The following is a 57,671-nucleotide window of genomic DNA, read 5'->3' on the forward strand; positions in this document are numbered from 1 at the left end:
TTCCAATTGGTTGAGCTAACCTGTGCTCCTCACCATTCCTATACCATCTCATCCAAGTTTTGATTTGTGTCTTATTTTTAATACCAAACTTCTCCATAATCTCTTTGTTCGTTAGTTCCCCAGAAAGTTTTAAGCGTATCACTTCTCTTTTAATTTCTTCAGGATAAACCATCTTCTTCCCCATAACAAAAAACACCTCCAAATGTCGATAAATAATTAATACGACTCTGGGGGTGTTTTTTCCTGTCTCATATTATTGGGTCACTCTATTTCTCTAACAACAAGGGTTTTTATTTAGTGATTCCGATTGGGCTCGAACCAACGACTTCCACCCTGTCAAGGTGGCGCTCTCCCAACTGAGCTACGGAATCATTCTTATATATCTAAATATAGGAGAACTCTGACTCATTGTCAATTGAAATATAATCCGTATTATATCCTAATCCAAATGATGTTCAGATTTCAATACCTTTACAACTGTCATATTCTTAAGCTTTATTTCCATTACATCCTTTTTTTACCAGAACTTTAAACGTTGGTAAACTTTTCTGCGACCTAATATATTAAGCTTTTTGTCGATTGGTAAAATTATCATAGCGATTCTTTATGTTACATTTGCTAGTCTAGTTAATAGATTAATCACAGGAGGTAATGAATTTGAAAATAAAAGTTTTGTTAACTAGTTTCATTGTTCTTACAGGTCTTACGGTTATGCCAGGTTTCGTTGAAGGATATACAGTCAAACAAGGGGATACATTTTGGAAAATAGCGCAAAAACATGGTGTATCTACGAATGAACTCATGAATGTTAATAACTACTCTTCTTCTCTTTTATACCCTGGAGCGAAGCTCACTATACCAGAGTCCTTTTCAGAAGCTGATAAGGAATTAATAGCAAGATTAGTACATGCTGAAGCAAAAGGAGAACCATACGCTGGAAAAGTAGCAGTGGCAACTGTTATCTTAAATCGTGTCGATCATTCGAACTTTCCAAACACTGTAAAAGGTGTTGTCTATGAAACGTATGAGAATGGAGCAATTTATGCATTTAGTCCTGTTGAAAATGGAGCAATCAATAAATCAGCGGATAGTGAAGCAAAACGTGCAGTAGAAGAAGCAATCGCTTTTCGTGGACAAGGGCAAGGATCTATTTATTTCTACAACCCAGAAACAGCTGCAAGCGCTTGGATATTTGACCAACAAACAACAGTAAAAATTGGGAATCATGTATTTGCAAAATAAAATTGTAATAAACTCATTTCATTCAAATACGCATGAAACCGGACCTTAAAGTCGTGTTTCATGCGTTATTTAAAATCAATTATATTATTTTATCTCCCTTATTTTTTATCACTTTTTACATATACCTCTGCCGGCACATGGATTTCCTGATTTCCTGCAACATACGGTGCAATCTCATATTGTTGGAATACGAGAGTAATTCCGTCATCTGTAAAATAAAAAGCCGTATCCTTCGTTAATTTAATGTCTTCCTTTTTTAAGTCTGGATAAAATATGTCTGGTCGTTCTGTGGCATACTCCCATACATAATCTCTAACAGCTTCAATCTGTTCTTTTTCCGTAAGAATATTGGTTAAATATACACGTTTTCCTTTATCAATATCAAAATTAAACGATTCAACAGTAGTGTTGCCATGTGCTCCTCCACTATATATATAGTTACTTGTCAGAATACTCAATTTCGGTGATTGGTTATACTTCACTTCATAATCTGTTTGGTATTCTGCATGAAAATCGTACTTCTCAGCTTGCTCTTCATTTTCCTTTAATTCTTGATAAGACTCTTTTATATACTTTTGGAACGCCTTATTGATTTTATCTTCCATCCCGGGTTTTTCAGTTTCAGACACTTGTGGATATTTTAAAGACTCGTTATCCTTATATATCTCATCTGTTACCAGAGCTGCTTGACCATTCGCAAATACTGTTGGAATTATCATTACGAATAATATGAAGCATAAACAGAGCTTTTTCATCTCGAAAACACACATCCTTTTTTTGCTTAGCTTACCTAGAATAAGCCTAAACATACATATGTTTTTGATAAAAAAATATGGGAATAATAAACAAAAAGGTGGTGAAAAAATGTCGATTGAGCAAATCGTGATTTTACTTTTTATAGGCTATCTTATTTTTACAATTGATACAAAGAAAGAAGACTTTCCTGTTCCAACGGTACTCATATTACTTGGCATCGGGATTTCTTTTATTCCTTTTTTTGAGTCGATAGAACTGACGGAGAATACTATTTACCATATTTTTTTACCTGCTTTGCTATTTGTATCTGCTTATCAATTTCCCATAAACGATTTCCGTCTGAATGCAAATGTAATTATTTCACTTGCAACAATTGGAATTATTTTGAATGTACTGATATTAGGTTATTTCATTTCGATCATCTCTCCTATTAGTTTGGGCGCTGGCTATGTTATGGCTGCTATCCTAACACCTACAGATCCTGTATCAGTTGTTTCTATTATTAAAAAAGCAACCGGAAATGAACAAATTGCCAGCATGGTCGAGGGAGAATCGATGTTAAACGATGGGACTAGTATCGTACTTTTTATCACTTTATTTGCGATTGCAACAAGAGAAAAAGGATTTTCGTTTTTTGCTTTTTTTGGCGATTTTCTGCTCGTTTCCTTAGGTGGTATTGCAATCGGGCTTACCTGTGGCTATTTAGTAAGTAAAATGGTCCACTATTCTCATTATCGTAATTATCAAATTATGCTCAGTATTATTCTGGCTTATGGTTCATTCTTAATTGCTGAAGCAGTAAATGTGTCTGGTGTTTTAGCAACGGTTGCGAGTGGAATGATGATTTCATTTGAATATGGACGAGCAATAAAAGAAGCTCATTTCCGTGAATCATTAGATGGATTTTGGGAGATTGTGGAGAATAGTTTACTTGCGATATTATTTTTAGTCATTGGTATTGAAATTACCGAATATTTAGCGATAGGTTATTGGTTATATGCTATCGTCATCTTTGTCTTCATGATTTTCGCACGTTACATCATTAGTTATGCTGTAACAAAGATAATCCACTCGCTTTCCTGGCGTTACAACTTGTTAATATCGTGGGCTGGCTTAAAAGGATCGATGTCTGTCTTTTTAATTCTCACCTTATACGCCAAAAACACTAGCAGTATGAACAGTGATTGGATTGTTGGTGTCAGCTTCACCATTGTACTATTATCTTTAACCATTCAAAGTCTCAGCATGGCGCCCATTTCAAGACAGTTGCTAAAATAATGCAGTAAAAAAGAAATCCTGTTAAAATACATAATGACAAGGGGGAGTTTATGTGGGACGTAACGGAAAGATGGAAGATGCGACCATTCATAGTGAACATCTGAAAGAAGAAATCCAGATAAAGTGGTATCTTCCAGAAGGATTTACAGCTTTTAAAGATTATCAATTATGTATCATGAATGATGGCGATGATTATTTCAGGATGGGGCGAGTTGCTACTTTAAGCGATCAATTACATGAAGATATAGAGATCGAGGCCACTATTTTTGTTGGTGTACATTATCAAGATAAAAATGATCGATGGGAAAAATATCATCCGAGTGGTCAACAGCAGGATGCTTATATTGCTTTTCTCGTAAAAGAAGCGATTCCTTATGTCGAGAATCATTTACATATTACACCGGTAAAGCGAATATTAATCGGAGATTCACTAGCCGGAACATTAGCATTTATGATCGCAACCCAATTTCCACATACATTTGATACGGTTATTATGCAATCACCTTATGTCGATCAAGATGTGTTGAAAAGGGCAAGCAAGGCCACGGAATTTTCACATATTGAAGTATTTCACTCGATTGGAAAAGAAGAAACAGAGGTACACATGACAAATGGAGAAACGGCGGATTTCTTAACGCCTAATCGCACTTTCAATCAGACCTTAACTGGAAAACTGCAGGTCTATCATTATGATGAATTTAATGGCAATCATACATGGAAATATTGGCAACAAGATTTAAAAGAAATATTAATCAAGATGTTAGGATAAGGGGAGAAACAATGGAATTGAAAAAAGTCAAAACAGAAAAAGAATTACAGGATGCCTATAAAGTTCGATTCACTGTTTTTGTAGAAGAACAAGGCGTACCGGAAGATTTAGAAATTGATGACTTAGAACAAGAAGCGCTTCATTTTATCGGATATGTAGAAGAAGAGCCAGTAGCGGCAAGCAGAATGCGCTTTGTTGATGGTTACGCCAAGATGGAGCGTATTTGTGTATTGCAATCACAACGCGGCAAAGGCTTTGGTCGAGATATCCTGTTATTTATGGAAGGAATTGCAAAAGAAAAAGCCATGGACAAATCGAAGCTAAATGCACAAACGAGAGCAGAAGCATTTTACCAATCACTGGGTTATGAAACAATTTCCGGTGAATTCATGGATGCTGGTATCCCACATGTCACCATGACAAAATCATTATGAGACTGTTATTAAAAGCTAAAATGTAAATACATTTTAGCTTTTTAATTTGGAATCGTTTCAACATGTATGCACATGATTGTTTTGGTATATCCTAATAAAAAATCTGATAAAGATAGGAGAAACAACTATGCATTACGGTTCCATTTTTGTAGAGACATTGTTTGGTTTTGTTATGTTGTTTATTCTAACTAAATTACTTGGAAAAACACAAATCAGACAACTTACAGCATTTGATTTTATCTCTGCACTTATTCTTGGGGAATTAGTTGGGAATGCCCTCTATGATAACGAAGTAGGAATTAGAGACATTGCTTTTGCAATTCTGTTATGGGGGGCTTTATTATATTTGACAGAAATTATTACCCAACGTTTTAAGAAAACAAGATCGATGCTAGAGGGCCAGCCGTCGATTGTTATCCATAAAGGGAAACTACAGCGTGAAGAAATGAAAAAAAGCAAGCTCGATATGAATCAGTTGTTACATTTATTACGTTCCAAAGATGTATTTTCCATTCGAGAAGTAGATTATGCTATCCTCGAAACCGATGGTACTGTTTCTGTTCTAAAGAAAACCGGCTATCAAACCCCCACACGTAATGACTTTAATCATCCCCCTGAACAAGTCATATTACCCTTTATGCTCATCAATGATGGTGAGATAATATGGGATAGTCTTCGTGAAATTGGAAAAGATGAAAACTGGCTAAAAGAAGAATTAAAAAAACAAGAAATCAGTTCAGTACAGGAAGTATTTTATGCTGAATATGAAATAGGCAAAAATCTATATGTTCAAGGATATTAGCAGTTAATAAAGTAGTTCAGTTTGGGTAGTACTTCAAACTGAACTACTTTTTACATTACTTTATACAGTTGCCTCAAACTTCCCACCTTTTCCAGTGACTTCTGCATAAACGGTATGTTTGAGCTGACTTTTTTGTTCCGTTACTTGATGGCGCTTTCTTTTCTTTTGTTGGGGAATCATTATTTTTTTAGGCTCTTCTTTTGTTCGTTCCTCTTTATAACGCATGCCAAACTGGATCGGGTATAGCCTTTCAATTGGAAATGGGTCTCGCTCTTCATGTGTGACACGATTATGATACTGTTGATACTGATAATTCTCAACTGGCATAATATATCCCATTGACGTCCATCCCCTTTCAAGGTTCTATATTATTCTATACCCATATTTTCGGAAAATGAATCATACTTTTGTCCGTCAAAAGAAAATTTTGTGATGGTGAAGCATTTATTGGAGAGCTACCCTAGAAAAATAAAACAGATAGCTTCTCACGAAAAAGCTATCTGTTTTATTATTAGAGCCATGAAAATGGAGGACGTACGTCTTTATCTTTGTCATCATCATCGTCTTGTTCTTCTTCAACATCCTCGACCGTTTCTTTTTCAAGAAGTTCCTCGTCTTCGGCTTCCACTGCACGTGGACCAAAGAAAGGATCATGACGTCGAGTTGGTTCAATGCGAACATTATCTGCTTTGATAACTAAGTCTTTCACATAAATCACTTTCTTCTTCTCTGACACGTTCTTCACTCCTTCTTTCTTTTATATCAAAATGTACTAGGTTTCAAATGGTCATTACATCTTATGCAACAGGCAAAGAATAGTGTCATTTATCACGATATTAAAGACCGAACATGTTAATTTCTTTAATTTGCTCCAGCGGAACGGATATCGGTCTCGGTTTACTTGCCACTTTTATAACCACCATGTCATTTTGATAATCTTCAATCAGTCCTATATACTTTTTCCGTTCCGTTATTAATTCACATTTTACTTTTGGAACATGAAAAGGCATGGAAGCAAAATACATTACCTTTTCCTTTATAGTCATCTCATTAAATTTTTTATTCTTTAGCTGATTCTTTGCATAGTACTGATTAGAAATCTCTTGAGACTGCTGTGGCTCATCGTAGGCACTGACAGAATGATATTGTGACTGCATGGTTCGTTTCGGTTCTGCCATATTGGGTTGTGTAATATATAGCTTTGGTAATTCTTGCTTCTCACGAATGGAGTCCATCTTCTCTACCTCCTTATAACAATGCATATTTATATATATGACAAACGTCTAATGCTTGTGAAAAAAAAATCAAACCTAATTATGGAAAACAAGGCTTCTGTCTATACAGATAGTCAATTTCTTCATAGATTATTAGTGTTAACGAAATCTTTTTTAGAAGAGGAGTGTAGTTTAATGGGAAGAAAAGTAGGATGCAATGATGACGTAGCAGGAATTGAAACTGGAAGTGACTGTGTCTGCGATGTTGTCCGTGCAATTGCTGATGCACAAGATAACGTTGTAGAAATGGAATGTGATGTAAGCTGTGCACGATCTATTCAAGATTTAGTAGCACCCGTGAGCGGTAACGGCTTAGATACAGTACCTTTTATTCTATATGATAAAAAAGGTAAACCATTTAAAGGATTCGGAGCTGAAATTAGTGGTGGTCGATTCGAATGCTTCAGCAGCTTTATTTTCCGTGTAAATGAAGTGGATGATGATGACTGTTGCGCAGTATTAGAACTATTAGTATTTGACAACGATGATGAAGCTTGCGGCGATCCTTGTGAACAGCTTGACAACGAACAAGTTGAAGATTTAGAACGTACTGGTATCTGTATTACTGTAGACTTAAATTGCTTCTGTGCAATTACTTGCTTACCAGCTGTTTCTGTATTTTAATAATCATTATCACTCTTCCAGCGATAACAAGCTGGAAGAGTTTTTTTGTTTACGTAACCATATTACTTGAATTAGTCCAGCAACTTCTGATAAAATCCGACACGTTGTGCAAAACAGGTGAATAGTTAGCAACAGAAAAGGGTAAAGTATATTGTGCACTCATACACAAAACAATTTTGGAAAGGATGTTAAGATGAAAAAGGTTACAAATGTCTTTTATATTTCTCTGGCAATTTCACTGCTATTTATTATATGGGGGATTATTCCTAAAGAAGTATTACCGGAATGGAATCTTGACCACGTCACTTCTCTTATTCAAGGTTTTCTAGTAACACGATTCGGTTGGTTCTACTTATTAGTTACCACTGCTTTCGTCATTTTTGCGATATTTTTAATTGTCTCTAAATATGGAAACATTGTGCTTGGCAAAGATGGAGACAAGCCCGAATACAATTATTTAACATGGTTCGGTATGCTGTTTAGTGCTGGTATGGGAATCGGACTTGTCTTCTGGGGGGCAGCAGAACCAGTTTGGCACTTACACTTGCCTCCATTTCCGACCGATACAGAAGCAGCAGCAGCACGTGTAGCTATGCAACACAGTTTCTTTCACTGGGGCTTTCATCCATGGGCAGTATATGCCACATTAGCACTCGCATTAGCTTATTTTCAATTCAGAAAGGACGAGCCCGGTTTAATCAGCAGTACTTTAAAGCCTCTTTACGGCGACAGAATGAACGGTGGCTATGGTACATTAATTAATGTAATTGCTGTATTTGCAACGATATTTGGGGTTGCTACCTCATTAGGTCTTGGTGCACAACAAATTGGTAGTGGTTTAGAATTTGTTTCTAATAATATTTCGAATACTATCTATACGCAACTTATTATTATTGCAGCCGTTACAGTACTATTCATGCTTTCGGCATTAACTGGTTTGAACAAAGGAATAAAAATTCTAAGTACCACCAACATTGTTGTAGCTATTCTATTAATGCTCTTCTTATTATTTACTGGTCCAACAAACTTCATTATGAATTTCTTTACAACGACATTAGGTTCTTATATATCGAACTTACCCGAGATGAGTTTCCGTATGGCACCTTTCAATGAAGAAAATGCGCACTGGTTAGAAGATTGGACGATTTTCTATTGGGCTTGGTGGATCGCGTGGGCTCCATTTGTTGGTATGTTTATTGCCCGTGTATCCCGTGGTCGTACGGTTAGAGAGTTTGTTGTAGGAGTCTTGCTAGTACCTACCATTTTCGGTGCACTATGGTTTAGTGTATTTGGCGGATCAGCTATTCACCTTGAAATGAACGAAAATATCGATATACTTAGCATCATGAATGAATCCGGCTCAGAAGCGGCGCTATTTACCGTTTTGGAAAACTTTCCATTAAGCTTAATAATGTCAGTACTAGCCGTATTACTGATCAGTACATTCTTTATTACATCAGCTGACTCGGCAACTTTCGTCCTTGGGATGCAAACAACAAATGGCGAATTGAATCCAGATATTAAGGTGAAAGTTGCGTGGGGGATTGTTCAATCAGGAACTGCAGCTGTATTATTGTGGCAAGGTGGCTTAGGAGCGTTACAAACCGCATCGATCATTGCGGCTTTCCCATTTGCCATTATTATGATTATGGTGATCTTCTCAATATTTAAAGCATTTAGAGAAGAAGCGCGTCTATATACATTAAAACGGAAAAAAAGAGAACAGAATTAAAAGAGAAGGGATTACCCTTCTCTTTTCTCTCTCTTAATTTCTTTAATCCTCTTTAATCAGCCATCTCAACTAATGAATATTGAATATATAAGCTACGATATCCCCATCTTTCGCAGATTATTTTACATCCTTTTAGGGCAGATACAAGCAAAAAAATAAAGCCCATAATCATGAGCTTCATTCATATTTCACCAATCTATTTTTTTCTTCTTCCTCAGTCAACAATCGAGTTGCTTTACCTACATCACCATTTTGTAATGTCCATACTCTATTATGGTCTTCTACAGCTTCGGAGAAGTCTCCTTCTTTCCATCTTGATAAAATATCTCGGTAAACCTCTTCATGTTGGTAGCTTTGAATATCTAACACTTCAAGCAAGAAATCGATTCTTTCAGGGGTGATTTTATAAAATCCATACATACGATCAGCATACACCTTTTGGTGAGCCATATAATTGATATATTTTTGATATTGTGATTCTTCAAGTGTTTTTTTAGTAAACGTATCTCCGAAAGGATTTATATAATCAGCATCCTTGTTTTCTTCTTTCTTTTCTTGCGATAATTCTTTGATTTCTTGATCTTCCGTTTCCTCATCTTCTTCCATATCAGTCAAATTATCATCAGTTCTCGTGTCATCTTCCTGTGATTGTGTTTCAACACCCGTGAAAAAATCAATAGATATAAATACAATTATTCCGATAAATCCAATGATAACAATACTTAATACCCACTTATATATTTTATTCCCCATGATAAGAATTTCCTCCTACGGTTCATTTTATATAAGCCTAACTTGGAATTATTATACTTTCAAGTCTTGAAGTGCATTCTTGTAGAGTGGAAGACAGGCTCATTTTTTGCTAGGTAGTCTTTTAAGAGTCTAAAAAGCGTTGTTTATCTTCTGGCTTTGGAATCATACATTGATCTTTTTTACCAAACCAACGGTAGCGATTTTTAGCTAGAATGGTATAGAAAATATCACGAACTGGTTTTGGTATAATTAGAAATATGGCAAACAGTTGATAAACTCCTTTCAGCTCTTTAGCTATACGTAGAGCAGCCGTAGACTTTGTATAAACACGATCGTTCTCAAGCAGAACGATACTATCCATATCTTGCGATGCACGGTGTTTGGTTAATAAATGTTGGCCCTTTTCACTTTGTAACGATGCGAATTGAAATTTGAGAGTAGGATCTCTCTTGATAATAAACTGCACACTGCTACTGCAAAAATTACAGACACCATCAAATAAAATGATTCGTTTCATACATAGCACCTCTTTTAATCAGTCTATCAAATGTTGGTATAGTAATACAAAAGCAAATACTTAAGTTAACAACGACTTCCACATCCTCTGCCATGCATACCTCTTGAGATATACTTGATTATAGTAATCAAGTTCACAAAATTATCCTTTATACAGAGTAAACATCCCACTTCATTATCCGAAGTGGGATGTTTCTATACATATTCAAGTATTTGTTGCAGTTCTTCCACATATTCCGCTGATCCCGTCACAACTAAGCGGTCGTTCAATTTCAATTCTGTATCTCCATGTGGAACAATGGAATCCTTACCACGGAATATACGAACCATAATAACGTCACCTGTAAACGGAAACTCTCGAAGTAGTGTACCATCATAATTAGCGTTATTCATGTTGATTTCATACAACGCACTGTCTTGTTGCGTAAAGATATTTACAACATTTGGTGCTTCAATTAATGCCTTCAATAGTGTTTTAGATGACATTAATACAGAGAAAACATCAATACCAATTTCCTGTAACCTTTTTTCAGTAACTGGATTTTCGATACGAGCAATTACTCTTTCTACACCATGTTCCTTAGCATACGTGGCAATTTCCTCATTATTGTATTCATTTCCAGTAGAAACGACAACAATATCATGATCAAATACACCAGATGCTTCTAGGGTGTCTAGTTCATAGTTATCAAGCTCGTTAATATCAAAAATAGTACGACCTTTTTTTACATCCAGTTTTTCTTGTTTTGTATGGAATAAATGCGTCTCAAATTCTTTCGGATCCAATTCACGAACAACCGGAATGGTTGCTTGATTTGTACCAATGAAAGAAACGGTTTGCTGATAGTCTACTTCTTCTTGATTTTCATAATATTTCTTAAAGAATGACGGTGTAATAATACATGATAGCACAGCAACTAACACAAGCGCACCATGCATTTCACTTGAAATAATCTCTAGTCTCTCACCAATCGTTGCAGCAGCGATAACTAGCGATAATGTAGAAGTTAATAGCATACTTGCTGCAACGACCGTTTTGGTATCATACCATTTTTTCAGAACAGCAACCGGTATAACTTTTGAAATTAAGAGCGCAATAAATAATAAAGGAATCAACGCTAATACTTTTGGTTCATCAAATAATGCCCATAAATCTAAGTCTACTCCCACCATCACAAAGAAAATAGGAATTAAAAAACCATAGCCAAAGCTGTCCAATTTTTGTACTAACTCTTGATTTGGTGCTAGTAACGAGACTAATGCTCCAGCTAAAAAAGCACCAAGAATATTTTCTGCCCCTACCGATTCTGATAAAGCTACAAGGAAAATGATTAAGGTAAACACTGCCCTTGTCCCAATTTGAATCGTTCCTTTAGACATTGTTTCGATAAACGACTGATTGCGAAAATGCTTGCCGACGAAATACAGTAAGACACCAACACCAAATAGGATTAGCAATAACCACATATTACCGGATTCTTCACCATAGAATGATACGAATACTGCCAATAAGATCATGGTAACTAAATCGGCAATAACAGCAATTAATAAAATCGTTTGTCCTACGGTAGTTTGCATTGCTTGTGCTTCCTTTAGAGTAGGAACCACAACACCTAATGAAATCGTAGAAATAATTAACGTCATTAAGTAAACATTATCGATAAATCCAAATAAGACAAATAGATAAGACAGGAAGAATGATAATATTAAAATGCCAACAAAAACAAGACTTGCTAATAAGACTGGATTGGGCATTTTTTCCGTCATATTCTTTTGATTTTTTCGTTGTTTTTTACTAGAAAAAATCGAAAAATCTATTTCCAAACCACTAAGAAACATTAAGAAAATAAAACCTAATGTTGATAATGTTTCCAACCAGTTACTCTCTTCAACAAGGTTAAATCCACTATTTCCAATGATCAAACCTATGATAATTTCCGCCACCACAACAGGAATCATTTTCAAACGAAATCTGTGTAACAGTATTGGTGTTAAAAATGCTGCGATGATGACAATAACTAATGAACTAACAGACTCAGCATGCTCCATCTTACAGCACACTCCTTTCTCCTTAAACTAAGAAGCTCATAAACGTCGTTGCTAAACCAAAATAGATAAATATGGAAATCAAATCATTTAATGTCGTGATAAATGGTCCTGATGCTACTGCCGGATCGATATTAAAGCGGTCCATCATCATGGGAACAAAAGCTCCAGATATAGTTGCTATTAATAGCGTAGCCATCAATGAAATTCCCACTATGATTCCTAAAAAGAATTGATTATACACTAAGCTAATAAGCATGATTATGATAATCCCACAACAGAAACCTGTAATTAAGCCTGTCTTTGTTTCTCTCCAAATCACTTTAATTTTTCCCTTTTTCTCTAGCTCTCCAGTTGAAATACTTCTAACTGCTACTGCCAACGCTTGCGTGCCTGTGTTTCCTGCCATACCAGCAATTAATGGAATAAAAGCTGCCAAGATGGCTACTTCTTCTAAAGCTGCTTCAAAGCGGGTTATAATACTGGCAGTAAGCATGCCAAGGAATAAGAGTGCTATTAACCATGGCAACCTTTTTTTAGCAGAAGAAATAGCTGTATCACCACTACTTTCAACATCAGAAATACCAGCTAACTTGGAATAATCATCACTTGCTTCTTCATCCATAACGTCCATAATATCATCGACGGTTATAATACCTAATAGATGATCTTGAAAATCGACAACTGGAAGTGCTAAAAAGTCATAGTCTCGCATCATTTGTGCGATATCCTCTTGATCTTCTCCAACTGGTACGGAGACAACGCGCTCACTCATGACATCTTGAATAAACCATTCACCTTCCGCAATAATTAAATCTCTTAATGATATAACACCGACAAGTTTTTTAAAGGAATCGACAACATAAATATAATAAATCGTCTCGGCAGACGGGGCTTCTTTTCTTAAATGCCTCATCGCCTCTTTGACGGTCATTTGTGTATGAATCACAACAAATTCTGTAGTCATAATACTACCGGCTGTTTTCTCTTCATAATGAAGCAATTCTTTAATTTCTTCTGAAGATTTCTTATCCATTATCGTTAAAAAACTTGCTACTTTATTTTTATCTAACTCATTTAAAATATCTACCGCATCATCTGTAGACATTTGTTCCAATACTTTTGCTGCAAATGCTGGAACCATCTCCGTGATGAATGCTTCAACTAAATCTTCATCAACTTGTTCAATCACATCAGCCATTTCTTCTGGGGATAGATAGGAATAAATTAAAAAGCGGATGTCCTCATCTTGTTCTTCAAAAATCTTTGCCTGATCATAAGGATGCAACTCTAAAAATTCCGCTCGAAATTTGTCTATTTGTTCATCAAATAATGCTTTCTGAATTTTTTCCCACATTTCTAATCGCTCATGCTGTTCTAAATGTTCCATTATACCGCCCCCCCTTACTTACACTGACTTGTTCTATATCTTGGGATGTTAAAAGAATAACACAAATTTCGAAAAAAAACGCTAATTTTACACATTCTTATCAAAATAAGATGTTACAATAAAGTGTGACTTCCCTCAGCTGGGGATTTTCCCCCACTAGGCTCGGCGAAATTACAGTGTTAACACCCGTTATCTCCCTTTTCCTTCTTCGACTTGAAACTTGATGTGGAAGTTCAAGTGGTAATGTGGGAAAATTATTGTTTTTATTCTCAAAAAACCATTTATACACTATACTAGGAATAGACTATATTTTTCAAGAAAGAAAGGTTCAATTATTATGTCGGAAAAAAACTCGAATTCAAAGCTTGATTATTCATTGATTTTAATTATTATTTTACTCGCGATTATAAGTGTTTTTACTTTATATACATTAGATCCCTATTTGAGCCAAAAACCTTTGTTTCAGAATATGTACTTAAAACAAATGGTCTGGTATATTGTCGGATCTATGGCCGTCGCTGTGATTATGATGTTTGACTATGATCGATTTCGACAAGTTTCTTGGTTACTGTATGGCATAGGAATTATTGCATTAGTAATGCTTTACTTTCATTTCCCACCAAATATTGCGCATCAAGTAAAAGGAGCATGGGGATGGTTTAAATTTCCTGTATTAGGTACTATTCAGCCAGCTGAATTTATGAAAGTCTTTCTCATTATCTTTTTGGCTCATATCATGGTCGCACATAATGAGAAATACCCAGTGCATACGGTAAAAATGGATCTTTGGTTACTATGTAAATTGGGATTTTTTACGCTAATCCCTGTATTTTTTCTATTAAAGCAACCTGACCTTGGCGGTGTATTAGTATTGGTTGCCATTACTGCCTGCATGATTCTTGTCTCTGGTATTAAGTGGCGGATTATTTTAACTATCTTTGGTACATTTCTTGTTTGTTTTGTATCTGCTATTACCCTGTACTTAACAAATCCGGAAGAAGTAAATCAATTCCTCTATGATCAAGATCTTGATCACGTTGTCGAACGATTTCAAGGATGGTTATTTCCTGATGAATACAGTCAAGGTGGTGCCTATCAAACATTAAAAGCAATGCTGGCAATTGGCTCGGGACAATTATCAGGTAAAGGGATGGGAGACCTTCAAGCTGCCTATCAAGTGCCAGAATATCATACGGATTATATATTTACGTCTATCGCTGAACAATTTGGATTTTTCGGTTCTAGTGTTGTGATCCTTATTTATTTTTTGCTCATTTACCGACTGATTTATATTGCACTGAAATGTAAAGATCCGTTTGCAAGTTATATGGTAACCGGGATAATCGGTATGTTTACCTATCAAGTATTTCAAAACATCGGAATGTCGATTCAATTACTTCCTGTAACTGGGTTACCATTGCCTTTTATCAGCTATGGTGGTAGTTCAACCCTTACCTATATGATTGCAATCGGAATTGTTTTAAGTGTATTTTATCGTATAAAAACCTATATGTTTGACGAATCATAAAGGGAGAGCTTTAGTTCTGACTGATTATTAGCGAACAGGTATACGTGGTATACATGGAACAAACGGATAGGAGTTATTTCAATGAAATTAGATATTATCGGTGATATTCATGGATGCTATCAGGAACTTCAAACATTGCTTAGTGATTTAGGTTATCAATGGGAAAACGATAAAATTCGTCATCCTGAAAATAGAAAACTTGCTTTTGTAGGAGATTTAACTGATCGAGGGCCACGTTCACTCGATGTGATTCATATTGTTTATCAGATTGTTGTGGAACAGAATTTCGGCTATTATGTGCCAGGCAATCACTGTGATAAACTGTATCGTTTCTTTCTGGGCAATAATGTGAAACAACAACACGGTCTAGAAACAACCGTAGCAGAATATCAACAACTGTCTAAACAAGAACAAGACGAAGTAAAAGAGATGATGATGACACTTTATGAGGATGCGCCGTTATATCATGTGATCGATGAATTAAATACCGTAATCGCACATGCTGGAATTCCTGAAAAATATATCGGGAGACATGATAAGAAAGTAAAAACATTTGTGTTATACGGAGATATCACCGGTGAAAAGCATGAGGATGGTAGACCAGTTCGTAGGGATTGGGCACAAGATTATCATGGTGACAAATGGATTGTTTACGGGCACACTCCTGTTTTAGAGCCGAGATTTGTGAACGAAACAGTGAACATTGATACTGGTTGCGTATTCGGAAATAAGCTGACTGCCTTTCGCTTACCAGAAGAAGAAATAGTCAGCGTTGAGTCCACCATGCCATTTGTTGAGGAGAAATTTAGATATTAAAAAGCATAATTAGCTAAAAAGTTCCGATCTACGAATGATCGGAACTTTTTGGTTGGTATATTATTTATTTAAGATTTCTACGTTACCACTTCTATTTCCCATCACAATGGTATCGGCCATATGAACAAATAGGCCATTTTCAACTACTCCAGGAATCATATTTAAGGTATGATTTAGTTTGTAAGGGGATTGTATTTTTTCAAAATAGCAATCCAAAATATAATTCCCATTATCTGTAATGAATGGAGAATTCTCTTTAGCGCGTAAAGTAGGATTGCAACCTAATCTACTTATCTGTTTACTTGTCATTTCCCAACCAAAAGGGACAATTTCAACGGGTAAGGGGAATGCACCTAAATGACGAACGTATTTTGATTCATCGATAACGATAAGGAGCCTTTGCGAAATGGATGCCACCATTTTTTCACGTAATAAAGCTCCTCCACCACCCTTGATTAGTTCGAACTTTGGATTGACTTCATCAGCTCCATCTATAGTTAAATCCAAATGGTTGACAGACGACAGATTCACTAATGGAATACCTAAATCTTCTGCGAGAGTTTCAGTGCTTTTAGAAGTAGGTACGCCTTTAATATCAAGTCCTTTTTTTACTAACTCAGCTAACGCTACAATAGTCCAATAAACGGTTGAACCAGTTCCAAGACCGACTAGCATTCCGTCCTGTACATATTCAACAGCCTTTTCTCCTGCAATCTGCTTACTATCCATTTCATCACCTCTTCTAAGTATTCACTGTTCAACTCTTCTTTTTTTTGGTGAGAAGCATGAAAAAGAGTGAGCCTTGGTTTATTCGTTTATGACTTCGCTAATTTAAATCGTTGCCATGCCTCTTCTAAATCGTCAGCTAGTGAGATTTCGAATTCCATAAGTTCCTTTGTGAGGGGATGATGAAAGGAGAGCTTATGACAGTGTAATGCTTGACGCTTTAATTTCGTAGTATCACCGTCATATAAACTATCACCAATCAAAGGATGGCCAATCGAAGAGAAATGAACGCGAATCTGATGGGTTCTTCCCGTTTCTAATTTGATCTCTACGAGCGAAATGTCCGCTAACTCCTCTTTTACTTGATAATGCGTGATAGCTCTTTTCCCAGTAGCAGCAACCACCCTCTTAATAATTGAATCCGGAGCTCGGTCAATCGGGTAATCTAGCATCCCTTTTTTCTCGTTAAGCTGACCAGCAATAACCGCTTGATATCGTCTATTTACTTTTGCTTCATGCTGATCTTGAAATAAAATGGAATGGCTATAACGATGCTTGGCGATTAATAATAACCCTGATGTATCACGATCCAATCGTGTCACCACATGAACTGTGTAAGGTACTTGCTGTTGGTCATAGTGATAAATAATCCCATTCGCAAGTGTATTACTAGGATGGTGAAAGGACGGGATAGTAGCCATATACGGCGCTTTATTCAAAACCAGCACATCATCATCTTCGTATATAATATCAAGCGGAATTAGTTCCGGGATTAATAACTCGCTTCTTTTTTCTGGTGGGAATACAACCTCTACCAGATCATTCTCTGACAATCGATGACGTACGGTGACACTATTATTATTGACTAGAAGCTTACCACCTTCAAATTTAATCGCTGTTAAAATTCTTCGTGATATTCCGCGAACTTGTATTAAATATTCTTTTAACAATAAGCCGTCGTACTGCTTATTTACTTTCCACTTCAATTTATCCACCTACACTATATTATGTTCTTTCATCAGAAATAAAGGAGTCGTGCACCCTTTTCCAAAAAGGAAAGGCTCGGAACCTAGCAAAGCGAATTTTTTCATCTGAGACACGACATTCGATTCGGTCAATATTGGCATACTCCTCTGTATTATGATCTACTGTAATTAACATACTTCTATCATGATATAGTGGCAACAGCTCACATACATGATGTTTCGGTAAAATTAACGGAGAACCAATTGTTCGGTAGACACGATTATTGATAGACGCCATCTCCGTAATTTGTAAGGCATTAAGAGATGGGTGGAGGATAGCTCCACCTAACGCTTTATTGTATGCTGTGCTTCCAGATGGGGTTGATACACATAAACCATCTCCACGAAAACGTTCGAAATGTGCCCCTTTAATATGAACATCCATTGCAACCGTACTATCAATTGATTTGACAGAAACTTCATTTAACGCCACGAATTGTTGATACTGTTCACTATCAACTGGATGAATCTTAATATCAAGCAATGGGTATTCCACTACTTCAAAGGGCTTTTTGGCAATTTCAATAATTAATTTCTCCACTTCCTCTGGCACCCAATCTGCATAAAAGCCTAAATGACCTGTATGAACTCCGATAAACGCTGTGTCTTTCAATCGATGTTTGTATGTATGGAAAGCCTCCAGAAACGTACCATCGCCACCTACAGAAATAACAAGCTCTGGCTTTTCTTCATCATATTCAAGTGAAAAATCCGTTAAATATTGTTTCACTCTCGACTTAATCACTTCTGACTTATTATCACTTCTTGACAGGATTGCAAAGCGCATGTTATCCCCCTCCATTACTTGTCATCACTTTCTTTATTAGTTTTGAAAATTCGTTGTGCTTCTTGAATTTCATCTTTTACTTTGGCCATTTCTTCATCTAATTTAAACGCTGCTTCTGCAGCACGTTTTAGTCTTGACCTTACTTTTTCAGGTATTCTGCCTTCATATTTATAGTTAAGAGAATGCTCATTTGTCGCCCAAAAGTTCATGGCCAATGTACGAATCTGAATTTCAGCAATAATTTTTCGTTCCCCGTGAATCGTTTCTACTGGGTAAGATATAATTAAGTGATAAGAACGGTATCCACTTTCTTTCTTATGATTAATATAATCACGTTCTTCTATTACCTCAAAATCATTCCGTGACTTTAAACGGTCAACGATATCATATATATCATCAACAAATTGACAAACAACACGAACTCCTGCAATATCCTGTAATTCTTCTATATTATCCATATGTATATTTTTACGTTTCATTTTTTCTTTAATACTTGATACTGGCTTAACTCTAGCCGTCACAAATTCAATTGGTGAGTGGCTGGACTCATATTCAAATTGTGATCGCATCCCTTTCAGTTTTACCTTTAATTCTTCAACCACCTGTGCATAAGGTGCCAAGAAGTTTCTCCAATTCATGTCTTGCACCACCTATTGTTTACAATATCTGAGTTTATTTTATCATATATTCTGACAAAGAAGTAATCATTGCCATTTTCATTATTTTTGCTTTTTTGTCAGAAATCCTTCAAAATATAGAAAGCATGAAAGGATGAGTACAATGTCACAAGAAATTGAGATAGAATTTAAAAACCTTTTAACAAATGAAGAATACCAGCAATTAGTGAAACATTTTCATTCCTATCAGTTGACGGAAATGGAGCAGAAGAATCACTATTTTGAAACGGCTGATTTTCAATTAAAAAAGCATCATGCTGCTCTTCGAATCAGAGAAAAGCAGGGGACATTTCAGTTAACCTTAAAGCAGCCTAATCCAAATGGAGCTGGTTTGTTGGAGACTCATTGTCCTATAACACCGAATGAAGCACAACAATGGATCAACGGGCATATTATTGCAAAAGATGAAGTATCAAAAGCTCTACAAGCCATGCATATAAATATCCATGATTTAAAATACGGTGGGATGTTGAAGACAAATCGATTGGAATGCACGTATGATAATACCACCGTTGTCCTTGACCAAAGTCATTATAACGGTTATACCGACTTTGAATTAGAATTAGAAGCGGAAGATGAGCAACACGGTAAAACCGTCTTCCAACAACTTTTAACTGCTCACCAAATTCCGAAACGGAAAACTCCGAATAAAATTGAACGATTTTATCATACACTAAAGATATAGGAAACGCTTTCATTGCAAAACAAATATAACCTGCTATACTGTTCAATAACAGTTGAATACCTACTGCTAAAAGGATTAAACTACCAAAACACATAAGTTGCTAGTTCTATGTAAACACTGTTACAATATAGTAACATAAAGAGAGAACTATTTAGTAACATGAGATGAAAGGTTTGGAGGAATATGAGAGAAGAAGCGCGCTCCATCTATGAAGCAATTGGTGGACAGGAAAAAATTGATGAATTAGTTGAGGCTTTTTACGCACGAGTGTCTAAACATCCTGATCTAATTCCAATTTTTCCAGATGACTTTACTGAAGTCGCGAGGAAACAAAAGCAATTTTTGACTCAATTTTTTGGCGGTCCACCGTTATATATACAAGAACATGGGCATCCTATGATGAGAAAGCGCCATTTACGCTTTCCGATTACTCCGACAAGGAGAGACGCTTGGCTTTCCTGCATGGAGGGTGCACTAGAAGAAGCAAATATTGAGGAACCATTTCGAAGTGCAATGTTTGATCGGCTCACTCTTACAGCCAATCACATGATGAATACGCCTGAAGAGAAAGGAGAATCATTGTGAATTGGAATTCTGCCGGATCTTGGCAACCGCAAGATCGCAACCAAACTGCGCATTATCACTTTATTGATGTCTTAAAGAAACCAATTGAAATATATGTGTTTATTGATCCACTTTGCCCGGAATGCTGGTCTCTTGAGCCATATTTAAAGAAACTTACCATTGAATATGGGCGTTTTTTCACTATAAGAACAGTACTGAGCGGACAACTAACAAATTTGCATAAAGACAAATTTGAAAAACCACGAAAATTAAAAGATATCTGGGAAAAAACCGCAAGTCGTACCGGCATGAGTTGTGATGGTGATCTCTGGATCGAAAACCCAATTCATTATCCATGGCTCGCTTCCATTGCTATAAAATCCGCTGAGTTACAAGGAAAAAAAGCGGGCAGACGTTTTTTACGAAAATTGCAAGAGCTTGCCTTTTTAGATAAACAAGATATTTCTCAGGAAGAAGTATTATTGAGTTGTGCTAGAAAGGTTCATCTCGATATTGAAGAATTTCGCGAAGACCTTTGTTCCAAATCGTCTAAAAAAGCATTGCAATGTGATTTGAAACTTACCAAAGAAATGGACGTTGAATATATTCCTACTATGGTTTTCTTTAATGAGTCAGAAGACGATGCGGGCTTAAAAATTTCTGGTATTTATCCCTATGAAATTTATGTCAAAGTTCTCAAACAAATGCTTCAAAAAGAACCACTTCCAGCGAAGAAACCTAAATTGTTGGATTTCGTATCACACTATGATTTTGTTGGAACAAAAGAAATAGCAGTTGTCTATGATTGGTCCATGGAAAAAGCTGAAAAAGAAATGAAAAAGTTACAACTGAAGCAACTAGTTGAAAAAGTACCTGTAAAGTTTGGCTACTTTTGGAAATATGCGAAATAGCAAAGAGGACATGTTACGTAACATGTCCTCTTCTGCTTTACCTATTACTAGATAAGGGATGGGAGAAAGTTTCAGGTCAAACAAAGGGGTTGTTTGTTTTACCTTATCTTTACTATACCAAGCGTGAAGCCGGATGACAATAGGTTTGTGCACAAATTCACAAAAGTTTCACACTTCCAGATTACAGTGTATGTTACGATATATTGGTGCATTTATCAGTCACTTTTCTATCCTTATCAGTCACTTTTAATTGTTTATCAGTCACTTTACGAAAATCTAAAGAATAATATCCATTTTTATTAGCTCCTCTTCGTTCGAACCCTGCTCGGACTAACATTTTTCTGATGGCATCAGCAGATTGAACTAATAAAAAATCTCTTGCAAGTCGGTTGGTTACTTTATTTCCGCTTAACAAGGCAAGATGAAATAATGGTCGCAGATGTGCATCGTCACTACGTTTATCGCAATGAGGACATTGCCACCGATAACGTTCTCGTTTCATCGCAAAACGTCCACACGTTATACATGGTACACCTTTTTTCAAATCGTTCCATGAAAGCCCATGTTTTTCCATTAGATTGATCTGATCCTCCACATGACCACTTTTGAGATAATTAACAAGATCCTCTTGTTGGTTTGAACTTATACTATTAACATAATGTTGATCCATTTTCTGAATATATAAAGGAAGTGCTTGACTAGTTAGAATTCGATCTTTATGAGGATAGTTAACTATTTCTAACTTTCCATTAGAATTTGTGAATACACAAACAGTATGAATCGGTGGAATAGGGTGAGGGAAATGATGCAAATATTGCATTAACTGTATTTTTTGTAGTTGAACTTGTAAAATGGGATCCGGGAAAATATCGATCTGTTCCTCCTTGTAACGGTGAAGTTGGTGGGAATGAGAATCAAAATGAATAATTCCAGACATATTTTTTACTTCAATGATTAATATATATTTAAGAGAGACTAATATTCTATCCATCTGAAAATAGTCATGATGTTTTAGTCGTAAACCTTTTATTAACTGTTTGCCATGGAGTCCACTCACACGAAAATAATAATCAAGAGAATCTTCTCCAAACAACCCTGATTGATATTTGCGGAATTGGCTATGTATGTCGGCATATTGAGGATGACGCGGATTAAGTCGTTCCAGTAATGCCTGATAGCTGGATAGTTTCATCAATTCACTCCTTTAAAGGTGGTGTCGTAATGAAAGTATTACTTTTCGTTCTACCGGTATTTGCGTTTATACTTAATATTTTTGGATTAATGCGAATGATTCCACTCTATTTCACTGTGCCACTATTATTTGTTACGATTTATATGACCATTTACTTTTGGCGAGACAGAAAACAATTCAAAGGATTTAAAAAGGCCACCAGATAAGAGTGGCCTTTTATAAAATTTGAGTATTTGTCTATAGCACTAGGCGACTTCATGAATCGTCCTACGATAAAGAAGTCTTTCAGATTGATGATCAAGTAGTTAATATTATTCCATAATAACCACTAGTGGAAACGTATATCTGAGCATTTAGTGATTAAGACTGAGTGAATTTTGCTCCGTTTTTCTTAATACCTATTTAATTAACCTGATCTAATAATTTTTCCATTTCCTCAAGCTTTTGCTCAAATACCTTTAATGCATTAGTAACAGGAGTTTTTTCGGTCATGTCTACACCTGCTTTTTTAAGCACTTCGATTGGATAGTCGCTGCTTCCTGCTTTCAAGTAACCGAGATAACGTTCTACTGCTGGTTCCTTATCTTCTAATATTTGAGCAGCTAATGATTGGGCAGCTGCATAACCTGTTGCATATTGATAGACATAATAGTTGTAGTAGAAATGTGGGATACGTGACCATTCTAAACCAATTTCTTCATCTACTACTAGGTCATCACCAAAGTATTTTTTATTTAAATCATAGTATAGTTCTGTTAAACGGTCAGCTGTTAATGCTTCCCCGTCCTGGGCTAACACATGTATGTTATGCTCAAATTCGGCAAACATCGTCTGTCTGAACACTGTACCACGGAATCCTTCTAAAAAGTGATTAAGCAAGAATAATTTTTCTTTCGGATCATCCGTTTTTTCCACTAAGTAATTATTCAATAATGCTTCATTACAAGTAGATGCTACCTCTGCAACGAAAATGGAGTAGTTTCCATAACGATATGGTTGGTGTTTATGTGTGTAATAGCTGTGCATCGAGTGACCTAATTCATGTGCCAATGTAAATAAGTTATTTAAATTGTCCTGCCAGTTCATAAGAATGTATGGATTGGTACTGTAGGAACCAGAAGAATACGCTCCACTACGCTTCCCTTTGTTCTCCTCAACATCAATCCAGCGTTCATTGAATGCCCTTTGCATGACATTTAAATAATCATCACCTAAAGGTTTAAGTGCTTCTGTCACCGTTTCTTGTGCTTGCTCATAAGTAAAGGACATGTCAACATCTTTTACTAATGGTGTATACAGGTCATACATGTGCAATTCCTCTACATCTAACACTTTTTTCCGCAAAGCTACATATCGCTGAAGTAATGGTAATCCATCATGAATCGCTTCAATGAGGTTATCATATACTTTTTCTGGGATATTATTTTTGTTTAAAGCAGCTTGTCTTGCTGAATCATAGTTGCGGATTTTCGCATAGAAATTATCCTTTTTGACAACACCTTGTAAGGTTGAAGCGAACGTGTTCCTCAAGCTCCCATATGTTTCATACATTGCTTTGAAGGCATCACGGCGCACACGTTGATCCTTTGATTCAAGAAAATTAATATAGCGGCCATGTGTTAAATCTACTTCATTTCCTTGCTCATCGGTTACAGCTGGAAAGGTTAAATCAGCATTGTTAAGCATACTGAAAGTTTGAGATGGGTTATCTGTTACTTCAGATGCTTCGGCTAATAGCGCTTCTTCTTTTTCTGATAAAACATGTGGACGCTGACGATTAATTTCATCTAAAGTATGCTTATATAAAGCTAAATCTTCATGCTCTTTAAGATATTGCTCTAATGTCTGCTCGTCCAACTTTAAGATCTCTGGCGTTATAAAACTCATTTTACTGGAAGCCTGTGTAATCAAGTTCTCTGCTTTTCCGTTCATCGCTTGATAGAATGAGTTAGTCGTATCCTGATCATAACGCATATGTGCGTATGTATAAAGTTTGCTCAAACGATCTGATACTTCATCTTGCAATTGTAACAATTGATATACTTTCTCTGCGCCATCGTTTAATGTTCCTTGAAATGCTTCAAATTTAGGTAATAATGCTTGTACCTCTTGCCATTCCTTGTCCCATTCATCATCTGTCGCAAAAATATCTTCTAATTTCCATGTTAACTCTTCTGCTATTTCCTCACGTTTCGGTAGTGATTTCTGAGCCTTTGCCATTTGAATTCCTCCTTCTTTTGCTCTTGTGTCTTATTATAACTTATTTACGTATTGTTCATACAGTAGTACGATTTACTTGGTATTTGGTTTCAGAGACCTCCTTTAAAATACCTATACGCACTAATAGCTGTAAATATTCACAAACTGGATGATTTTTAGATTGAATTAACGGAAAATGATCAAAGGAATGGTAATGTTCACGGAGAAGATGCATCGCTAAATCGATTGTGAAAAACTCTTTTTTTAAGAAAAGGTCAATGTAGAGTCTTGATTGCCATATCCATGGAGGACTTTTCATTCGAAATTGAGTAGTAACAGGAAGATAGATGAAGGAAGGTAAGGTTTGCACATTTAATTGATGAAGATATAACCATTGTCGCCAATTCATCTCTTCTCGCTGATAAGGAGGTACTGGGCGATTACGCCATTGATGCTTCTGTTGTTGCCAATATTTGCGGAATAAATTTTTATGGCGATATCTTGGTTGAAATAGATCATGCCATCTAAGTGAAGTTAACTTGGATATATGCATGGCCCCAAATGTGTTTGTTTTTGATAAAAAAATCATATCTTGATAAATGATCAAACGTTTAGTTTCGGAACAGTAATAAAATAAGCTTAGTGGTAATAATGGATGGAATTGATGTAGGAAAGCTTGATCATTGGAAGGAATGTTAAGAGAATGCGCTCCTTTTCTCTTTAATTTATTGGCTCCGAGGATCCAAATAGGAATAACACCTATGGAACGGTAACCTGCTGTTCTACGACAGAATTCCTGTATCGAAATCGGAGCACATTGATACTCAATCGCAATTTTTTTCTTTTTCACCTCCAAGAAAATATCAGCTCTTTGCTTAATGTCTGGGAAATAATGCTCTAATGTTGCTTGATAGCCTTGCACATGTAGCCACAAATAAATATCCTTTTTTCCATTTTCATGATAACTGCCTTCTCCAGAAAGGTTGCAATTACTTTTCCTATGGTGAGCGAAATGCGGCGTATTCTTCATCCCAGCTTTAATCATTAGTGGCTCATGACAAGCTGGACAGAAAAACTTCTCCTTTCTCTTTTGGTTAATTTGATCACGATTCATCTTCCAAATTGGTACAAGCTCACCAGATTGATTGACTGCTTGCAACATAAAAAAATCACCTCCATGTAATTATAATTCTACAAAGAGGTGATTATTCCTGCATATTAAGCTTTTCCTGGTATCGAATTTTTGATAAAGAATGCTAAAACAAACCCTGCAATCGAGATAATACCTGCAACCATAAATGAAACATTGACACCATGGACCATTCCTGCTAAACCATCAGCAGGGATTGCTTGATTCATCATGACGGAAACGAGCAATGCTGTTCCAAGTGCACCTGACATTTGACGCATCGTATTATTCATCGCTGTACCATGCGGAATAACATTGGTTGGTAATTGGTTCAATCCGGCTGTCGTTACTGGCATCATTACCATTGAGATACCAAACATTCTCACAGCATTCACTGTTGCAATATAAGCAAAACTTGTCTCTGTTGTTAATACAGCTAGTAAAAAAGTGGTAATCGTTAGTAATCCTAATCCGATCACAGCAAGCCATTTTCCACCAAAACGGTCGAACAGACGTCCAGTGACTGGGTTCATTAACCCCATTAAAACAGCTCCCGGTAACAATGCTAATCCTGACTCAAGGGCTGTGAATCCTAGGTAATCCTGCATCATAATTGGTAGTATTATGGCCCCACCAATCATGGCTAGAAAGGAGATCATGCCGATAACAGTAGTTAAACTGAACATGCTATACTTAAATATCCGAAATTCCAGAATCGGTTTCTCCAACTTGAACTGACGGCGGATAAAGAAATATAACGTAACCGCTCCTACTACTAATGGTATCAGTACCATTCCACTTAACCAACCATGATTAACATCTCCGGCCATACTAAATCCATATAGAATGCCACCAAAACCTAGAGTTGATAGGATGATTGAAACTATATCTACTTTCGGGAATGTTTGCTTTGTTACGTTAACTAAAATTTTATTTGCAACAATCAAATCTATTATAGCGATCGGTAATACGACGTAGAATAAGCTTCTCCACGGAAAAGTTTCCACTAACCAACCTGATAATGTTGGTCCAATTGCTGGTGCAAACGCAATAACCATCCCAAATAGACCCATCGCGGTTCCGCGCTTTTCAATTGGGAAAATTAAAAACATGATCGTCTGCATTAATGGCATCATAATACCTGCACCAGCTGCTTGCAATACTCTCCCAATCATCAAAACAGAAAAGCCAGGAGCTACTGCTGCTACCAAAGTACCTACAGCGAAACTTCCCATTGCTGTTAAAAATAACGCTCTAGTTGTAAAACGTTCAATTAAAAATGCTGTAACAGGAATCATAATCCCGTTTACAAGCATAAAAATCGATTGTAACCACTGAGCAGTAGCCGCATCGATTTCTAAATCTTCCATAATATGAGGTAATGCTGTTCCAAGTAATGTTTGGTTTAATATTGCGACAAATGCACCTGACATTAAAACAATCATCAACGGCGTTCGTTTTATCTCTATATCGTTGTTCATACTCTTCCTTCTTTCTATTTTTTACATACAGCATATATCATAACATAATTTATTTCGAAATACGAAATACTTTACAACATTTTTTATTTTTTCACTTCAATATTTATTAGTATGTACTAGATAGAGCCTTATTATTTTTAATTGTTTTTAACAAGAAAAACCGGCTAACTCCGCCGGTCCTTTATTACTTTAGTAGTAATATTGAAATATTTGAACAGCTTGACCACCGCTCCGGCTGCCCCCTTCCCTTTCCGTGGGGTTTGCCCTTCAGCTAACTTTTTCGAGCCAAAACCGCTCGAAAAAGTGGATCTTCAGGTCAAACGATTCCCACAGGAGTGGAAGGGGGCGGCCGTCGCTAAAATATGTTCAACAACTTCTGGCAAAATTGGCAACTTGAGTTATTATCCCAGTGGTGTTAATTCCAATATGGCTTGCTATCCTTGCTTTTTAGAAAAGTTTTGAATCAACCTTTTTCATTCTTTTTTACTTATAAAAAATGTGATACCAATGGTAATATACTTTCTGGTCTTATAAAAAAGAAAAAAACTAAGCATCATACTGACACTTAGTTTAACGTGCAAAATGTTCACTAACTTGTTCCAGTGCATCTTCTTCAAAGATCACTTTACCGTATTCCTCTACAACGAATACTGTTAGCGTTGATTCTTGACCATATTCTAAAATTTGACTAATTAAGTCCTCTTGCTCATCATCTGTCAAATAATCTTCATCAAATCGAGTAATCAACATGTATTGATTGTTATAATAATATAACTCATCTCGCATTCCAATGGACGATTCGAAAACGTGGCTTAATTGAATAATATCTTCTAACTCTTTAAAGTTGACTACTACAACAAAATCCTGACCATATTGGTGTTCCATTTCTGGCATTTCTTTCTCAGTTGGACCGAACTTCTCTTCTAGAAGAGATTCAATCTTATCATCAACTGGCATATCAATGGTTTTTCCAGACTCTGTTGGTAACTGCAAGTTTTGGCCATCTTTCGAAATTTGCGCTTTTGTTACCACAATTTCCAGACCTTTTTCCAGTGCTTGCACTTGGATCCATAATGGACCATCGATTTGGAAGTCCTCTTCGTTATAATTGACTTCATCCATCACTTGCCAAAAAAGTTGTTCACTCTTCTCACGATTATACCAAATTTCTTCTCGATCAAAGCCACGGTCTTCGATATCCATGTAGGAGATGTAAAATTTAATTGTATTTTCGTTAATTCTTTCTATTTCCATCCTGTAACTCTCCCTTCTTGATAAGTGATTGGGTTGGAAGGGATCACTGTTCATCTATCTAAACCCTTATTAACACAAATACCCTTTTGGTCATCCTATCTTATTAAGAAAAGCGCAAAGTGCCCGGTTAGAAACGTAGTGGCTGGATCGAATCAATTGAGATCAAGGAATCACGGTGAGTTTACGAACCGCTGATAACTTGTCGTAGGACGATTCGTGAAGTCGTCTAGTTTCTGGGCATTCGGAGCGAGACAGCCTCCCAATTTTTATACTTTCCTTTTTAAAAGGATGTTACCTCTATTGTATGATAATTACTCCTTATTTGAAAACATAAAAACCTAAAAAATTAAAATTGGACCTGAAACATTGTATTAATTATAGATTGTAGCTTATTATACCCTATTTGTCACTAGTTAATTGCTTCAATTTCGGAAAAAGCACATTACAATTTATTAACAACTGCTTTAATAAAAAAGCAGATCTCAAAAATAAGATCTGCTTTTCCTTTTAGTTTACCATTCTTTGTGCTTCTCTTAATTGGAATGTACGTACTGTACGTGGTAAGAAGCGACGAATTTCGTCTTCGTTGTATCCAACTTGTAGTCTTTTCTCATCTAGAATAATTGGTCTTCTCAATAATCCAGGATTATCTTGAATCAATTGGAATAAATCTTTTAATGGAAGCTGATCCAAGTTTACATTTAATTTCTGGAATACTTTAGAACGAGTAGAAATGATCTCATCTGTTCCGTCTTCCGTCATTCTTAAGATTTCTTTAATCTCATCAAGCGTTAATGGTTCTGAGAAAATGTTGCGTTCTGTAAATGGAATATCGTGTTCCTCTAACCATGCTTTCGCTTTACGACATGATGTACAACTTGGCGAGGTATAAAGTGTTACCATGTAACTTCACTCCTCAAAATGAATTAATTTATTAATATTTAGATGCTTGTCACTTACACCTTTTATTACTTTAAAATGAGTTTAATCTATCATCTATGTACTAAGTATACTATATCTTGTAGTGGAATGATAGGGGGTTATGTGTTTTTCTTCACTTTTTACATATCTTTACCTTTACCAAAAGTATTCCCTTACCGTTCCTCCCTAAACACCATTTTAAAACTTTATTTATTTTTTTCTTCTTGTTGTTTATCTAATACATCAAAAATATCAGTCGCTTCCCGGTCATCATCATAGGTTAACACTTCATCAACAGGCTGATAGGACTTTCCGTAAATTTCTTCATCCTTATAAGTATGAATATCTTCGTACATCCGTTTCATTTGCTCATAAATTTCTTCTTCATTTTCTCCAGTTGGTGACCAATATAAAATTTCTAATGAATTAGCCTCATCAGTTGCCAAGGACTTTCTTGTATAACCAATGGAAACCGCATGTTTAAACCCTTCTCGTTGATAGAAGCGTAATCGCTTAGTTGAATCACTATCTTGATAATCATAAGGTTCGACTTCTAAAATAATCGGTTTATTTTTTTCCTTTAGCTTTTCGATAAGCTTATGGCCAATTCCCTGTCCACGTGATTCTGTCGAAACATAGACATAGTCAATAAAAAGAAAAGTAGGAAACTCAGCATACATTAATACGTGATGTGGTCCTTCATCTTTATAATAAACATCTCCTTTTTCTTTTAATAGCAATTCCATATGTTGTTTTGACTTCATTTCCTCTACAGGGAAATATTGCTTTAATTTCTCGTACCAGTTCATAAACTAATCTCCCCTTCAATAGTCTCATTCCTTAATGCATAGAATCACTTTCATTATACCCTCTTTTGCTATAATTAATCGCAAAAAAGAACATTCTATCCATTCCACTCAATAGAAAAGACCTCACATTAGTGAGGTTAATCTAATGGTGTATAATCGACTCCTTCAGTATATGAATTCCCAGCATTCCAAATTAGAAATTCATCGATACCATTCTCATTTAAAGCTTTTATCTGTGCTTCCACCTCTTCCACCCCATACTGGAAGGTTGGACCACTATAGAGCCAAGGAGCTTCGAAATCTTGAATCCATGGTCTAGATACAGGTGGATTATCTAGTGCACCTAACACTTCATTTTCCACTTTGGCATATTCATTGACAAGTTTGTATGGTTCTTGATCCGGTTTATCAATACCAAAATAAGGTGTCCAATGACTAGGATAAATCATCGATGAAATTATATCGACATTATCTGCAATTCTAGAGAAGTTTTGGCCAATACCTGGTGTTTCTTCCAGTGTTGCCGCATAACCAAATATGTCAACTGATACATCAACATTATAGGATTCTAATTCTTTCTTCGCATAGGCAACAAAATCTGTCACAGCTTCTACTCTTTTTTTAATTTCGTCCAGTTCAACATCTTTATAATCACCTTGATCATATTCTAATTCCTTATCACGCTTTTCAAAGCCTTCTGGGAAACGAACATAATCAAATTGGATTTCTTTAAAGCCAAGTTCTGCTGCCATTTTGGCGATCTCAATATTATATTCCCACACTTCTTGTTGAAAGGGGCTTACAAAGGATTCTTTTTTACCATTTTCCCAAACTTCGCCATTTTTTGTGAATGACAAATCTGGTCTTGCTTTTGCTAAAACAGAATCTTTAAATACAACAACACGCGCAATTGGGTAGATGCCTTCCTCTTCAAGTGTTTTTAAGACTTCTTTTGGATCACTCATAAAATTTTGAGCAACTCCCTCATAAGGCAACTCTTCCTCGGGTTGATACGTAAGATACCCATGATCTTCTTTAATGTCGATTACCATCGAATTTAGATCGGTTGAATCAATAAGATCCAATAATTCCTCGAAACGGCTACCACCAGCAGAATGTCCGGTTACATAGATGCCTCTAACCGCGTCTGGATATTCAAATTGTAAATCAGATACAAACGAAAATCTTGCTAATGCTTCTGGTAATTCGTGAATAAATAACTCTGTTTCCTTCTTCTTATGAGCTTGCGCTTGCAGTGTATCTCCTTCTTCTTCAGCGCTTACTGTTGTTGTGATTGCCACTAACATAATAAGCATTGCAATCATCATGCTGACTGACCATTTTATGTACTTACGCATATACCATCAAACTCCTACAGCTAAATTTATGTATATCTCTATTATATAGAATTTCTGTCCTCTTTTGTTAATATTCGTAGTAAAACTTTTTAAAATGATGGAATTTGGTTCTTTTATCTTAATCTTACTTTAAAATAACGGTAAATAGACCTAGACTTTGTTGATTCACTTGGCGATGATTGAGAGGAAAGCAAACCCAGAGACACTAGTCACTGGGCACTGGTCCAAATGATTAAGCTTTTCCTATTGATTGCCTTGGAACGCTTTATATACTTCTTCGGTACATAATAACCAATGACCTTGTTTCACTTCTCTAAATTTAGCATTGTCCGCATCATGTTGTGCGGGATCATAAATCTTCCGCTCACGTGTACGCTCAAAATCCGGATCGGGTAATGGAATCGCTGATAACAGGGAGCGTGTGTATGGGTGTAATGGATTTTTGTATAACTCATTACTGTCTGCAAGCTCTACTATTTTACCAGCATACATTACTGCAATACGGTCACTAATATATTTAACCATCGAAAGGTCATGCGCAATGAAAAGATATGTGAGCCCATGTTTCTCCTGCAATTCTTTCATTAAGTTAACTACTTGAGCCTGGATTGAAACATCCAACGCAGAAATTGGTTCATCAGCAATAATAAATTCAGGATCAACGGCTAGTGCTCTTGCAATGCCGATACGCTGACGTTGCCCTCCACTGAACTCATGAGGATATCGAGTCGCATGTTCTTTATTTAAACCAACAGTATCTAAAAGTTCTTCTACTCGCATTGTTTTTTTTGCTTCATCTTTAATTAATCCATGAATTTCAATACCTTCTAAAATAATTTCTTTTACCGTCATCCTTGGATTCAAGGATGCGTATGGATCTTGAAAAATCATTTGCATTTGACGGTTAAATTGCTTCAAATCTTTCTTTGACTTGCGTCCATGAACATCGATACCATTAAATTTTACTTCACCACTTGTTGCATTATATAAGCGTATGATCGTTCTTCCAGTTGTTGATTTTCCGCAACCAGACTCTCCAACTAAACCAAATGTTTCCCCACGATAGATGTCGAAACTGACACCATCTACTGCTTTAACAATACGCTTTCTTCCTGCTTGGAAATATTGTTTTAAATTTTTCACTTCGACAATCTTTTCTTTATTCATCATCGATTCTCCTTCCCAGCAGAAAGGTTCCCTTTTGCGATACCTTTCATTCGCTTTTTCACTGCTTCAGAAGGTTCCACATCAGGTGCATCACCATGTAGTAACCATGTTGCCGCATAATGGGTATCTGACACCTTAAACATCGGCGGTTCTTCTTCCAAGTCAATTTGCAGAGCATATTCATTACGAGCGGCAAATGCATCCCCTTTTGGCGGATTGATTAAATCCGGTGGCGTACCAGGTATTGCCATTAATTTCTCGTCATCACTATCTACTGTTGGCATCGAACCAAGTAACCCCCATGTATAAGGGTGTTTAGGATGATAGAAAATATCATCGACTGTTCCTATTTCCACAATTTTACCTGCATACATAACCGCTACACGATCCGCTACATTGGCTACTACTCCTAAATCATGTGTAATAAATATAATAGACGTTTCCATTTTCCTTTGTATCTCTTTCATAAGTTCTAAAATTTGTGCTTGAATTGTTACATCAAGTGCTGTTGTCGGTTCATCTGCAAGCAATACTTTTGGATTACAGGCAAGTGCAATTGCAATCACAACCCGTTGTCTCATACCACCTGAGAATTGATGTGGGTACTGATTCATACGGCTAGCTGGATCGGGAATTCCTACTAATTCCAACAATTCAACAGCACGATTACGAGCTTCTGATTTCGATAACTTCTGATGTAAAATCAAACTTTCCATAATCTGTTTTCCAATTTTCATCGTTGGGTTTAAGGATGTCATCGGATCCTGAAAAATCATTGATATATCCTTCCCCCGTATTTTCTGCATCTCTTTATCAGAAAGTTTTGTTAAATCTTTTCCCTCAAATAGAATTTCACCTTCGGGAATGTGACCAGCTGGCTTCGTAACAAGTCCCATCAAAGCTTTAACTGTTACGGATTTACCAGAACCTGATTCGCCGACAATTGCCAGTGTTTCACCTTTTTCTAGTGTGAAATCCACACCTCTTACCGCTTGAACAGTACCTCCATAGGTATCAAAAAACACATGTAAATGACGAACATCTAAAATGGGATCCATATTCTCCGCCTCACTTTCTCATCTTCGGATCTAATGCATCTCGTAATCCATCCGCTAAAATATTAAAGCCAATCATTAATAAGGAAATAATCACAGCTGGGTAAAGTAGCATATATGGAAATACTCTATAATCATCAAAGGCCGTATCGATAAGAGTTCCTAGCGATGCGATCGGTGGTTGCAGGCCTAAACCAATAAAACTTAAAAAGGCCTCAAAGAAAATTGCACTAGGAATCGTAAACATCGTATTAATAATGATCATACCTGTCACATTTGGTATTAAGTGTTTCATCAATATACGCTTATCATTTGCACCTAATGTTCGTGCCGCTAAAATGAACTCTTGTCCTTTTAATTTTAGTACTTGCCCACGTACAATACGTGCCATACCAATCCAACCTGTTATCGTTAAGGCAATCGTAATGGCAATTAAACCCGGTTTCAATAAAATGATCATTAAAATAACTACAACCAAATTCGGTATTCCAGAGAGAATTTCAATAATTCGTTGCATGATATTGTCTGTTCTGCCGCCATAATAACCAGATATTCCACCGTAGATAACACCGATTACCATATCAATCATCGCTGCAAGAAAACCAATATATAATGAAATTTGTGTACCACTCCAGATACGTGTCCATAAGTCCCGCCCCATACTGTCAGTACCAAACCAAAAATATTGATCTTCTAATCCTCGCGCTGCATAAATATCTACTTCCATTGCAACCGTTACATAACCATCTTCACTTTCTTCTTTCGTGATTACTACTTCTGTGTCTTGCACATATTCTTCCTCTATTTCATATCCAGCTAACCCACGTTCTATCGCCTCTTCTTCGGTTGCGCCTTGCACTTCATATGTTTGCATACCATCGAAGCCGATCGCTTCTAACCCTTTTACCTTCGGAGGCAAATAGGCAGCATCATAATTCGCACCTTCATTGGTGTAATCATTCATGAATGGTCCAATAAAAGCCATTAAGATTATGAAGACGATTACGATTAATCCAGTAATAGCACCAGTATTTTTACAAAGTCGGATCCAAGCATCCTTCCAAAAGGAAAGTTGCGGACGTGAGAGTTCTTCATTGGCATCATCTGGTAAATGGACACGTTCGAACTTTTCCGCATTATACTTCTTTGTACCATTGTCCATTAGTCCTTCCCTCCTGTAATACGGATTCTTGGATCTATCATTCCATACAGTAAATCGACAATTAAAATGACCAAGATAAATAATACCGAAAACAGCATGGTTGTCCCCATAATAACAGGATAATCATTAACACTAATCGAACGTACAAATTGTTCACCAATCCCCGGTACAGCAAAAATTTGTTCAATCACTAATGTACCTGTCATTAAACTAACGGTTATGGGGCCCAATACCGTAATAACAGGTATTAAGGCATTTCGCAATGCATGTTTAAACATAATACTTGAATTTGAAACACCTTTTGCTCGTGCCAATTCAATATAATCAGACCCTAATACTTCAAGCATTTCGGTTCGCATGAAACGTGCACAGATCGCCATAGGAAATATCAGCAGCGATATCGTAGGTAGTACCGTATAAATCGGTCCTTCCCAAAAAGAGGGCGGGAAAATTCTCCATTGTACTGCAAAGTAATATTGCAAGAGCCCTGCGAATACAAATGATGGTATGGATATCCCGATAACAGCTAAAACATTGGAAGAGTAATCTACCCAAGTATTATGTCTAATCGCAGCGATCATCCCTAAAATAATTCCTAATATAGAACCAATAATTAAAGCTTGTGCACCTAAATGTGCTGATGGACCAATTCGATCCAGTATTATGTCTGTTACCGACCGATTATCATATTGAAACGACACGCCTAAATCACCTTGTACCATTCCAAGCATGTATTTGGCATACTGTACAGGTACAGGATCATTTAATCCGTATTCCTCTAGTAATATTTGCTCCTGAGCTTCTGTCATTTTGCCGCCAAGTTCGTTAAACGGAGAACCAGGAAGTAATTGCATAAGAAAGAACGTCGCTGTTGCAATAACAAACAATGTAATAAACATGTAAACCAGTCGTTGTAAAATATATTTGGCCAATGCTTCCACCTCCTATATCATAAGTTCACCTTATTCTTAGTTTTATACGTTGAACATGGATGTGTAAAAAAGAGCATAGCTCAGGCAAACCTAGGCTATCCCCTCCTTTACCTTGCTATACTATAAAATATGACTATGAACAGTGAGGATTTTGTCCCCCACTGTTCATCAGTCTTAAATGTTACTTAACAATATCCACATATTTAAAGCTATAGTCGTTACCGAATGGGTTTAATGATTCCATACCTTTTAGATAATCTTTAGCAAGTACAGAAGTTTTACGCTGCATAATTGGTCCAATAGCTGCTTCTTCTAACGCAATTTTTTCTGCGTCTTGCATTGCTTCGAATCGTTCTACAGGGCTTGTTGCTAGCTCTCCTTTTGCTGCTTCTACAAGTGCATCATACTCTTCGTTAGAATATCCAATATCGTTATTTTCTCCATCTGTTATCCAAAGATCTACGAAGGAAATAGCATCCTTATAGTCAGGACCCCAACCGGATACTGCTAATTCATAATCTTGTTCACGCATTATTTCTAATTGCTGTGCCCATGGAACATTGTTCGCTTCAATCGTTAAGCCTTCTAAATTAGTTTCTAATTCTGTTTTCATGAATTCACTAATATTTTTAGCGACATCACTGTCCCCACTTAAGAAGGATAAAGTCACTTCGTCAAACCCTAGTTCTTCTTTTGCGGCTTCCCAAAACTCCTGTGCAGCTTCCACATCATAGGCTAAAACATCACTACCTGTTTGGAAATCTTCTCCTGTTTCTGGATGCTCAACAAAGCCTTCCGGAACAAAGAAATTAACTGGTGTTGAATCATTACCATAAACCACATCAATATACGCTTGTTTATCAAATGCTTTAGCTAATGCTTTTCTAAAGTTAAGATTTTGCATATATTCGCTCGCTGTTTCTGAATCTTGATTAAACTTCAACCAGAAGACACTCGTTTCCGTAAGAGAAAGAAATTCTGGACTTGTTTGATTATCTTGTACCTGTGCACCTGACAAGGTAACACGGTCTAATTCACCTACTTCATAGTTTGAAAGTGCTGTATCTGCATCTTTAATTACTTTTACTGAAATACCGTCTAATGCCACATTTTCTGCATCCCAATAAGTTTCATTTTTCTCTAATTCCCAACCTGCTTCAGCCTCCCATTCTGTCATCTTAAATGGACCGTTTGACAGAATACTATCAGGGGACAGAGCGAAGTCATCACCTTGTTCCTCAACAAATTCTTGATTCATCGGTAAAAATGTTTGAAAAGCGGCATATGATTCGAAATAAGGTACCGGTTTTTCTAATTCAACTACAAATGTATAATCATCTGGAGCACTTACACCTAATTCTGATGGGTCTAATGGTTCTACATCAGACTCATCATCTTCTGTTACATAGATTTCAGCAGCGTTTTTCACTTTACCATTCATTAAGTAATTAGCGTAAAATGAACCGTTGTTCGGATCAATAGCACGTTGCCATCCGTAAACGAAATCGTGTGCAGTGACTGGATCTCCGTTTTCCCATTGTGCATCTTCACGTAAGTGGAAAGTATACGTTAATCCATCTTCACTTATTTCTGTTTCATCTTTTTTGGCGATACCGGAAACTATTTCACCCTCAGGCGCCAGACGATACAAACCTTCATACACGGTATCTGTGTATTGAAAGGATACATTATCCTCCGCAAGAATCGGATCCATAGTAGGAATATCTGAAGTAGATGCAATTCGCAGAACTTTTTCGCCTTCTTCCCCATCGCTTTCACTTTCACCATCTGTTTCATTTTCTTCCACATTGTCCGTGTCCGTATCGTCTTCTTCTGCACTATCTTCAAAGGAACACGCAGCTAGTACTAATCCAAGAACAAGTGCTAACACTAACAACCACCATTTGTTACCTCTCATTTCAATACCCCCTATATATTTTTTATAAAACATTAAAACTTATACTCTTGAATACTGAGAATCCACTAATATTAGCTGTAATCTGTCAATTATGGTTCTTAAGAATATTGCTAATCTGAAGCAAATATCTCATAATTAAAATAGGAAAGGAGACAATTTCTCATGAAAAAATGGCTCCAGCATGTAACTCTAATATTTGCACATTGTTTAGTATGTCTACTATTAGTCATATTATTTACACGTCATGCTTCATTACTGGACTACATCAATATTACTTTTTATATCGGGACATTTTATATAATGATAGGACTATTACTTTATGTAATATCAAGGAAATTCTTTGATATTACAGCTCTTAGTTTTAGAAAAGTGTTTACTAGAGTGAACAATGAGAAAAAATGGCACAGCAGCTTTGAAGAACATCCATTACCTTCTGACAGAGTCAATACGAATTGGGTCACTTTCTTTATTATTCAAGGAGGGGCTCTATTAGGAATTATGCTAATATTAATTATATTTTATTATTAGATTTTAAAAGTATGTTAATTTCTAATAATTTTTGTAAAAATAACAATGGGGAAGAATATTTACGATGGAATATAAATTTTACATGTACACAGTGAAGGGAGTAGTTTTGCTAAATTTCACTCAAGAAAAATCTTTGTATTTTTTAACTCTATGTTAAAGAATAATTAAAACAACACACACCGTCTAAATAGCTAATGACTACAAATAGATCAGTCGAAATCTAACAATAAATCAATGAACATTTATTTCATTTTACTAATATCCACTGATTTCTTACATAAAAATGTCAGATAATCTTACGTTTTTTTCAAAATAACTATTTCGTTTAATATGGTCATTGCACTAATTTTATACTCTCCATATATAAGAAAAGCGCAGAGTGCCCGATTAGAAACGTAGCGACTGGAACGAATTAACTGAGATAAAGGAATCACGGTGAGTTTACGAACCGATGATGACTTATCGTAGGGCAATTTCGTGAAGTCGCTACGTTTCTGGGCGCTCGAAGCTAGACATCTGCGCAAAATTTATACTTTCTTATCATACAAGAAAAACTGAGCAAAATTTGCTCAGCCCTTATGACTAAAAAGCTAAAGGTTTACCATTTCTCTAGCATCCATTTTGAAATATTTGAACTGCCTTATCACCACTCCGGGCTGCCCACTTTCCTTTCCGTGGGGGGTGGCCTTCGCTAAGTTCTGCTCTACAACTCTAGCATGAAGTAACATTGCTGCTTTTATACTTATGGATAGCGACTCTTGCTCTTATCTATTTTATAAAATTCAACCTATTACTTCTGACTAGAATTGTTGCACATTCTCATAGCGGAGACTAATTACGTAGACTCCTGCGGGAATAGCGCGAGCCGAAAATCCACTTTGCAAAATGTTTTTCTTTGCAAAGTTAGTTGAGGCCGTGCCCGCGGAAAGCGAAGTAATTAGTCGGAGCGTTGGCAAACACACATAAAATAGTCAAAATAACTACTTCGTTTAATACGGTCATTGCGCTGATTATATACTTTCGTGTCCTAAAATAAAAGCCTTGGAGGGGATCCAAGGCTTTAAAATAGTATTTCATAAAAACAAGCAAAGATGATCTAGCGATTTATTCAGGAATGTAAGGTAAATCTCGATTTTTAGGAACGTTAATCACATGTGTATCGGTATATGCGAGAATTCCTTCTTTACCATATTCACGTCCTATTCCTGATTGTTTCACTCCACCAAATGGGAAGCGGACATCAAGTCCTTGAACGGCTGCCGTATTAATCATGGTAGTACCTGCCTGAATATGCTTTGCAACATCTATGGCATGCTCTTCTTTCCCCCAAACAGAACTTGTTAAGCCAAAAATACTGTCATTGGCAAGTTCTATTGCATGCTGATCATTTTCAAAAGGTAAGATCGGTACGGTTGGCCCAAACTGTTCTTCGACAACGATGGGATCGTTTTGATCTGCACCTAAAACGACTGTAGGCTGCATGAAATAACCTTCTTCAAATAATTCCTGATCAAGGATCGTACCTAATTTCACTATCTTAGCTCCCTTGCTTTCAGCATCGTCCACTAAGCTTTGAACATATTCTGCTTGCTTTTGGTTATTAACCGGACCCACCGTTACATTATTATCAAAAGGATCTCCAACCCTTATCCACTTATTAGCCGCTTCTATATACTTTTCAACAAACTGATCATAAATCGATTGGTCCACATAAACTCTTTTCGCAATCATGCAAATTTGGCCAGCAGTAAGGAAATTAGAAATAACTAATCGTCGCATTGCTCTTGCATCATTTATATCAAAATCACTTAAGACAATGGCTGCATCATTTCCTCCTAATTCTAATGTCATATGTTTAATAGTGTCCGCTGCTGCCTTCATGATGTGTTTGGCTGTTTCCGTTCCTCCAGTAAAGGCAATCTTTGCGATTTTAGGGTTGGATGTTAATTCAACACCGACATCCGCTTCCCCGTGCACCATGTTTAAAACTCCGGGCGGGAATTCGTCTGCAATGATTTCAACAACTCTACTAACGGCAAGCGGTGCTAAAGGACTTGGTTTTAAAACCATCGTGTTTCCAGCCAATAAAGCTGGTGCTATCTTAATAGTAGAAAGGGAGATCGGATAATTCCAAGGTGTGATTGCAGATACAACACCGATAGCATCTTTTGCAATAATCGTCTTACCGTTATCGTGTTCTTGCACCTCGTTTTTTAATACTTCTTTGACATTATCACATGCATATTCCATCCACATCAGTGAAACACCAATTTCACCTTCAGAATCATAGAGTGCTTTACCATGCTCACGTGATAACAATTTTGCAATTTCAGGTGTGTTATCTTTAATTTTCTGAATCGCCCTTCTCATACGTTCAACCCGATCATCAATAGACGATTCTCTCCAAGTTATAAAGGTCTCGTGTGCTACATCAATAGCTTTGATAGTATCTTCCACTGTATTAACTGGTGCATACCCTACAATTTCATTCGGATGTGTAGGATTTTCTCGTGGCTCCTGTTTCTCCGCCTTATACTTTTCTCCATTAATAATAGCATCTATTATAATCTCTTTTTCAGCCATAGATTTTACTCCTTTCATGTTGAAATCTTGTTATAGTTATTCCCCGTAATTCATAGAATCATGCATCGTATGATTATTCCATTAAGCAATCTTTCAACTTTGCCCTACAAGTGTTATGATAAAAGTGAATATGTTAATAAGAGAAATTATTTCTTACATGTGATAAAATCAATTACGTATATCTCGAAATAAATGTAATCATGAATAATGGAATCGTAAAAAATATACATACAGATTTATAGAGGTGAAGTAAAGTGAACACAATTTTTTCAGGTATTCAACCGAGTGGTAGTCTAACATTAGGAAATTATTTAGGTGCTATGAAGCATTTTGTCTCCCTACAAGAAGATAACCAGTGTTATTTCTGTGTAGTAGACCAACATGCCATTACTGTGCCACAAGACAGATTAAAATTACGTGAAAACATTAAATCCCTTGCAGCATTATACATAGCTTCTGGCATTGATCCAGACAAATCTGTTCTTTTTATTCAATCAGAAGTGTCTGCTCATACCCAATTAGGTTGGATGCTACAAACGATCAGTTACATAGGTGAATTAGAACGCATGACCCAATTCAAAGATAAATCCAAAGGAAAAGAAGCAGTATCTGCTGGTTTATTAACTTATCCGCCGCTAATGGCTGCAGATATTTTACTGTATAATACCAACATTGTGCCTGTTGGTGATGATCAAAAACAACACTTGGAATTGACGCGTGACTTAGCTCAACGTTTTAACCATCGCTACAATGACATTTTTACAATTCCGGATATTAGCATTCCTAAAGTTGGTGCTCGAATTATGTCCTTACAAGAACCAACGAAAAAAATGAGTAAATCAGATGATAACCAGAAAGCTTCTATTTTTATGCTGGATACAGAAAAACAAATTGAGAAGAAAATTAAGAGTGCCGTTACTGACTCTGATGGTATTGTTCAATATGACAAAGAAAATAAACCAGGAATTAGTAATTTATTAACTATTTATGCAAGTTGTACAGGTGAATCCATTAAAGAACTAGAACAAAGATATGAAGGTAAAGGTTATGGGGAGTTTAAACAAGACACTGCCAATGCTGTAATTGAGACATTACGTCCGATTCAAGAACGTTATAACACACTAATTGAATCAGATGAATTAGATGATCTACTTGATCAAGGTGCTAATAAAGCTAACTTTGCTGCAAATAAAATGTTACGTAAAGCGAAAAAAGCAATGGGGCTTGGGCGAGTACAGAAAAAGAAAAAATAAGAAAAGACATCCCTGCTTCTATGCCGGCATATAAAAACCTTGGAGACCCTAACAGCTCCAAGGTTTTTAAAGTATTTAAGAACGTAATGATTTAGTTGAATATGGTTGGTGCTCCCGCTCCCATATGTCTTCATAAAAAGCTTGACCTTTAATAATTTGCTTGCAAAAAACTTCATGTTTTGTACTCCACCCGGTCACTAAATCGTTGTAAAGCTTTTCCCATGCTTCATTAAACGTCATTCTTTTAATGGAGTGATATTGCTCTGGGGCCCATTCTGTTAACCAGTATCTTACTTCTTCCAGACAATGAGCGACTTCTAACTGATCCAAAGCAATCATTAACAATTGTTTTAATTGACGCTCTCTTCTCGTCAAACCCACCATATATTCTGGCGGTAATGATAAAATGTGAAATTCTTTATCTGTATGGTCAGCTATTGAATATGTCTTGGCGGTTCGTCCCTCAATCAGATCAAACACTAACCGCTCCTGACGTGGGATTAGTCTGCTTTTTCGAATCGGTATATGATATCCCATCGTATCAAACGCTAGAATCGATGAACCGTTCGTGATCACGCAAGCATAATCAAGCTGTTGCCGTTCTTGATTTTTGCGAATGTACGCACGTTGATAAATTTGATCTAACATTGATTGAGGTATATCTTGCAAATCGTTTTCAATGTATTGAAAGGTTTTGTCATCGATGAAGAGTATCGGAGCTTGATCTAGAATTTCAATACCGTCTGATTTTCTCCATTCATGGAAGGGACATACATTATAGCCGTTTTCTTCTCCTTCAAACCAATTGACCCATACATCATGTAAATACAACATATGACGAACCCTCACTTTGACTAATCTGTTTTATCAAACAGTATGACCAATACACGATAATTTATTCTTTTCTTGTTATTATTTAACAGAAAATAGTGTCATCCTTTGAACAGATATCCCCATAAAAATAAGGCCAAGGAGGAAGAAATAACATTCAATTTTGGTTTGAACAATAGCAAGATAATCGAGAAAAGACAAACCAGCTGGTATAAAATTTAGATAAAGAATGATCGAAACGCCACCCGATATAGATAATCCAAATCCTACTAAAAAAAGCAACAGATAAATCACCACAACCCGCCCCTTAACCGCTTTATACTAATTTATATGTACAAGCCTCTAAACTATGACAATAGGACGTATATTGGTTATGGACAGCATAAGAAAAGCGCAGAGCGCCCGATTAGAAACGTAGCGACTGGAACGAATTAACTGAGATAAAGGAATCACGGTGAGTTTACGAGCCGATGATGACTTTCACCTAAAGGTATAAGTGCGACTAAGCCTCTGGTTTCACCAATCGGCAAGTCTTCTTTATCGTAGGGCAATTCGTGAAGTCGCCTAGTTTCTGGGCGCTCGGAGCTAGACATCTGCGCAAAATTTATACTTTCTTATCTTATAAGAAAAACCGGCAAACCCCACCCGGTCCTGTCCAAAGTAGTTATTTTGACATGAATAATAGGCGTAACAAACGCTACGGCTTGCCCACTTCGCTTTCCGTGGGGCGTGTGTCTTCAGCTAACTTTTGTAAAGAAGATCGCTTTACAAAACTGGATCTTCAGATCACGCTGATCCCACAGGAGTCGAAGTGGATGCCTACGCTCATTCATGCTCTACAATGAATGTACTCGCTGACATTCCAATTTTATTACACAGGTTAAGAAAGCTCGAGAAGTTAGCAGTCACAATCGTTGTAGAACAGTTTCATAGCGGAGGCCGTCCACTTCCACTCCTACGGGATGATTTTCGACTAAGATCCACTTTGGTAAGCGCTCTTTGCTTACCAAAGTTAGCTTAGGCGAAAATCCCGTGGAAAGGGAAGTGGACAGCCGCAGCGATGGGTTCCTGTACAAGCTATTTCAAAATGGCTACTCTGCTTACAAATGCGTTGACATCGCGGGTTATATACTTCCTTATTAGTAAGAAAAGAGGACAGGTAATCCTGTCCTCTTTCATAGATATTATTGATATTTTTTGAATGCGAGTGTTACGTTATGACCGCCAAAACCTAATGAGTTACTAATGGCGATGTTGATATCTTTTTCGATCGCTTCGTTTGGTACATAGTTAAGATCACAAGCTTCATCTGGTGTTTCGTAATTAATCGTTGGTGGTAAAATACCATCTTGAAGTGCTTTGACACATGCAATCGATTCAATCGCACCAGCTGCTCCTAATAGATGTCCTGTCATGGATTTCGTCGAGGAAACATCCATCTTGTATGCATGGTCGTTGAAAACTGTTTTGATCGCTTGTGTTTCAAAGGAATCATTGTACTCCGTACTTGTACCATGCGCATTGACATAGTCTACATCTTCAGGAGATATTTCTGCACTATCTAGCGCTTGCTGCATTGCGCGTGCTGCTCCTTCTCCTTCAGGTGCTGGTGATGTAATATGGTACGCATCACCAGACGCGCCATAACCTACAATTTCAGCATAAATGGTAGCGCCACGCTTTTTAGCAGATTCTAATGATTCCAGGATTAAAATACCCGCTCCTTCTCCCATGACAAATCCATCACGGTTTTTATCAAAAGGTCTACTTGCTGTGTTTGGATCTTCATTAAAAGACAATGCTTTTGCTGTTGAGAAGCCTGCAAAAGCCATTGGTGTTAATGGTGCCTCTGCTCCACCTGTGATCATGTAATCGGCATCCCCACGTTCGATAACTTTAAAAGCGTCACCGATTGAATTTGCTCCTGATGCACAAGCAGTTACGGAACAGTTATTGATCCCTTTTGCACCTAGTTGAATCGACACTTGACCAGCAGCCATATCTGGAATTAGCATCGGTACGAAGAATGGACTAACCCGACGATAGCCTTTATCAACAAATTTTCTAAATTGCTCATCATACGTTGCCATTCCACCAATACCAGAGCCAATCCATACACCTACACGGTTAGCAATATCATCCGTAATTTCTAGATTAGCATCTTCTACCGCCATTTTAGCGGCACCTACTGCGTATTGTGTAAATAAGTCCATGCGTTTTGAATCTTTTTTCTCCATATAATTGGTTGGGTCCCACTCTTTTACCTCACCAGCAACTTTTGCCGGAAAATCATCTTTATTGACCTTTGTCACATAATCGATTCCCGAAGTCCCAGATTTTAAATGATCCCAAAATTGAGCGACAGTATTTCCTAATGGTGTCACGGCACCCATACCAGTAATAACCACTCGATTTTTACTCATATCGATTCCTCCCTATTTTTCTATTTTCCCCATTTTAATGCTACAGCGCCCCATGTTAAACCTCCACCGAAGCCAACTAAGACGACCAAATCGTTATCCTTTATTTTATCGTTTTTAACTCCTTCAGATAAAGCAATAGGTATCGAAGCAGCTGAAGTATTACCATATTTATTAACGTTGACTGCCATTCGATCCTCTTCAATACCAAGCCGTTGTCTAGCAGCTTCCATAATACGAATATTTGCTTGATGTGGAATTAAATAATCAACATCTTCTTTAGCATAACCCGCTTTTTCTACCACATGTACTGATGATTCTGGCATTTGTCGTACTGCAAACTTAAAAACTTCTCGACCATTCATAAAAATATAGTCGTCATTTTGTTCTAAATGCTTGCCACCACTACCATCAGCTCCTAATTCAAAGGATAGTACACCTTTATCTTCACTTACAGGTCCCATTACTGCCGCACCTGCACCATCTCCAAATAATACACATGTATTGCGGTCTGTCCAATCGGTGATTTTCGATAATTTATCTGCACCGATTATTAAAACATGTTGATAAGCACCTGTTTCAATGAATTGTTTAGCCGTAATGACACCGTACATAAATCCTGCACAGGCAGCACTGATATCCATTGCTGCAGCCTTTGTTGCACCTAATCGTTCTTGCAGTTTACAGGATACTGTCGGAAAAGGTTGATCTGGTGTAACAGTTGCAACTAAAATCAAATCCAAATCTTCCCCTGTAATTTCCGCTTCCTCTAAAGCTTGTTCTGCTGCTTTAAATGCCATATCTGATGTATCTTCATTGTCATGAGCGATTCTTCTTTCTTCAATTCCAGTTCTTGTGCGAATCCACTCATCACTTGTATCGACGATTTTTTCCATATCAGCGTTAGTTAATACTTTCTCTGGCGCATAATGACCAGTTCCAATTATTCCTGCTTTCATGTTTATCCTTCCTCTCAAAGGAATTGTTATCAATTATTAAGACTTGGTACTAATTTTATAGCAAGATTTCATTTTTTTCAAGTTTATTTATTTAAAGTCTATCCACTCTCTGGCAAAATACTCGTTAATCTACGTTTAAAAGAACCCATACATTCTAGTCGATTCTCCCATATAATGCCTTTAGGAGGGATAGATATGGAAAAGCAAAATCGATTTGATGAATTAATGTTCGGTAAAAAGCAAATGGAAGAGTCGGAAGAACCAGAAGAAAATGAGGAAAAAGACGAAAATGCTTTTGACTTATTTCAAACCGTACAATTACTAAATGACACATACAAAAAATTATCGCCAATCAAAGATATGTTCAAAAACATAAAATGAGATGATACCGTGATAAAAAAATAGCTGTCACATCGCCATGACAGCTATTTTTCCGTTTGATGAGGTAATAAGCCTGTTTCCTTATACTCGTCGATTAGTTCATTCAAATAATCGATGAAATCTTCTGACAAATGTTCACTATATGGGCCCAGAGTGATAACTTCTTCTTCAAAACCGAAGTTATAAATTCCACCTTCTATTTCGCCTTCTTGTAATTGTTCAATGGCATAGACGTATAATTTATCAATATGTTGAACCGTACTTGTTAATACAGATTGTCCACCAATAGGTTGCTGATCATTAACATAGCCAATCGAATATATACCTTGATTCATAGCAGACTCCACGATGGATACACTATAAGCATCGCCAGCTGGGTAAATAACATCCATATTTTGATCAAGCATTTTCTGATAATGCTCCACTGCCAGATCCTTTTCATCCCAATCATAGACATATTGAATATCGACATTCACCTGATCGTTTTGATAGAGAACGCCCTCGTAAAATCCTTCTACCTCCGGCTGCCATTCATACGCAGCAATAATTCCTACATGATTTGTTTCTGTCATTTCGCCTGCAACCATTCCAGCAAAAAACCCCATTGCCAATGAGTTAAAATTTAAACTAATCAAATTATCTGCTGAATAGCCACCGTTTACATATATAAATTGAATATCAGGATATGACGCTTGTATACGGTTGAAAAATTCACCAAAGTTGCTACTATGGCCGATAATAACCTGTACTCCTTCATTGGCAAATTCTTCAACGGCAATATTTACTTGCTGTTGCGTCTGGACACCTTCACGGAAATAAATATCCATATTAAATTCTTCTTGTATATCCAGTAAACCTCGATAACCTTTATTGCCCCAATTTTGATCATGGATCGTGTTTTCAATTAGCATTCCAACACGTTCTATTTTTTCACCACTTGCATTGTTGTTACAGCCGGATAATATTGGAATAATTATAAGAAAAGTAAAAATGAGTAAGATCATATATTTTTTCATATCCGCACTCCTTAAAGAATGGCATAGACGAACAGACTATCCTTAGGACTATTTTATCGCTTAGTCGACATTCCGTAAACCAAGAAAACATTACAAATAGATTACAATTGTGTAGAAACCCCCGTAACATCAGCATTCACAAAAAGATCACAAATTTCCTTTAGTACAAGATTTTTGTTTATTTTATTCCTAAAATTTGATAAACTATAGATGGCGAAAAACGTAAAGGTATACATAATTCATAATAAATAGTATAGGATTCATAATAGATAGAGAGGTGAGACAATGAAATATTTCGCAACTATTTTTTGGGCAGTTATTATTTTAACCGTTGTATCATATGTATTAACAAGTATGGGTGGTCAAGAGTTTAATCTTGCTTCTGCTGTTTCCATTGCAGCAATTTTTAGTATCGTTGCAATCATTCTCGGCGATGGCATCTTGAAAGAAGAAGAATAACTTAAAAGATAGATCACTTTCGACTAACCGATAACCCTTGTCAACAAACAGTGACAAGGGTTATCTTTATGGAATACAGATTTTAGGGGGATACATAAATGGAAGAACTACTGTTATTGATCAAATACTTATTTTTAGGGTTAGTACAAGGTTTCACGGAACCAATTCCTATTTCTTCAAGTGGTCACTTAGTATTATTACAGGACATATTTGGTGTAGGTGTGAGTGGCTTATCATTTGAAGTGTTAGTCAATTTTGGTTCCTTAATTGCGGTACTGATGATTTACTGGAAAGATATTATCCATCTAGCTAAAAACGGGATTAACTATCTTACGACAAAAGATAAAGCCTATCATGATGATTTTATGTTTATCATTTATCTGGTTGTTGCCACGATTCCAGCAGCAGTACTTGGCTTACTATTAGATGATTATATTGAAGCAACCTTTGCTGATCGAGCAAAAATGGTTGGAATTACTCTAGTTATTACAGGTATCGCGCTTTGGATTATTCGAAACTTACGTGGAAACAAAAATGATGGTGCTTTAACGATGAAAGATGCGATTATCGTTGGTTTTGCTCAATCTGTTGCTTTATTACCAGGAATTAGCCGTTCAGGAGCAACGATTGTAGCTGCGATGTTATTAGGAATGAAACAAGAAACAGCATTACGTTTTTCATTCCTAATGTTTATACCTGTCAGTGTTGGTACGATGATGCTGTCTGTTGATGATGTAGTAAATGACCCTAACTTTAATACACTTTGGATTCCATATCTCATCGCCTTTATCGCAGCTATTATTGCAACTTATTATTCCTTGCGCTGGTTTATGAATATTATGCGGAAAGGTAATTTAAAATATTTCGCATTCTATTGCTTTATCGTAGGTATTATCGCCTTTATCCTTCTTTAAAGCGAGGCTTTGGCCTTAGTACTATGATTTAGGTGTGAGAAGGAGGAAACATTGTGAAGAAGCAATCCATTGAAGAAATTTTACATTCGATTCCAATTTTCAAGGAATTAACGGTTTATGAAATCGACTCATTAAAAACAATTGCCCATACGAAACGATATCAAAAGTACACACATGTTTTTATGCAAGATGACCACCTTTCAAATGTCTACTTTATATTAGAAGGTAAAATTAAGATATATAAAACAGATTTCCATGGTCGGGAGCAAATCGTAAATATTTTGCATAGTGGCGATATGTTTCCTCACCAAGGATTCTTCCGTCACGATAATTATCCAGCACATGCGGAAGTAATCGAGCCCAGTACCCTTGTTTATATACCGAAACAACAATTTGAAGATTTTTTAATGCAATTTCCACAAATAAGTGTTAAATTGTTTCGAGTGCTTGGTGATATGATCGTTGATTTACAGCAGCGTCTGGAAGAACAAATCCTGCATAATACGCAGGAACAAGTCATGATGTTGATTTTGCGCTTGGTAAAGAAACATGGTAAAGAAAATAGACATGGTGATGTGATGTTAGCTAAACAATTCTCGAACAAAGAGCTAGCGAATATGATCGGGACGACCCGAGAAACAATCAGCAGAACACTCAGTCAATTAAAAAAAGAAAGCTTAATCGAGCTTTCAGCAAATAATATGTGGAAAATTGATGTAGAGAAAATAGAGGACAAGTTGTTTGAATAGATTGAGCGGACATTTAGTTCGTTATTTGACGGAATAACACCTGTTTTTCGGTGTTGGCGGACATTTGATCCCTTATTCGGTTACTTTTGATGAAAAATAGCTTTATTTTCGACGAATAACGGAATAGATGTCCGCTACTATCCTAAAAATGCCATTTTTCTCACAAATAACGGAACAAATGCCCGTACTCATCTACTGGAGCACCAACACAAAAAAGCGCCTGTTAAAAGGGCGCTTTTCTTATTAATCCGGAATACCGAGTGCGATTTTTGCGTATCTCGACATACGGTCTTTTGACCATGGTGGATTCCAGACGATATTCACTTCTGTATCTTTTACTTCAGGAATATCTTCCATGACACGCTTCACATCTTGTTCAATGTGACCTGCAAGAGGACATCCCATTGCTGTTAGTGTCATTGTTACAGTAGCAATACCTTCATCATCAAGGTCTACACCATACACAAGACCTAAATTAACGATATCTATACCAAGCTCTGGGTCAATCACATTTTCCAGTGCTCCCATTAAATTCTCTTCTAGTGCTTGATCCATCTCAATCCCTCCTTCAAACTCTTATCATTTATTATAAAACAAATCGGACACTTTTTAAATGATTTAAATCATAGTTGATATTCTAACCACTTTACAAATTCTAAAATCGCAAAACGGCTAACTTTATGTCCGCGTCCTATTTCTTTTAAGAAAGTGATATTTTCAGGGTTTTTGTAATGCTCTATCGCTTCTTCATAAAAGCTATAGGCATGATCAAATGGTACCACCGCATCCTCTTCCCCATGCCAGAAGAATAATGGTCTACCAAATAGCTTCTCCATTTGTAACGATAAATCAATGTCTTTTAATTCCTTTATTAATAAGTGAAGTTGATCATCAGAGATAGGCAGTTCTTTATGCTGAGCTTTCATAAAGCCAATTAATTGTTCGGCATATGCAGTAATTTTCGGGGATCCCATCATCACTCCAGCAGTCTTAACCCATGAAAATTGTGTTAAGGCAGCAGCAGTCGTGATTCCTCCCATACTTGTACCTGCTAACCCAAAGCGATTGCCCTCTAGTAATTGCTTTGCGACTAACTCTTGGTAAATAGTTTCAATATCATCCAAATTTTGCTTAACAATATCGAAGAAGCGAAACTCTCTTTCCATATGTGAAAGATCGGTTTCTCTCTCACCGTGTAACATCGAATCAGGCAATAATACTCGATAGCCTTTTTCTGCTAATAAGTATGCTATTGGTAAGTTATGTTCTTTCGCACTTGTAAAGCCATGTATGTATGTTAAAGTTGGTAATGCTTGCTCTTTCTTTTCTTGGTCAACGACATGTAATAACGGTATGTCGTTCCAATATTCTTTATTTATCGCTATCATCGGTACAACCCTTTCTCGTATCTTTTCTTACTTTTCATGATATAACTTCTTAATCAAACATGCAAAATATAGAAATAAAAATATACAAAACTTTACACCTGAAAGAAAGATCTTTAAACTATAATTACAATAGTGAGGTGAAGATATGCAAACAAATAGACACTTAGTTGCATTAGATCTAGACGGAACATTGTTAACTGATCGAAAGGAAATCAGTCCTTATACTAAATCAGTTGTACAGCAAATCATCCAAGAAGGACATATCGTGGTGATCGCCACAGGACGACCGCATCGTGCAAGTATTGCGTATTACCAAGAGCTTGGTTTACAGACTCCGATGGTTAACTTCAACGGTGCACTTATTCATCATCCAACCGATCAAAAATGGGACGCATTACACACACCACTCCCAAATCGAACTGCCAAAAAAATTATTCAAACATGTTACGATTTTGAAGTCCATAATATTTTTGCTGAAATCCGGGATAATATGTACTTAGATCAGTTTGACCAACAAATTATCGATGTTTTTTCGGAGCCTAATCAACAGGATTTGATTACAATTGGAAGCTTAAAAAATCACTTACAAGAGGATCCTACCTCTTTATTAATCCATCCGAAGGACGACCATATTGAGGAATTACGTCAATACTTAGATGATAAACATGCTTCCATTATTGAACATAGAAAATGGGGTGTGCCTTGGAATGTAATTGAAGTGGTACGAAAAGGGATTAACAAAGCTGTTGGTTTGAAAAAAATTGCACATTATTTTCACATCCCTGTAGCTAATATCATTGCATTTGGTGACGAAGATAATGACCTCGAAATGATCGAATATGCAGGTGTTGGTGTTGCAATGGGCAATGCTATTGATGAATTAAAACAAATTGCTAATTATCAAACCAAAACTAATGAAGAAGACGGAATAGGAAATTTCCTTGTTGATTATTTAAAATTGGAAGCTAACGTTAAGGTTGGCAAAGATCTATCTGAATAGAAATCTGTGATTAATCCATAATAAGCATGAACATCAAATTGGTGTTCATGCTTTTTCCTTAAGCTCTGTTTCAGTGGTGGTATATCAAAGGACAAAGCTTCCAGTAGTTCTCTACCACCATTAAAAAGGATCATAACGGTAATCCAATTGATAAGCCTAGTGATTCAATAGACAGGAGGATTTATTATGCAAAACCAATTGTTTCAGCAAGCAAGAGATGCCGTCAATCGCTTAATGAATCGCGCGAACGGAAACTTCAATGAGCAGGATAAGCAAGCCGCTCAAAATGCGATTCAGTCTGCTTATACAAATGCAACAGCAGAAGAACAGCAAGAACTTCGCGAATTAGAGAATCAATTAAAGCAACAGAATGAATTAAAATAAGCTCCTCTGGTTAAAGAAGGTATACGAATCCGTATACCTTCTTTTCTTCATTCCAGCATCTGTTGAATTCCTTTCATAATCAACTACATTTTGATATGATTGTGATAAAGTACGTTTTATAGGAGGAAAGACGATGAGTATTCATGTAGAAGCAACACCAAATCCAAACGCAATGAAATTTACTAGTGACAAAATGATTTTTGAAGGAAACAATAGTATTTCTGTTATGCCTGGTCAAACAAGTGAATATGATATTTTAAATGAACTAATGAAACTAGAAGGTGTCGATAACGTATTTGGCTTCCAACACTTTATCACCGTTAATAAAAAAATGGATGTCGAATGGGACGAGCTGATTGGTAATGTAGAAGAAGTTATTACAAAATATGGTTATTAATCAATGAAAGTTTGTTATTAGGTAAATTATACTCTTTAATTATATTTTCCATGTTTCGCCATAAGAACTGCAGTGATAATACAAAAAACGCTTGGTCAGCATTTTATCCTAACCAAGCGTTTTTTATTCCAGTGCTATTGTGTGATCTTAAGTTTTCTCTATTTTAACCGGCCTAATTGGATTCTATGGCATTACTTCTAATTGTACTGGTCTTTGTTCGGAACGATCCTCTGTGTACAGTAACATAACTACTGCTCCGTTTTGAGGTAACATATCCTCGTCAATCGAAATTTTGATCTCAAATTCCTGCCATCCATCGCTTTCAACAGGGATTTCTGTTTGTTCCACTAGATAATTATGGCCATCCTCAACCTCATAATAGGTTACACCAACGCTGGTATCCACCTCTCCTGTTACGGTATATTCGCCATTTTCCCCTTCAACGTCAACTGAACGAAAAGGGCCATCTTCATCAGCTGCTGTGTCCTCTATTGTAATCGTAATTGTTTGTTGTAACGGCTCACCTTCTACCTGCTGCCCATTTATTTCAGCTGGTAAGAGCGTCATTTCTACTTCATACTCACCAGGCTCCAAATGTTCAATCATATCCCAGGACTCTCCCCAATTTTTGAATTCACCAGGTGCTAATGATTCTTCAACCAAAGCTTCGGTGAACATTTTCCCTTCTGAATATTGATAAAATAATTCATCTTCTTGAAACAACTTAATCTCAAATTGTTGACCAGAAGTAAACATCAAGTCAACGGTCTCCTCATTTTTGTTGATTAATTGAAATTTAAAATCAATCGTTGTACCTTGTTGTTCTGCAGCAACTTTCAAATCTAAATTTTCCATAATAGCTGAAAGAGCCTCCGTTTCGGATTGAGTGTCTTCTTCGTTAGCTTTCTCTGTTTCGGGTGATTTTTCAGTAGAATTATCTACCGGTACCGAATCATCTGTTTCTGTTTCTTCCACATCCGAAGAACCACAAGCCATTAACAACAACATCAAAATAATAGATATGAGTGAGAAATATTTCTTCATATTTCTGCGACCCCCTTTAAAAGATTAGACGTTAGATACGAGAAAAGGTTTCAATCATTTCGTCGGAAGAATCCATAGACACCTGCTGTCTGAATAACATTCGTAAAAGCATTCTCATCAACTTCATGGATAATCCGTTCTAAATCATATAACTCATATCTGGTTATAACTAAATATAACATATGCTTATCTTCTTTTGTATAAGCACCTTTAACCGGCAATATCGTAATTCCGCGAATCATCGTATCATGAATTGCTTGTTGCAGCTCATCTGCTTTTTTCGTAACAATCATTGCTGTCACTTTCTCATGACGAGTATGTATACCATCGATAACTCGTGTAGTTACATATAAACCTACTAAAGTATAAAGTGCGTTCTCTGGCTCATTTAAGATACCTGCAATAACAATAATCATCCCGTTAATCGCCATTAAATAACCACCAATTGGCTTGTCCTTCATCCGAGATAAAACCATTGCAATAATATCAGAACCACCTGTTGAAGCACCCCACTTTAAGGTAATACCGACACCAACACCAGCAATAACTCCACCAAATACTGCATTAAGCAAAATATCGTCGGACAAATTAACAATTGGTAGCACCTCTAGGAAAAAAGAGGTAGCAATAACCGAAAGAAAACTGTAGATTGTAAAGCCACGACCTACCATTAACCAACCGATAATAGCTACTGGTATATTAAGAATGAATAAAATAATACCGGTACTTGCAATTTCTACTCCTAAGTAATCAGAAAAAACAGTAGCTAAAATTTGTGAAATACCAGTAAAGCCACTAGCATATACATTGGCACCAATTAAGAAAAAATTAAGACCAATAGCATTTAGTATTGCACCAACTATGACAATTACTATTCGTTTTGCTTCCATTAAAAACATGTTGTTCATCCCTCCTGTTAACGGAACCCACATGATTCCATACCCTTTTATATCATTACATAATCTTTTTTGCACAAGAATAAACTATACTAGAATCTGATCTAGAAACCAAGTAGTTTGAACAAAAAAGTTTGTAAATTTGTTTTGACGTAACTGTTCGTTAAGCTTACACTTATATTAAGCTAAAACACGATCATCATACATGATCAAAAAGGAAAAAAGGAGGGGTTACATTGACTGTAAAAATTCTTGCAGATTCTGCTTGTGATCTTTCATCTGAAGATTTTCAACAATTTGACATCGAAATGTTACCATTAACTGTTCAATTGGATGGTGAAGATTACGAAGATGGAATTAGTATTTCTTCAAAAAAAGTTTACGATGCCATGAGAGAAGGCAAAGCGCCCAAAACGGCACAAGTCAGTCCTCAAGTTTTTAAAGATGCTTTCGAAAAACATGCCAAGGCAGGAAACCAGGTCTTATATTTAGCTTTTTCTTCAGAACTGTCTGGTACATATCAAGGGGCAAAATTAATGGAGCAAGAAGTGAAAGAAGCGTATCCTGATTTTGAATTACATGTGCTTGATACGAAATGTGCATCTTTAGGATATGGACTTGTTGTGCTGAGGGCCGCAGAATTAGCTCAATCAGGTGCAAGTATGGAGGAAATACTTGAAGTAAGCAAACATCACTATGAACATATGGAGCATATTTTCACTGTCGATGACTTAGAATACTTGTACCGCGGAGGTCGTGTCAGCAAAACAGCCGCTTTTGTCGGTACATTATTAAAAGTAAAGCCTTTATTACACATGGAAGATGGTAAACTGATCCCACTAGAAAAAGTTAGAGGATCCAAAAAAGTGTTCAAACGAATGATCGAAGTGATGGAAGAACGAGGTAAAGATCTGGACAACCAATTAGTAGCGATCAGCCATGGCGATGCATTGGATACAGCTGAACATATTGCAAGCATGATTCGAGAAAAATGGAATGTCAAAGATATCAAAATTAACATGGTTGGTTCTGCCATCGGTGCACATTCCGGACCAGGTACGATCGCTCTCTTTTTCTTAAATGATTCTCCGAAGTAAAGTTAGACTGTTCCAAGTAGGAGTTTTGCGATCGAGTTAATATCGTCATTGGACACTTTTTTGGGGTTATTGGACACTTTGGACGATTTACTGGACACTTTTCGGATTTTACTGGACACTTTCACGGATTTATTGGACACTTTTCATCATTTACTGGACACTCTCAAAAAAATCCCTGCACACGCAGGGATTTTTTTACGTATGTTGCCCTGCTTTTTTGCCATACTAGGAGAAAAAGCTTCTAGGAGTGTCCGAAATGTCAGCAAATCAGCAAAAACAAGTATTACCGAAGCAGCATCAAGATCGACAGCCTGGTTTCGAGTATAAGATGACACCTCTTCCTGTCAGTGTAAATGAAAATTATCAAGGTAGTAATAAATTAAAAGATAAAGTTGCGATCATTTCTGGTGGGGACAGCGGTATTGGTCGTTCTGTTGCGATTCATTTTGCCAAAGAAGGAGCAGATATCGCCATCATCTATTTTGACGAAGATCAAGATGCCAACGATACCAAGAAAATGGTGGAACAAGAAGGTAAAGCATGTAGTCTATTTCGCGGAGATATTTCGCATAGTGAGTTTAGTAAAGATGTCGTGAAAAAAGTAATCGATGAATATGGAAAAATTGATATTGTGGTGAATAATGCTGCGGTTCAATATCCACAGCAGGATTTTCTCCAAATTACTGACGATCAATTAGAAAAAACATTTCGAACAAACATTTTTGGTTATTTTTATCTCACAAGAGCAGCCCTCCCTCATTTAAAGCAGGGTAGTGCAATCATTAATACTTCTTCGATTACCGCTTTCCAAGGTAATGAAAGTCTGATTGATTACTCCAGTACCAAGGGAGCCATTACGACATTTACGAAATCTCTGGCAAAATCACTAGTCTCTCAAGGAATTCGCGTCAACAGTGTTGCGCCTGGACCAATCTGGACACCACTGATTCCAGCTAGTTTTGATGAGAATCAAGTTGCCACCTTTGGCTCTGATACAGAAATGGGACGACCTGGTGAATCATCAGAAGTTGCACCAGCATATATATACCTTGCAAGTAATGATGCTAGTTATGTAACAGGTCAAACCATTCATGTTAATGGTGGAAAAATCATTTAAAAAGAAAAAACACATAGTCTGTTGGTACTCCCCGTTCACCCTGTTGATGAAGCATCGCCGTTAGATTGCCACGATGATATGTCCCATGATTAACGACATGATGCACTAAATCAACAAGGGTGAACTCACATACTCCATGTTGTGGATGCTCTGTAGTGATCGAATGTTCAGAATTCTTATGGATATTGAAAAAATCATAATACTCTGTTGAAAGTTGATCATACAGATCTTCTAGCTCAACAATGGAAGCTTGTGAAGCTTTAAATTTTCGATGTTCCACTTTTTTAATGATGGTATGAAAGTTACTTCCCTTCATTACCTCTAGCCAAGTTATATCAGTAGC

The 57,671-nt window shown here is 36.6% G+C and carries 61 protein-coding genes and 1 tRNA gene (1 of these 62 running past the window's edge); 24 read left to right on the plus strand and 38 right to left on the minus strand.

Annotated features, from left to right (window positions below; genetic code table 11):
- The coding region (locus D569_RS0115320; protein ID WP_018933304.1) for a helix-turn-helix domain-containing protein at positions 1-184 on the minus strand (184 nt) is incomplete at its 3' end.
- Positions 185-298: 114 nt separating this feature from the next.
- A tRNA-Val gene (locus tag D569_RS0115325) sits at positions 299-371 on the minus strand.
- A 280-nt stretch (positions 372-651) separates the two neighbouring features.
- Between D569_RS0115325 and D569_RS0115330 the strand changes: the two genes are divergently transcribed.
- Complete coding sequence (locus tag D569_RS0115330) at positions 652-1,242, plus strand: cell wall hydrolase (RefSeq protein ID WP_083939060.1); 591 nt, start codon at positions 652-654, stop codon at positions 1,240-1,242.
- A gap of 98 nt (positions 1,243-1,340) precedes the next feature.
- Here D569_RS0115330 and D569_RS0115335 read toward each other — a convergent pair whose 3' ends face one another.
- Complete coding sequence (locus tag D569_RS0115335) at positions 1,341-1,997, minus strand: DUF3298 and DUF4163 domain-containing protein (RefSeq protein ID WP_018933306.1); 657 nt, start codon at positions 1,995-1,997, stop codon at positions 1,341-1,343.
- Positions 1,998-2,106: 109 nt separating this feature from the next.
- Between D569_RS0115335 and D569_RS0115340 the strand changes: the two genes are divergently transcribed.
- The 4 genes from D569_RS0115340 to D569_RS0115355 all read left to right on the plus strand — a co-directional run bounded on the left by D569_RS0115340 (position 2,107) and on the right by D569_RS0115355 (position 5,281).
- Positions 2,107-3,276 carry a cation:proton antiporter gene (locus D569_RS0115340; RefSeq protein WP_018933307.1) on the plus strand — a complete coding sequence of 390 codons (1,170 nt, stop codon included), beginning with the start codon at positions 2,107-2,109 and terminating at the stop codon, positions 3,274-3,276.
- Between the two features lie 52 nt (positions 3,277-3,328).
- Positions 3,329-4,045 carry an alpha/beta hydrolase gene (locus D569_RS0115345; protein ID WP_018933308.1) on the plus strand — a complete coding sequence of 239 codons (717 nt, stop codon included), beginning with the start codon at positions 3,329-3,331 and terminating at the stop codon, positions 4,043-4,045.
- An 11-nt stretch (positions 4,046-4,056) separates the two neighbouring features.
- The gene (locus tag D569_RS0115350; protein ID WP_018933309.1) at positions 4,057-4,479 is read left to right on the plus strand and encodes a GNAT family N-acetyltransferase; all 423 of its coding nucleotides are present in this window, start codon (positions 4,057-4,059) and stop codon (positions 4,477-4,479) included.
- A gap of 127 nt (positions 4,480-4,606) precedes the next feature.
- A complete protein-coding gene (locus D569_RS0115355) occupies positions 4,607-5,281 on the plus strand; it encodes a DUF421 domain-containing protein (RefSeq protein ID WP_018933310.1) in 675 nt (224 codons plus the stop codon).
- Positions 5,282-5,341: 60 nt separating this feature from the next.
- Here the strand turns inward: D569_RS0115355 and D569_RS0115360 are convergent, their stop codons facing one another.
- The 3 genes from D569_RS0115360 to D569_RS23700 form a co-directional block, all read right to left on the minus strand.
- Positions 5,342-5,620 carry a hypothetical protein gene (locus D569_RS0115360; protein WP_018933311.1) on the minus strand — a complete coding sequence of 93 codons (279 nt, stop codon included), beginning with the start codon at positions 5,618-5,620 and terminating at the stop codon, positions 5,342-5,344.
- Between the two features lie 172 nt (positions 5,621-5,792).
- Positions 5,793-6,017 carry a hypothetical protein gene (locus tag D569_RS23015; protein WP_018933312.1) on the minus strand — a complete coding sequence of 75 codons (225 nt, stop codon included), beginning with the start codon at positions 6,015-6,017 and terminating at the stop codon, positions 5,793-5,795.
- A gap of 100 nt (positions 6,018-6,117) precedes the next feature.
- Positions 6,118-6,516 carry a CotO family spore coat protein gene (locus tag D569_RS23700; RefSeq protein ID WP_018933313.1) on the minus strand — a complete coding sequence of 133 codons (399 nt, stop codon included), beginning with the start codon at positions 6,514-6,516 and terminating at the stop codon, positions 6,118-6,120.
- Positions 6,517-6,690: 174 nt separating this feature from the next.
- On the opposite strand from D569_RS23700, the gene D569_RS0115375 reads away from it, so the two are divergent.
- On the plus strand, positions 6,691-7,179 hold the full coding sequence (locus D569_RS0115375) for a CotY/CotZ family spore coat protein (RefSeq protein ID WP_018933314.1): 489 nt from the start codon (positions 6,691-6,693) through the stop codon (positions 7,177-7,179).
- 193 nt (positions 7,180-7,372) lie between these two features.
- Positions 7,373-8,911, plus strand: coding sequence for a glycine betaine uptake BCCT transporter (locus tag D569_RS0115380; protein ID WP_018933315.1), 1,539 nt, complete (start codon positions 7,373-7,375; stop codon positions 8,909-8,911).
- Between the two features lie 177 nt (positions 8,912-9,088).
- On the opposite strand, the gene D569_RS23025 is transcribed toward D569_RS0115380, so the two are convergent.
- The 4 genes from D569_RS23025 to mgtE form a co-directional block, all read right to left on the minus strand.
- Positions 9,089-9,664 (minus strand): DUF6241 domain-containing protein, encoded by a 576-nt coding sequence (locus tag D569_RS23025; protein ID WP_018933317.1) that lies wholly within the window; start codon positions 9,662-9,664, stop codon positions 9,089-9,091.
- A 121-nt stretch (positions 9,665-9,785) separates the two neighbouring features.
- Positions 9,786-10,181, minus strand: a complete 396-nt coding sequence (locus D569_RS0115395; RefSeq protein ID WP_018933318.1) for a thiol-disulfide oxidoreductase DCC family protein — start codon at positions 10,179-10,181, stop codon at positions 9,786-9,788.
- A 194-nt stretch (positions 10,182-10,375) separates the two neighbouring features.
- A complete protein-coding gene (locus D569_RS0115405) occupies positions 10,376-12,229 on the minus strand; it encodes a monovalent cation:proton antiporter family protein (protein ID WP_018933320.1) in 1,854 nt (617 codons plus the stop codon).
- Positions 12,230-12,251: 22 nt separating this feature from the next.
- Positions 12,252-13,616 (minus strand): magnesium transporter, encoded by a 1,365-nt coding sequence (gene mgtE, locus D569_RS0115410; RefSeq protein ID WP_018933321.1) that lies wholly within the window; start codon positions 13,614-13,616, stop codon positions 12,252-12,254.
- Between the two features lie 337 nt (positions 13,617-13,953).
- On the opposite strand from mgtE, the gene D569_RS0115415 reads away from it, so the two are divergent.
- Both D569_RS0115415 and prpE read left to right on the plus strand, forming a co-directional pair.
- The gene (locus D569_RS0115415; protein ID WP_018933322.1) at positions 13,954-15,144 is read left to right on the plus strand and encodes an FtsW/RodA/SpoVE family cell cycle protein; all 1,191 of its coding nucleotides are present in this window, start codon (positions 13,954-13,956) and stop codon (positions 15,142-15,144) included.
- An 81-nt stretch (positions 15,145-15,225) separates the two neighbouring features.
- Positions 15,226-15,960: a bis(5'-nucleosyl)-tetraphosphatase PrpE gene (gene prpE / locus D569_RS0115420; protein ID WP_018933323.1), complete on the plus strand. Its 735-nt coding sequence runs from the start codon at positions 15,226-15,228 to the stop codon at positions 15,958-15,960.
- A 60-nt stretch (positions 15,961-16,020) separates the two neighbouring features.
- Here prpE and rpiA read toward each other — a convergent pair whose 3' ends face one another.
- From rpiA to yjbM, 4 genes are all read right to left on the minus strand, one after another.
- Positions 16,021-16,689 (minus strand): ribose-5-phosphate isomerase RpiA, encoded by a 669-nt coding sequence (gene rpiA / locus D569_RS0115425; protein ID WP_018933324.1) that lies wholly within the window; start codon positions 16,687-16,689, stop codon positions 16,021-16,023.
- An 86-nt stretch (positions 16,690-16,775) separates the two neighbouring features.
- The gene (locus tag D569_RS0115430; protein ID WP_018933325.1) at positions 16,776-17,672 is read right to left on the minus strand and encodes an RluA family pseudouridine synthase; all 897 of its coding nucleotides are present in this window, start codon (positions 17,670-17,672) and stop codon (positions 16,776-16,778) included.
- 19 nt (positions 17,673-17,691) lie between these two features.
- Positions 17,692-18,498 (minus strand): NAD kinase, encoded by an 807-nt coding sequence (locus tag D569_RS0115435; RefSeq protein ID WP_018933326.1) that lies wholly within the window; start codon positions 18,496-18,498, stop codon positions 17,692-17,694.
- 14 nt (positions 18,499-18,512) lie between these two features.
- Entirely contained in the window at positions 18,513-19,136 is a 624-nt protein-coding gene (gene yjbM, locus D569_RS0115440) for a GTP diphosphokinase (protein WP_018933327.1), read from the minus strand.
- 142 nt (positions 19,137-19,278) lie between these two features.
- Here yjbM and D569_RS0115445 point away from each other — a divergent pair, with 142 nt between their 5' ends.
- The 3 genes from D569_RS0115445 (at position 19,279) to D569_RS0115455 (ending at position 21,335) form a co-directional block, all read left to right on the plus strand.
- Positions 19,279-19,860: a CYTH domain-containing protein gene (locus D569_RS0115445; RefSeq protein WP_018933328.1), complete on the plus strand. Its 582-nt coding sequence runs from the start codon at positions 19,279-19,281 to the stop codon at positions 19,858-19,860.
- A gap of 183 nt (positions 19,861-20,043) precedes the next feature.
- On the plus strand, positions 20,044-20,445 hold the full coding sequence (locus D569_RS0115450) for a globin domain-containing protein (RefSeq protein WP_018933329.1): 402 nt from the start codon (positions 20,044-20,046) through the stop codon (positions 20,443-20,445).
- Positions 20,442-21,335, plus strand: a complete 894-nt coding sequence (locus D569_RS0115455) for a ClpXP adapter SpxH family protein (RefSeq protein ID WP_018933330.1) — start codon at positions 20,442-20,444, stop codon at positions 21,333-21,335. Before D569_RS0115450 ends, D569_RS0115455 begins: the two co-directional genes overlap by 4 nt.
- Positions 21,336-21,528: 193 nt before the next feature.
- Here D569_RS0115455 and D569_RS0115460 read toward each other — a convergent pair whose 3' ends face one another.
- Positions 21,529-22,527: a nuclease-related domain-containing protein gene (locus D569_RS0115460; protein ID WP_018933331.1), complete on the minus strand. Its 999-nt coding sequence runs from the start codon at positions 22,525-22,527 to the stop codon at positions 21,529-21,531.
- A 29-nt stretch (positions 22,528-22,556) separates the two neighbouring features.
- On the opposite strand from D569_RS0115460, the gene D569_RS24650 reads away from it, so the two are divergent.
- Positions 22,557-22,733: a hypothetical protein gene (locus D569_RS24650; RefSeq protein WP_018933332.1), complete on the plus strand. Its 177-nt coding sequence runs from the start codon at positions 22,557-22,559 to the stop codon at positions 22,731-22,733.
- Positions 22,734-22,929: 196 nt separating this feature from the next.
- On the opposite strand, the gene pepF is transcribed toward D569_RS24650, so the two are convergent.
- From pepF to D569_RS0115525, 12 genes are all read right to left on the minus strand, one after another.
- The gene (gene pepF, locus D569_RS0115470; RefSeq protein ID WP_018933333.1) at positions 22,930-24,747 is read right to left on the minus strand and encodes an oligoendopeptidase F; all 1,818 of its coding nucleotides are present in this window, start codon (positions 24,745-24,747) and stop codon (positions 22,930-22,932) included.
- 55 nt (positions 24,748-24,802) lie between these two features.
- On the minus strand, positions 24,803-25,888 hold the full coding sequence (locus tag D569_RS0115475; protein WP_018933334.1) for a competence protein CoiA: 1,086 nt from the start codon (positions 25,886-25,888) through the stop codon (positions 24,803-24,805).
- A 56-nt stretch (positions 25,889-25,944) separates the two neighbouring features.
- The gene (locus D569_RS0115480) at positions 25,945-27,336 is read right to left on the minus strand and encodes an MDR family MFS transporter (RefSeq protein ID WP_018933335.1); all 1,392 of its coding nucleotides are present in this window, start codon (positions 27,334-27,336) and stop codon (positions 25,945-25,947) included.
- A 570-nt stretch (positions 27,337-27,906) separates the two neighbouring features.
- Positions 27,907-28,590, minus strand: a complete 684-nt coding sequence (gene mecA, locus D569_RS0115485) for an adaptor protein MecA (protein WP_018933336.1) — start codon at positions 28,588-28,590, stop codon at positions 27,907-27,909.
- Positions 28,591-29,097: 507 nt separating this feature from the next.
- Positions 29,098-29,493, minus strand: coding sequence for a transcriptional regulator SpxA (spxA, locus tag D569_RS0115490; RefSeq protein WP_018933337.1), 396 nt, complete (start codon positions 29,491-29,493; stop codon positions 29,098-29,100).
- 224 nt (positions 29,494-29,717) lie between these two features.
- Positions 29,718-30,320 (minus strand): GNAT family N-acetyltransferase, encoded by a 603-nt coding sequence (locus tag D569_RS0115495; protein WP_018933338.1) that lies wholly within the window; start codon positions 30,318-30,320, stop codon positions 29,718-29,720.
- A gap of 137 nt (positions 30,321-30,457) precedes the next feature.
- The gene (locus D569_RS0115500; RefSeq protein WP_018933339.1) at positions 30,458-31,678 is read right to left on the minus strand and encodes a putative glycoside hydrolase; all 1,221 of its coding nucleotides are present in this window, start codon (positions 31,676-31,678) and stop codon (positions 30,458-30,460) included.
- A gap of 243 nt (positions 31,679-31,921) precedes the next feature.
- Positions 31,922-32,845 carry an ABC transporter ATP-binding protein gene (locus D569_RS0115505; protein ID WP_018933340.1) on the minus strand — a complete coding sequence of 308 codons (924 nt, stop codon included), beginning with the start codon at positions 32,843-32,845 and terminating at the stop codon, positions 31,922-31,924.
- A complete protein-coding gene (locus tag D569_RS0115510; protein ID WP_018933341.1) occupies positions 32,845-33,903 on the minus strand; it encodes an ABC transporter ATP-binding protein in 1,059 nt (352 codons plus the stop codon). Before D569_RS0115510 ends, D569_RS0115505 begins: the two co-directional genes overlap by 1 nt.
- 10 nt (positions 33,904-33,913) lie before the next feature.
- Positions 33,914-35,062, minus strand: coding sequence for an oligopeptide ABC transporter permease (gene opp3C / locus D569_RS0115515; RefSeq protein ID WP_018933342.1), 1,149 nt, complete (start codon positions 35,060-35,062; stop codon positions 33,914-33,916).
- Positions 35,062-35,994, minus strand: coding sequence for an oligopeptide ABC transporter permease (opp3b, locus tag D569_RS0115520; protein WP_018933343.1), 933 nt, complete (start codon positions 35,992-35,994; stop codon positions 35,062-35,064). Before opp3b ends, opp3C begins: the two co-directional genes overlap by 1 nt.
- A 181-nt stretch (positions 35,995-36,175) precedes the next feature.
- On the minus strand, positions 36,176-37,912 hold the full coding sequence (locus D569_RS0115525) for a peptide ABC transporter substrate-binding protein (protein WP_018933344.1): 1,737 nt from the start codon (positions 37,910-37,912) through the stop codon (positions 36,176-36,178).
- A gap of 162 nt (positions 37,913-38,074) precedes the next feature.
- Here D569_RS0115525 and D569_RS23705 point away from each other — a divergent pair, with 162 nt between their 5' ends.
- A complete protein-coding gene (locus tag D569_RS23705) occupies positions 38,075-38,440 on the plus strand; it encodes a DUF3899 domain-containing protein (protein WP_018933345.1) in 366 nt (121 codons plus the stop codon).
- A 1,104-nt stretch (positions 38,441-39,544) separates the two neighbouring features.
- Here the strand turns inward: D569_RS23705 and D569_RS0115540 are convergent.
- Entirely contained in the window at positions 39,545-41,023 is a 1,479-nt protein-coding gene (locus D569_RS0115540; protein WP_018933347.1) for an aldehyde dehydrogenase family protein, read from the minus strand.
- A 254-nt stretch (positions 41,024-41,277) separates the two neighbouring features.
- Between D569_RS0115540 and trpS the strand changes: the two genes are divergently transcribed.
- On the plus strand, positions 41,278-42,276 hold the full coding sequence (gene trpS / locus D569_RS0115545) for a tryptophan--tRNA ligase (protein WP_018933348.1): 999 nt from the start codon (positions 41,278-41,280) through the stop codon (positions 42,274-42,276).
- A gap of 75 nt (positions 42,277-42,351) precedes the next feature.
- Here the strand turns inward: trpS and D569_RS0115550 are convergent, their stop codons facing one another.
- From D569_RS0115550 to D569_RS0115565, 4 genes are all read right to left on the minus strand, one after another.
- Entirely contained in the window at positions 42,352-43,110 is a 759-nt protein-coding gene (locus D569_RS0115550; protein ID WP_018933349.1) for a YjbA family protein, read from the minus strand.
- A 78-nt stretch (positions 43,111-43,188) separates the two neighbouring features.
- On the minus strand, positions 43,189-43,404 hold the full coding sequence (locus D569_RS25180) for a YuzI family membrane protein (protein ID WP_483788242.1): 216 nt from the start codon (positions 43,402-43,404) through the stop codon (positions 43,189-43,191).
- Positions 43,405-44,291: 887 nt separating this feature from the next.
- Positions 44,292-45,530, minus strand: a complete 1,239-nt coding sequence (fabF, locus tag D569_RS0115560; protein ID WP_018933351.1) for a beta-ketoacyl-ACP synthase II — start codon at positions 45,528-45,530, stop codon at positions 44,292-44,294.
- A 20-nt stretch (positions 45,531-45,550) separates the two neighbouring features.
- Positions 45,551-46,486, minus strand: coding sequence for a beta-ketoacyl-ACP synthase III (locus D569_RS0115565; RefSeq protein ID WP_018933352.1), 936 nt, complete (start codon positions 46,484-46,486; stop codon positions 45,551-45,553).
- Positions 46,487-46,681: 195 nt separating this feature from the next.
- Between D569_RS0115565 and D569_RS0115570 the strand changes: the two genes are divergently transcribed.
- Positions 46,682-46,867 (plus strand): hypothetical protein, encoded by a 186-nt coding sequence (locus tag D569_RS0115570; protein ID WP_018933353.1) that lies wholly within the window; start codon positions 46,682-46,684, stop codon positions 46,865-46,867.
- Between the two features lie 44 nt (positions 46,868-46,911).
- On the opposite strand, the gene D569_RS0115575 is transcribed toward D569_RS0115570, so the two are convergent.
- A complete protein-coding gene (locus D569_RS0115575) occupies positions 46,912-47,883 on the minus strand; it encodes a BMP family ABC transporter substrate-binding protein (protein ID WP_018933354.1) in 972 nt (323 codons plus the stop codon).
- Positions 47,884-48,168: 285 nt separating this feature from the next.
- Here D569_RS0115575 and D569_RS24070 point away from each other — a divergent pair, with 285 nt between their 5' ends.
- From D569_RS24070 to D569_RS0115590, 3 genes are all read left to right on the plus strand, one after another.
- A complete protein-coding gene (locus tag D569_RS24070; RefSeq protein ID WP_018933355.1) occupies positions 48,169-48,342 on the plus strand; it encodes a DUF2929 family protein in 174 nt (57 codons plus the stop codon).
- Positions 48,343-48,440: 98 nt separating this feature from the next.
- On the plus strand, positions 48,441-49,256 hold the full coding sequence (locus D569_RS0115585; protein ID WP_018933356.1) for an undecaprenyl-diphosphate phosphatase: 816 nt from the start codon (positions 48,441-48,443) through the stop codon (positions 49,254-49,256).
- Between the two features lie 53 nt (positions 49,257-49,309).
- Positions 49,310-50,005 (plus strand): Crp/Fnr family transcriptional regulator, encoded by a 696-nt coding sequence (locus D569_RS0115590; protein ID WP_018933357.1) that lies wholly within the window; start codon positions 49,310-49,312, stop codon positions 50,003-50,005.
- Positions 50,006-50,248: 243 nt separating this feature from the next.
- On the opposite strand, the gene D569_RS0115595 is transcribed toward D569_RS0115590, so the two are convergent.
- The gene (locus D569_RS0115595; RefSeq protein ID WP_018933358.1) at positions 50,249-50,560 is read right to left on the minus strand and encodes a metal-sulfur cluster assembly factor; all 312 of its coding nucleotides are present in this window, start codon (positions 50,558-50,560) and stop codon (positions 50,249-50,251) included.
- A gap of 68 nt (positions 50,561-50,628) precedes the next feature.
- The gene (locus tag D569_RS0115600) at positions 50,629-51,393 is read right to left on the minus strand and encodes a prolyl oligopeptidase family serine peptidase (protein WP_018933359.1); all 765 of its coding nucleotides are present in this window, start codon (positions 51,391-51,393) and stop codon (positions 50,629-50,631) included.
- A 145-nt stretch (positions 51,394-51,538) separates the two neighbouring features.
- On the opposite strand from D569_RS0115600, the gene D569_RS0115605 reads away from it, so the two are divergent.
- The 3 genes from D569_RS0115605 to D569_RS0115615 all read left to right on the plus strand — a co-directional run bounded on the left by D569_RS0115605 (position 51,539) and on the right by D569_RS0115615 (position 53,174).
- Complete coding sequence (locus tag D569_RS0115605; RefSeq protein ID WP_018933360.1) at positions 51,539-52,393, plus strand: Cof-type HAD-IIB family hydrolase; 855 nt, start codon at positions 51,539-51,541, stop codon at positions 52,391-52,393.
- Positions 52,394-52,579: 186 nt separating this feature from the next.
- A complete protein-coding gene (locus D569_RS0115610) occupies positions 52,580-52,777 on the plus strand; it encodes a DUF3813 family protein (protein WP_018933361.1) in 198 nt (65 codons plus the stop codon).
- 133 nt (positions 52,778-52,910) lie between these two features.
- Positions 52,911-53,174, plus strand: coding sequence for a NifU N-terminal domain-containing protein (locus D569_RS0115615; RefSeq protein ID WP_018933362.1), 264 nt, complete (start codon positions 52,911-52,913; stop codon positions 53,172-53,174).
- Positions 53,175-53,357: 183 nt separating this feature from the next.
- On the opposite strand, the gene D569_RS0115620 is transcribed toward D569_RS0115615, so the two are convergent.
- Entirely contained in the window at positions 53,358-54,218 is an 861-nt protein-coding gene (locus D569_RS0115620; RefSeq protein ID WP_018933363.1) for a BsuPI-related putative proteinase inhibitor, read from the minus strand.
- A 50-nt stretch (positions 54,219-54,268) separates the two neighbouring features.
- On the minus strand, positions 54,269-55,117 hold the full coding sequence (locus tag D569_RS0115625; RefSeq protein WP_018933364.1) for a YitT family protein: 849 nt from the start codon (positions 55,115-55,117) through the stop codon (positions 54,269-54,271).
- Positions 55,118-55,350: 233 nt separating this feature from the next.
- Here D569_RS0115625 and D569_RS0115630 point away from each other — a divergent pair, with 233 nt between their 5' ends.
- Together D569_RS0115630 and D569_RS0115635 are read left to right on the plus strand one after the other, a co-directional pair.
- The gene (locus D569_RS0115630) at positions 55,351-56,211 is read left to right on the plus strand and encodes a DegV family protein (RefSeq protein ID WP_018933365.1); all 861 of its coding nucleotides are present in this window, start codon (positions 55,351-55,353) and stop codon (positions 56,209-56,211) included.
- A 256-nt stretch (positions 56,212-56,467) separates the two neighbouring features.
- Positions 56,468-57,328, plus strand: coding sequence for an SDR family oxidoreductase (locus tag D569_RS0115635; RefSeq protein ID WP_018933366.1), 861 nt, complete (start codon positions 56,468-56,470; stop codon positions 57,326-57,328).
- On the opposite strand, the gene D569_RS0115640 is transcribed toward D569_RS0115635, so the two are convergent.
- Positions 57,321-57,671, minus strand: partial view of a DinB family protein gene (locus D569_RS0115640; RefSeq protein ID WP_018933367.1) — the 3' portion only. 153 nt of this gene lie beyond the right edge of the window; 351 of the gene's 504 nt are visible here — the last part of the coding sequence; its start codon lies beyond the right edge, outside the window; the stop codon is at positions 57,321-57,323. The two genes, D569_RS0115635 and D569_RS0115640, sit on opposite strands and share 8 nt — an antisense overlap.

The organism is Gracilibacillus lacisalsi DSM 19029, assembly GCF_000377765.1.
GTDB lineage: Bacteria > Bacillota > Bacilli > Bacillales > Amphibacillaceae > Gracilibacillus > Gracilibacillus lacisalsi.

Excerpts from the sequence above, each read along its gene's own strand:
- D569_RS0115330 (WP_083939060.1), top strand. The coding sequence starts at position 652 with ATGAATTTGAAAATAAAAGTTTTGTTAACTAGTTTCATTGTTCTTACA.
- D569_RS0115335 (WP_018933306.1), bottom strand. The coding sequence starts at position 1,997 with ATGAAAAAGCTCTGTTTATGCTTCATATTATTCGTAATGATAATTCCA.
- D569_RS0115340 (WP_018933307.1), top strand. The coding sequence starts at position 2,107 with ATGTCGATTGAGCAAATCGTGATTTTACTTTTTATAGGCTATCTTATT.
- D569_RS0115350 (WP_018933309.1), top strand. The coding sequence starts at position 4,057 with ATGGAATTGAAAAAAGTCAAAACAGAAAAAGAATTACAGGATGCCTAT.
- D569_RS0115355 (WP_018933310.1), top strand. The coding sequence starts at position 4,607 with ATGCATTACGGTTCCATTTTTGTAGAGACATTGTTTGGTTTTGTTATG.
- D569_RS0115360 (WP_018933311.1), bottom strand. The coding sequence starts at position 5,620 with ATGGGATATATTATGCCAGTTGAGAATTATCAGTATCAACAGTATCAT.
- D569_RS23700 (WP_018933313.1), bottom strand. The coding sequence starts at position 6,516 with ATGGACTCCATTCGTGAGAAGCAAGAATTACCAAAGCTATATATTACA.
- D569_RS0115375 (WP_018933314.1), top strand. The coding sequence starts at position 6,691 with ATGGGAAGAAAAGTAGGATGCAATGATGACGTAGCAGGAATTGAAACT.
- D569_RS0115380 (WP_018933315.1), top strand. The coding sequence starts at position 7,373 with ATGAAAAAGGTTACAAATGTCTTTTATATTTCTCTGGCAATTTCACTG.
- D569_RS23025 (WP_018933317.1), bottom strand. The coding sequence starts at position 9,664 with ATGGGGAATAAAATATATAAGTGGGTATTAAGTATTGTTATCATTGGA.
- D569_RS0115395 (WP_018933318.1), bottom strand. The coding sequence starts at position 10,181 with ATGAAACGAATCATTTTATTTGATGGTGTCTGTAATTTTTGCAGTAGC.
- D569_RS0115405 (WP_018933320.1), bottom strand. The coding sequence starts at position 12,229 with ATGGAGCATGCTGAGTCTGTTAGTTCATTAGTTATTGTCATCATCGCA.
- mgtE (WP_018933321.1), bottom strand. The coding sequence starts at position 13,616 with ATGGAACATTTAGAACAGCATGAGCGATTAGAAATGTGGGAAAAAATT.
- D569_RS0115415 (WP_018933322.1), top strand. The coding sequence starts at position 13,954 with ATGTCGGAAAAAAACTCGAATTCAAAGCTTGATTATTCATTGATTTTA.
- prpE (WP_018933323.1), top strand. The coding sequence starts at position 15,226 with ATGAAATTAGATATTATCGGTGATATTCATGGATGCTATCAGGAACTT.
- rpiA (WP_018933324.1), bottom strand. The coding sequence starts at position 16,689 with ATGGATAGTAAGCAGATTGCAGGAGAAAAGGCTGTTGAATATGTACAG.
- D569_RS0115435 (WP_018933326.1), bottom strand. The coding sequence starts at position 18,498 with ATGCGCTTTGCAATCCTGTCAAGAAGTGATAATAAGTCAGAAGTGATT.
- yjbM (WP_018933327.1), bottom strand. The coding sequence starts at position 19,136 with ATGAATTGGAGAAACTTCTTGGCACCTTATGCACAGGTGGTTGAAGAA.
- D569_RS0115445 (WP_018933328.1), top strand. The coding sequence starts at position 19,279 with ATGTCACAAGAAATTGAGATAGAATTTAAAAACCTTTTAACAAATGAA.
- D569_RS0115450 (WP_018933329.1), top strand. The coding sequence starts at position 20,044 with ATGAGAGAAGAAGCGCGCTCCATCTATGAAGCAATTGGTGGACAGGAA.
- D569_RS0115460 (WP_018933331.1), bottom strand. The coding sequence starts at position 22,527 with ATGAAACTATCCAGCTATCAGGCATTACTGGAACGACTTAATCCGCGT.
- D569_RS24650 (WP_018933332.1), top strand. The coding sequence starts at position 22,557 with ATGAAAGTATTACTTTTCGTTCTACCGGTATTTGCGTTTATACTTAAT.
- pepF (WP_018933333.1), bottom strand. The coding sequence starts at position 24,747 with ATGGCAAAGGCTCAGAAATCACTACCGAAACGTGAGGAAATAGCAGAA.
- D569_RS0115475 (WP_018933334.1), bottom strand. The coding sequence starts at position 25,888 with ATGTTGCAAGCAGTCAATCAATCTGGTGAGCTTGTACCAATTTGGAAG.
- D569_RS0115480 (WP_018933335.1), bottom strand. The coding sequence starts at position 27,336 with ATGAACAACGATATAGAGATAAAACGAACGCCGTTGATGATTGTTTTA.
- mecA (WP_018933336.1), bottom strand. The coding sequence starts at position 28,590 with ATGGAAATAGAAAGAATTAACGAAAATACAATTAAATTTTACATCTCC.
- spxA (WP_018933337.1), bottom strand. The coding sequence starts at position 29,493 with ATGGTAACACTTTATACCTCGCCAAGTTGTACATCATGTCGTAAAGCG.
- D569_RS0115495 (WP_018933338.1), bottom strand. The coding sequence starts at position 30,320 with ATGAACTGGTACGAGAAATTAAAGCAATATTTCCCTGTAGAGGAAATG.
- D569_RS0115500 (WP_018933339.1), bottom strand. The coding sequence starts at position 31,678 with ATGCGTAAGTACATAAAATGGTCAGTCAGCATGATGATTGCAATGCTT.
- D569_RS0115505 (WP_018933340.1), bottom strand. The coding sequence starts at position 32,845 with ATGAATAAAGAAAAGATTGTCGAAGTGAAAAATTTAAAACAATATTTC.
- D569_RS0115510 (WP_018933341.1), bottom strand. The coding sequence starts at position 33,903 with ATGGATCCCATTTTAGATGTTCGTCATTTACATGTGTTTTTTGATACC.
- opp3C (WP_018933342.1), bottom strand. The coding sequence starts at position 35,062 with ATGGACAATGGTACAAAGAAGTATAATGCGGAAAAGTTCGAACGTGTC.
- D569_RS0115525 (WP_018933344.1), bottom strand. The coding sequence starts at position 37,912 with ATGAGAGGTAACAAATGGTGGTTGTTAGTGTTAGCACTTGTTCTTGGA.
- D569_RS23705 (WP_018933345.1), top strand. The coding sequence starts at position 38,075 with ATGAAAAAATGGCTCCAGCATGTAACTCTAATATTTGCACATTGTTTA.
- D569_RS0115540 (WP_018933347.1), bottom strand. The coding sequence starts at position 41,023 with ATGGCTGAAAAAGAGATTATAATAGATGCTATTATTAATGGAGAAAAG.
- D569_RS0115550 (WP_018933349.1), bottom strand. The coding sequence starts at position 43,110 with ATGTTGTATTTACATGATGTATGGGTCAATTGGTTTGAAGGAGAAGAA.
- fabF (WP_018933351.1), bottom strand. The coding sequence starts at position 45,530 with ATGAGTAAAAATCGAGTGGTTATTACTGGTATGGGTGCCGTGACACCA.
- D569_RS0115565 (WP_018933352.1), bottom strand. The coding sequence starts at position 46,486 with ATGAAAGCAGGAATAATTGGAACTGGTCATTATGCGCCAGAGAAAGTA.
- D569_RS0115570 (WP_018933353.1), top strand. The coding sequence starts at position 46,682 with ATGGAAAAGCAAAATCGATTTGATGAATTAATGTTCGGTAAAAAGCAA.
- D569_RS0115575 (WP_018933354.1), bottom strand. The coding sequence starts at position 47,883 with ATGAAAAAATATATGATCTTACTCATTTTTACTTTTCTTATAATTATT.
- D569_RS24070 (WP_018933355.1), top strand. The coding sequence starts at position 48,169 with ATGAAATATTTCGCAACTATTTTTTGGGCAGTTATTATTTTAACCGTT.
- D569_RS0115585 (WP_018933356.1), top strand. The coding sequence starts at position 48,441 with ATGGAAGAACTACTGTTATTGATCAAATACTTATTTTTAGGGTTAGTA.
- D569_RS0115595 (WP_018933358.1), bottom strand. The coding sequence starts at position 50,560 with ATGGATCAAGCACTAGAAGAGAATTTAATGGGAGCACTGGAAAATGTG.
- D569_RS0115600 (WP_018933359.1), bottom strand. The coding sequence starts at position 51,393 with ATGATAGCGATAAATAAAGAATATTGGAACGACATACCGTTATTACAT.
- D569_RS0115605 (WP_018933360.1), top strand. The coding sequence starts at position 51,539 with ATGCAAACAAATAGACACTTAGTTGCATTAGATCTAGACGGAACATTG.
- D569_RS0115610 (WP_018933361.1), top strand. The coding sequence starts at position 52,580 with ATGCAAAACCAATTGTTTCAGCAAGCAAGAGATGCCGTCAATCGCTTA.
- D569_RS0115615 (WP_018933362.1), top strand. The coding sequence starts at position 52,911 with ATGAGTATTCATGTAGAAGCAACACCAAATCCAAACGCAATGAAATTT.
- D569_RS0115620 (WP_018933363.1), bottom strand. The coding sequence starts at position 54,218 with ATGAAGAAATATTTCTCACTCATATCTATTATTTTGATGTTGTTGTTA.
- D569_RS0115625 (WP_018933364.1), bottom strand. The coding sequence starts at position 55,117 with ATGTTTTTAATGGAAGCAAAACGAATAGTAATTGTCATAGTTGGTGCA.
- D569_RS0115635 (WP_018933366.1), top strand. The coding sequence starts at position 56,468 with ATGTCAGCAAATCAGCAAAAACAAGTATTACCGAAGCAGCATCAAGAT.